The sequence below is a fragment of the Microcoleus sp. B13-B6 genome (genome assembly GCF_036705405.1).
Taxonomy (GTDB): domain Bacteria; phylum Cyanobacteriota; class Cyanobacteriia; order Cyanobacteriales; family Microcoleaceae; genus Microcoleus.
Genome location: NZ_JAUBUJ010000013.1, coordinates 1 through 57,671, shown reverse-complemented (window position 1 = coordinate 57,671; position 57,671 = coordinate 1). Strand labels below are relative to the sequence as shown.

The following is a 57,671-nucleotide window of genomic DNA, read 5'->3' as shown; positions in this document are numbered from 1 at the left end:
TCGTCGGTGTCTGCTGATGGTGCTAAAATAATCGCGCCGGGAATGCCGGAACCTTGGAAATCGTCGAGGAGTCCGTGGGCGGATAAATGGACGATGCGCGTGTTTAGCATCTTGTCTAAAATGGCGATTTTTGTGGCATTTTCTCCGCTAATTGCTTGGGTTCCTAAAGTTGCGGCGATGGCTTCGGCGGCTTCTTTTGCCCTGGACAGTTGTTTGAGTTCGTAGGGCTTTTCTTTGAATTTGGCGGCGATAGTTGGATCGCCGACAATTAGGGCGGCTTGTTTCAATCCTCGCACTCGGTTTTGATGTTCGCGGGTGATTTCTAATACTTGGATGGATGGGCTGGTGAGGATGGTATGATTTTCGATTAGGTAGCGGTTGTTGCTATCTTGCAAGGCGGCGAAAGGAACTAAAAATAAGTCGTAGTGGGGGACGAAGATGATGGGGGAATTAACATCGGTGGGTAGCAAGTCGATGATGGGTTCGATCAGGATTTGATGGAGGAGTTGCAATAGGGGAAAGCCGCCTGTTTCGTCTCGATTGTACTGGGATTCTAGCTGAATTTTTTTGCCTGCGTCGTCGGTTTCATCGGTGCCGATGGAGACGCGGGTTTGGAGGATGATTTGTTTGAGGGTTTGGTTTTGTTGGTTGAGGGGTTCGAGGCTGGCGGCGCGATGGGTGATGTTGCCGTTTGGTTGGATTACCCAGATGTAAATTTCTGGATTGACAATCGAATATTCAACTATTGTAGAGTTTCTGTCGCGGGCGATTTGTTGGATTTTGGGGATGGATAACCCCCCCAACCCCCCCTTGCTAAGGGGGGGCTTTGAGAGGTTTGCTTCTTCCTCAAATCTTGATAACCCCCCCAACCCCCCCTTGCTAAGGGGGGGCTTATGAGGGAGGAATTGAGATAACTCTTCTTCCCCCCCTTGATCAGGGGGGGACTGAGGGGGGGTTGTTAATAAGGTTTGCTGCAATAACTCGACGAAGGCACGGGTACGACCCATTTCAGATATTTCTAAGGCTTCATCAAATCTAGTTTGGGCAACTAGGACTTGTTGCAGCAGGCGATAGGCAGATATTTGGGTTTCAAAGATTGAGACTTTGTGATCATTACTTACTAATTCAGAACGCAGAGTTTCATGAATTGCGATTGAGGCGCGAAGTGCTGTTTCAGCTTCAGCAAGTTGGTGAGTTTTTAGGAAAGTATTTCCCAAATTGTTGAGAGAGATTGACTCTCCCACGCGAGCTCCGATTTTCTGTACAATCTTTAATTGCTGTTGGTAAAATTCGATCGCCATCTGGTATTCCCCTAGGGAATCGTAAGCTAAGCCCAAACTGCCGAGGGAAGTAGCTTCTCCTTGGCGATTTCCGATTTCCCGGTCAATCTCTAAAGACTGTTCGTGAAATGCGATCGCCCTGTGGTATTGCCCTAGGGAATAGTAAGCATTGCCCAAATTGCCGAGGGAAATAGCTTCTCCTTGGCGATATCCGATTTCCCGTGAAATCTCTAATAACTGTTCGTGAAATGCGATCGCCTTCTGGTATTGCCCTAGGGAATAGTAAGCTGAGCCCAAACTGCCGAGGGAATTAGCTTCTCCTTGGCGATCACCTATTTCCCGTGAAATCTCTAAATGCTGTTCGTGAAATGCGATCGCCCTGTCGAATTGTCCTAGGGAATAGTAAGCTGAGCCCAAATTGCCGAGGGAAATAGCTTCTCCTTGGCGATCACCTATTTCCCGTTTAATCTCTAAAGACTGTTCGTGAAATGCGATCGCCTTCTGGTATTGCCCTAGGAAATTGTAAGCTAAGCCCAAATTGCCGAGGCAATTAGCTTCTCCTTGGCGATCTCCGATTTCCCGTGAAATCTCTAAAGACTGTTCGTGAAATGCGATCGCCCTCTGGTATTGCCCTAGGGATTTGTAAGCTGGGCCCAAATTGCCGAGGGAAATAGCTTCTCCTTGGCGATCTCCGATTTCCCGTTTAATCTCTAAAGACTGTTCGTGAAATGCGATCGCCCTGTGGAATTGCCCTAGGGAATAGTAAGCATTGCCCAAATTGCCGAGGGAATTAGTTTCTCCTTGGCGATATCCGATTTCCCGTGAAATCTCTAAAGACTGTTCCTGAAATGCGATCGCCCTGTGGTATTGCCCTAGGGAATCGTAAGCATTGCCCAAATTGCCGAGGGAAATAGCTTCTCCTTGGCGAGCTCCGATTTCCCGTGAAATCTCTAAAGACTGTTCCTGAAATGCGATCGCCCTGTGGAATTGCCCTAGGGAATTGTAAGCATTGCCCAAATTGCCGAGGGAATTAGCTTCTCCTTGGCGATCACCTATTTCCCGTTCAATCTCTAAAGACTGTTGGTGAAATTCGATCGCCCTGTGGAATTGCCCTAGGGAATTGTAAGCATTGCCCAAACCGCCGAGGGAAATAGCTTCTCCTTGGCGATCACCTATTTCCCGTGAAATCTCTAAATACTGTTTGTAAAATGCGATCGCCTTCTGGTATTGCCCTAGGGAATAGTAAGCAGTGCCCAAATTGCCTAGGGAATTAGCTTCTCCTTGGCGATATTCGATTTCCCGATAGATAGTTAATGCCTGTTCCCAAGACTGCAAAGCTTCTCGAAATTGACTGATGTTAAACTGCTGAATTCCTTGTTCTAACAGTCTGTCTGCTTCCGCTTTTCGGGTGACTGCCACTGAGGTATTGTCATTCATCCCAAGCAGTATCCCGGCACAATCCATCAACCAATTAGCATTATTTAGTTCGCCCAATTCTCTAAGACGCTCGGCCTCTTCTAGCATTACCGCCACCAAGCCATTATCCAGCAATTCCGGGTGAGTTTTCAATATCTCTGCTTCTTCGCCGCTGGCACAGGTTAGCAGTTGATTTATCAGGTTGAGATAGGCTTGTTCGCGTTCTGAACTCATGGCGATTTAGGATTTTGGATTGTGCGATCCATTAATTTATGATCGGTTAAACACATCTGTTTGGGGCGGGCGATGCCCAGTTTTTTGTAAGGGTTCTCGCATTTGGGCGACAATATTGGCAACACCACGAGGATTTATTCTTTATTCGTCGGGCCGATGGTTTGTCCGGGAGGTCGTTTGTTTGTCCGGGGGGTCGTTTGTTTGTCCACGGGCTCGTTTGTTTGTCCGCGAGTCCGCCAGGGGTTGAAACCCCTGTCTCATAGCTAAAGTCGGTTGAAACCGACTGAAGAATGGTGAAAAATACTCGATTATGGTGACAAATACTTGATTGTTTATTTAATGTGCTTTTCAGTCCTCTTTTAGAGGACTTTCGCTCTCTCGACGGGGGTTTCAACCCCCGGCGGACTTGTGGGGTAGCGTCGGGGATTTTGGTGGCGGGGATTGTGGTGGCGCGAATGTGCGATCAACTTTTGGGAAAATTTGGGTTAGGGGCGATCTAATGTTTGTCCTTGGGTGGGGGCGGGTTTATTTATATTGTCAACGATCGCGATTATTCCTCTTTCGCCCGAAAAACCTTTTCTACCGACTTCACCAACAGTTCTCGCGGCATCAATCGAGGCAGATTGGCGATGATTTGATTGGGAATTCCCCCTGTCACAACATTAGACTCATTTTTCTCTAAAGCTTTCAAAGCATCTCGCACTACTTCCGCTGCGGGAACGAGTTTTTGCCCGCTGCTGGATGCCATAGCTTTCGGAAATTCAGCTACTGCAAAAAAGTCCGATTCTGTCGGCCCTGGACAAAGGCATAAAACGCCAATTCCTAAATCTTTGTTTTCCGCCCAAAGTGCCTCGCTGAAACTCAAAACAAAGGCTTTAGTAGCTGCATACATTGACAAGTACGGCATCGGTTGAAAAGCTGCGATGGAAGCAACATTGATAATACTTCCTGATTTTCGCTGCCGCATTGCCTGCAAAAATAAGTGCGAGAGTTCAACTAATGCTACAATATTTAGTTGCACCATTGTTAGTTGTTTGTCAAGCGGGCGATCGGCAAAAGCACCGTAATCCCCAAAACCCGCATTGTTCACCAACAAATCAACCGTCCAACCTTTTTTAACAACCGCGTCAAATACAGCAGTTGTGGCTCCGGGTGCGGTCAAATCTTGAACGATAATTTCGACCAAAATATTGAATTCCTGTTGCAGTTGAGCAGCTAGCTGTTGCAATTTGTCTTCGGAACGAGCTACCAAAATTAGATTGTGCTGGCGTTTGGCTAATTCGGCGGCAAAGGCTGCACCAATTCCGCCAGAAGCACCAGTGATTAAAGCAGTCGGCATGAAATTAATTCGGATTATTTGATATAAACTTTATATATTTTAACAATTATTTTGACGGGGAACCTGTAAAATAATTAAAAGGGAATAGGTGAGTTTTATGGCGCGTCTTACCGATCGAGCTTTTGAAATTTTGCGGGCAGAAGTTGACAAGTGCGCGGCGGCTGATAGTCTAGCCGGTGATGTGTTCCGACGGATGGTAATCAAGCGGTTGGAGAAACTTCGATCGCAAAACGGCACTTTCGCCTCAAGAGAAGAAATCCGCGATACCTTCAAAGACGAATTTCCCAACTTCAGCGAACAAGCTCTCAAAGCTGCCGTCAAAGCCAACCGCCCGCCCGGATTGTTCGGTAAAATCATCTTTGCTGGGAGTTTGCTGGGAAGTGCTGCGGGGATAATTTGGCTGATTAACCTACCTTCTCCCATGATTCGCTGGCCCGTGGCGAAAACAATGCCGATATTGTTGCTGCCGAGTTTTATGAGTATGGATCACAATTACCGGCAGGCGATCGCCCTTGTGGAACAATCCGATCAACTGGTGAATAAAGCCACGGCTGTCGCTGATTTTGACTTGGGCGAAATTAAAGCAAAAGAGGCTCAAAAACACCTCGACGCCTTGCCAGTTTGGTTTTTAGGTTATTATCCACAAACCTACTGCTCTTTTTTCGGCTGCCGTTGGCGGTTTACAGTCGATGAATTTCAAGCCGCCCGCAAAAATGTCGGGCGGATGGAGGCTCAGATTTTCCAGCAAAAAAATGCTTTTACTCAGTTAAATCAAGTCGAACAAACTCTCAACGCGGCGAAACAGCAGTATCAGCAAGCCAAAACCGCTGCGGATAGACAAAAAGCGACGGTAAATTGGCAAAGTGCGATCGACCAACTCAATCAAATTCCCGCCGACACCCTCGCGGGAGAAACGGCTCAGCAGAAACTCCAAGCAGCAGAGAGAGATTTTAAAGCAATGGGCGGTGTAGCCACCGGATCGGTGCGTGCCGACAACTTAATCGAAGCAGCAAAAGAATTTGCATTAACTGCCGCTGTAGCATCCCAGAAACCGCCTCATTCAGCAGAAACTTGGCAAAAAATCGCATATTTATGGCAACAAGCTATTGAGAGGTTGAGCCTAATTGCCTTTGATAATCCGGGCTATCTTCATGCTCAAACAAAACTAGCTGAATATCAAAATAATTTAGGTACTGCCAAGATTAGACTGAAAGATGAACAAGAATCAGTGGAAGCTTTTAATCAGGCTAAAAGCTTGTTTGCTAAATTCCAAACTAACCTAAATTCTATCCGTCAAAATCCCGGTTACGGTCTCGGTTACTTGCAGGAAATTATCAACAAATTAGAATCTGTAAAACCGGGAACAACTGTTTATTCAGAATCTCAAAAATGGCTGCAATCTGCTCGCAAGAAACAGCAAGAATGGCAAAAAAATTAGCTGTTGACTAATGACTGTTGACTGTTGACTAATGACTGTTGACTGTTGACTGTTGACTGTTGACTAATGACTACTGCCAACTGCCAACTGCCAACTGCCAACTGCCAACTGCCAACTGACAACTGACCAATTACCAAGTCGGGTCAACATACAGATTAATTGTCACTTGCTTTTTTCCGTAAGGGATGCCGGAAATACAAGCACAAATCGTATCTCCGCCATCAATTTCTACTTCGCAAGCGTGACAAGAACCCATGAGACAGCCGGTAGGAATAGAAACCCCTGCACGTTTGGCTACATCTAGCAAAAGCTCTCCTGGTTCAGCTTCAACTGTCACGTTATCAGGTAAAAAACAAACTTTTGTCATTGAATTTGAACCTCCACTCTAACAAACAATAGTTAATAGTCAACTGTCAACTGTCAACTGTCAACTGTCAACTGTCAACTGTCAACTGTCAACTGTCAACTGTCAACTGTCAACAGTTAACTAATTAACCTAAAATATGCTTTATATCTAAATGCTTTTCCACTGTATCTGCTAGAGAGTCTAACAGAGTTTCGCGGTGTTCTCGGTAATTAGGAATACCTGTAGGCAATGCGCGGAGTCCCCGCTGCTGCCGCAAGTGATTTAACCAAGCTCGCCGCCAAGCCCCGTTGTCAAAGATGCCGTGCAGGTATGTACCCCAAATTGATTGAGAAGTATTGACAATGCCTAAACTAGCATCGTCAAATAGCGGTTGAGTCAAATCTGACTCTAGGATTTGCGTTTTTCCTTGATGAATTTCGTAACCGGAAACTGGCAAACCCGGTTGAGGATAGTTAGATGTTACGATTCGTTGGCGCGCAATTTTGTTCGGTGCCATCGCAGTTTTCAAAGGCAGTAATCCCAATCCTGGAAATTCTCCCTTTTCTCCCTCAATGCCTTCTTTATCGGTGATACTTTCTCCCAGCATCTGAAAGCCGCCGCAAACTCCCATGACTGTACCGCCAGCTACTAAATAATTTTGAAGAGCTTTTGCCATACCTGTTTGGCGCAGCACCTGTAAATCGGAAATTGTAGTTTTAGAGCCTGGTAAAATCACGGCGTCTGGATGGCCTAAATGGTCTTTTGGGCTGACATATTTGACTGTGACGGTAGTTTCCGACTCCAGGGGGTCAAAGTCTGTAAAATTGGAAATTCGGGGCAGGCGGATGACCGAAATATTTATGTCGGTTTGAGAATTAGGAGAACGCCGATCGAGCAAATCGAGAGAATCTTCTGAGGGAAACACTTCGTCTATCCAAGGAATCACCCCAACTACCGGGATTCCCGTCCTTTCTTCTAGCCAAGTCAGGCCCGGATCTAATATCGATTTTTGCCCTCGGAACTTATTAATAATGAATCCTTTAATTAAAGCTCGTTCGTCTGGATCGAGCAATTCCAAAGTACCGATAATGTGAGCAAAAGCACCGCCGCGATCGATATCAACTACTAGCAAAGTTCGAGCTTTTAAATATTTAGCTACCCGCATATTTGTTAAATCGCGGTGTTTGAGATTAATCTCAGCAGGGCTACCGGCTCCCTCACACACAATCATGTCAAATTCTTGCTTGAGAAATTCTAAAGATTCCCGAATAGCTTGCCAGCCGATATCGAAATACTGCTCGTAATATTGAGATGCTCGCACATTGGCGATCGCCCGGCCCTTGACAATCAATTGAGAAGTCATGTCTCCTTGTGGCTTGAGCAAAATCGGATTCATTTCTACCCAAGGTGCGACGCCCGCAGCCCAAGCTTGCACTGCTTGAGCGTAACCAATCTCTCCGCCGGCGGCTGTGACATAGGAATTCAGTGCCATATTCTGACCTTTAAACGGAGTTACCCGCCAGCCTCGCCGCTTAAAGATTCTACACAAAGCTGCAACGAGTAATGATTTCCCTGCGTGAGATGTTGTTCCCACGACCATAATTGCTTTCATAATATTAAGGGAGAAGGAAGAGGGAAGAGGGAAGTTCGGCAACGGATTCTGTAACGGATGTAACGGATGTAACGGATGTAACGGATGTCAGTCCGATGTCCGTCGGAAGAAGGAAGAGGGAAGAAGGCAGAAGGCAGAAGGCAGAGGGCAGAAGGCAAAGGGAAGAGGGAAGAAGGCAGAAGAAAAAAGTAAGAAGTAAGAAGTAAGAAGTAAGAAGAAAAAAGTAAGAAGTAAGAAGTAAGAAGTAAGAAGTAAGAAGGCAGAAGGCAGAAGGCAGAATCAACAAAATTCTGGTTTCTACCTTTTGCTTTCTGCCTTAAGATGACGGCTTATCTTCGCCGGATACATTCTCAGACTTGGATTCATCGGCCGCACGAGCAGCTTCTACTAGCTCCGAAGGGGGGGGATTCGGGCGAATCAATTCCGGTTGTTCTCCCTCAGAAGATGGTGTTTTATCTGTGGAAGGGGGGGGATTCGGGCGAATCAATTCCGGTTGTTCTCCCTCAGAAGATGGTGTTTTATCTGTGGATTCGATCGAGATCACTGATACTGAAACCGTTTCCACCTGCACGCTCAACCCAGGTTCTCCCGGTACTTCTATCTCTACAGGCTCTGCCATTTCCACCACTGTCATTTCCAGAGATACAGCAGGGGCTTCTGCTTCCGGTACGCCTGCTGCTTCCGGTTCACCAACTGCAGCCAGCGGTGTCTGGGTTTCCACAGATAAAGCAGGGGCTTCTGCTTCTGGTACGCCTGCTGCTGCTTCCGGTTCACCAATAGCAGCCAGCGGTGTCTGGATTTGGGCGGACGATCGATCTTCGATCGTCCCGTCCACTATTTTGTCAGAACTCGCGGTTTCTGTGGCCATCAACGCGGCCATTGCTTCAACATTGGTGGGAAAAGGCACTCCAAGGCTGGTTTCCACAACAGTGTTGCTGGTTTCGGCTGCCACCTCCGCAGCCGCCTGGGCTAATTCGGATTCGAGAATTTGGTCGATACCTGGTGCAGGAGTTGCCGTTATTTGAGATTCAGGTACGATCGATTCTGGAGTCGCTGAAGGTTTTGGCGTCTGGGGAGTTGCATCAGACTTGTTTTTACCCGCACCGAGTCCCAACATACCGCCGAGACTATTTTTGATATTGTCAAACAGACTACCGAAACCGCCGGCTTTTTTAGCTGGTTTAGGAGGAGTAGGAGGAGTTGGGGCCGCCGTTGGGGCCGCCGCCGCTGCCGCTGCCGCCTGCGACTCTTTAACGGCTGTCCTCCATTCTGTTTCCTCGTCAAAATCATCGACTTCTGGCTGCTGTTGAGGCTCTGGCTGAGCCTCTACTGGCTCCACACTTGGTGCAACGGCTATTTCTGAAATTTCTAGAGGTAGAGGTAGAGGAGTGAAGTTGCTGGCTAATTCTGCTGGAGGTTGTGAAGTCTCAGCAGCAGGAGTTTCGACTGAAAACACTGGTATTTCTGCAATTGCAGGTGTTTTCGAGTCGGGAATTTTCAAGTCAGGGGCGATCGAACTTTCGGCCGTTAGCTGGTCGATCGCACTTTCAGCAATACTTTCAGCTATGGGGGTAATCGCCGGCTGTTCCTCTAGCTTTACCTCGCCCTTATCCAGAGTGGGTGCTGGAACCACATCAGTTTTCGGTTTGGGCGATCGAACAAACTTAGGTTTTTTCGCCGCTGCGGGTTCTTTTTTCTTGGCAAACAAGCCAGCAAACGGCACGCCTCCTGCAGCCAAATTCGCCGACTGAGGAATCGGCGTTTGCTCAGCAACGGGCGTCACCTGACGGCGCAAAGTCAGAGTTTCCCAGGCAAACCAGCCCAACATCGCCACGCCCGCCATTTGACCAAGCAGGAGAGCACCAGTAATTCGTCCCGCACAAGCCCATAAAATTAACGCATAAAAAAGCCCTACCCCGCTCCAGGTAAAATCACTTTTGCGGTGTACTTCTGGAAAAAAGAAGGCCGCCATGTAAATACTGAAGCTGCCTAGACCGACCGCTAACGCCAGAAAGTATGCAAGCATATTGTCGGTACCTCCGCTGTGTCAAATAACTTCTACGCGCTAATTCTACCTTTGAGAGAGACTCAACGGCTTCTTTCTCTAGGACAATTCTTGATTTGTAGGGAAGTTTGGCAAGGAAGCAGTGTAAGGAATTTAACACGTTCAACGGATGTTGACGCCAGAAGTGCGAGTCAAGATTTCCCACTCTCCCCCACATCCCTAATGCCCATTACCCCCTATGCCCACACCCCCTATCCCCATCACCCCCTTCTCAGTGGTGATAGATGTCACTTAACTATGCCCGTGCGATCGCACCAAGCGACTGAAGATGTTTATATGTTGTAGGTGTAAGAGGAATTATGCCCTAGGGCATAGGTATGGGAGACAAGGCCATGTTTGAAAAACTATTATTAGCCGCCGGCTTAACCTTATCGCTTCAAATATTTCCCGGACTAAGCACTTCCGCGAAATTACCGAAAAATTTGGTAGTGCGATCGAGCGATCGCCCGGCTCAAACCGTGAAACTTCCCCTCGTTTCAGTACCTGCAGGCGTCAAGCCGAACGTCCAATCGTAATGATACCTGCAAGATACGTGCAAGTGCGATCGAACTTAGGCAGAGCCTTTCTAATCTTTTTTTCGAGCTGTCCTCTTTTCTATGTGGCTGTTCACAACTCATCAGTTTGTAGTCAGGGCTTTAGTCCTCATTAATCTCACCTAATAAGGACTAAAGCCCTTACTACAAACCCTAGGTCAATAATGACTAGCAGATTGAACCTTAATTCCTATAACATACTACTAGACAAATCTCAACATCAGCTTGTCAAGTAAAGACTTTCCAACCTTAAAAAACTTGTGTAATCCTGAGTAAAGGATCAAAATAGATATATAATCCCCTGATGGCTCTCCAAGCTAATAAGCACATTGACTATTAAATCAAGGAAAGCGAAAATGGGACTTAGCGATATTCTCTTGAATGAAAACAACAGAGAAAGTTTTGTTGATGACTGTGTAAAGCTGATAGACAAACAAGTTGCAGCAGCGCCGGGATTGGGTGGTATGGCTCTTAAAGCTGCCTACTCTACTGTCAAGGGGATACGGGCTGACTATTGCGCCCAAGTCGTCGATCAACTTCTGCCAGAAATCTCGATCGCACTCGATCCGATGTGGGCTGAAGCAGTAAACAATGGCAACCCAGTCGAATATCTAGCCCAAAGAAAAGCTGAAGTAGCAGACGAATTGCTCCAGATCAGCGACAAAAAAGCCGAGAACAGCACAAGAGCGGTTGTTAGAGGCGCTTATGCCAAACTCCGCCCCTCAGCTAAGACTTACGTGGAAAAGGGAGTACCGGATTTAGCCGAAATTATTAATAAATATAATAGTGCGGCCTGATAACTGAGCAACGGCTAAAAAACAGAATACCCAGATACCCGCCTTCTTCCAGAAATCGGGTATCTAAAATCAGACTTATTCGTAAGTTTGTAGTTAGGAGGGAGAGTCCTAATTTTATGCTTATCCATTGCCAATTACCCATTGACTCGCCCCCAATATTTTCAACATCGCCTGTCCGGTAATCCCCAACCCCAAAAACATTACAAACATCGCGCTAATCGCAGGCAGAAATTTGACTGCTGTTATCTGTTTAGGCAGTTTATCAAAATTCCGTTTGGCATAAACTAAGATTAATCCGATCGCACTCAGCACTAAAGCCAATCCCAAACTAAACGCTACCACTAACGTCATTCCCAAACCAACATTGCCCAAAGCCGACGCGCTCAACAGCATCACCAAAGCGGAAGGACAAGGCAACAAACCGCCGGAAATCCCCAAGGCTAATAAGCTTTTCCAAGTAATCGCAGAACCGTCAGCACCGGGAGGCAAGTGCGAGTGAATCCGGCCGTCTCCGTGATGGTGGTAGTGGTGAGATATATCGGGTTTTACAGGCTTAAATTCTCGCTCCCAACTTCCTCTAATCAAAAGATTTACTGGTTCTTCACATTCCGCAGTAAAGACTTTACTCCTTAAAAACCAGTTTTTATTAAAAAATTTAGTTTTAATTTTTTTGAGAACTTCAGTCCCCACTACCAACCTCGTCTTAATTTTTGATAAGAGTAAGTTAAACCCGATAAAGGCTACTAATAAACCAGAGATTAAACTCAGCCAAGGATCTAATTTTTCTGGGTCAATTAAGTTAGAAGCAAACAAAGTAATTCCGCCCACCGCAAACACGCCGGCAGTGTGAGTAATTGTAGTCGTCGCTGCTAGAAATAAAGCGTGTAGCGGAGTAGCCCGCGAACCAACTAAATAAGCGCCGACTATGGTTTTTCCGTGTCCGGGCGACATCGCGTGCACGCATCCCCAAGCAAATGCTCCCGCTACTGCTAGCAGCAAACTCCAACCTGAATCCCAGATAGATTCCTTTCCTGCTAACAAAAAGTCCCGGTTTTGCGGCGTAAACACAAAGCTTTTTACAGCACCCCCTTGCACAATCGTAGCTTGACAGCTAGCTGTCGGAACTCCGGGCAAAAATAGATTGTAATTAATCCGAAAATTAGGTTTGGAGATGGAAATTGCATCAGGTAAACCGGGGGTTTTATCTTGAGAAGGTGCGGGCCAGGTGTAGTCTAAAATTAAGGTGCTGTGGGTATTGGGCTGCTGGATAACACTGGTGCTTTTAGCTGCTATTTCTAGCGGGTTTACTGCTACGGAGCCTTGAATATTGCTACTGTTGGCGATGCGGATTTGTTGGCTAAAAAAATTTTCTAGCTGTGTTTGGTGGCTGCGAACTTCAGCAGGTTGTAGCTGGCTGTCTCGATTGTCGTCGGCGAAGTTTGTTAAGCCTGTTGGGAAAGTTAATGTTATTTCGGCTTGCAAATCGTTGACTACTATTTCTGCTACGGATAAGTCTGACCAGTGTGAGTAAACTGGTCTGTTTGAGGTTGTTAGTAACAAGGAAAGTGTCAGAGAAAATAGGATAAATAATTGGAAAATTCGGTTCAGCTTGTACTGCATAAATCCCTGTTTTTTTAGTGATTTTCGGATGAATTATTTGTGTTTGTTGTGATTTTTCCAGCGCGCTTACCCGCAAGGCCGCCGGGGATTGAAATCCCCGTCTCATAGCGAAAGTCGGTTAAAACCGACTGAATAGCTAATCAAATTTAACAATTGTGCATTTCAGTCCTATGCAAGAGGACTTAAGCTTTTAGGCAGGGGTTGAAACCCCTGGCGGATTGAGGGAATGGCGAACTTGGCCGAATGGCTGCTATTAGCTAATCTCAAAATTCATAACTTCCCAAACCCAATGCTTGGCGAGCTCGATCGTCAAAAGTCGGGTCAATTTCCTTGGACTTTTGAAAATAAGCGCGAGATTCAGCATCCTTACCTAAAGTACGGGCGATCGCACCAGCCCGGTAAAACATCCCCGCATCGCGAATCCCCGATCGCACTATTTCGGCCATCACTCGATCGGCCTTTTGCCATTCCCCAGAGGCCGAAAGCGCCCAGGCTAAAGTATCCAGCGTGACAGCATCCCGGCGAATTTTCACCTCCTCCTGCATTAACGCCAGCGCTTCCGCGACATCCTGCGATCGACCTTTTTCCAGCAGCAAACTTGCTAAATCCCTGCGGTGGCCAAAACCGCCAGAAACCTGTTCCTGTCGCAGCCCTGCTTCTGCTTTGTCGCGAAGTCGCCGGGATTCGATCGCATCTCCCTGCAAATCCTTCACCCTCGCCATACCGCGATCGACAATGCGATCGAACAAAGTCGCAACCCCGCCAGAATACGCAGAAACCTTGCTGTAATAGCCTTCGGCTTCCCGATAATTGCCCTGCCGCGTCTCCAAGTCCGCCAAATAAATCAGCGCCAGCGGGTATCGCGGCACCAACCGCAGCGCCTCCAAAAACAGCGCTTTCGCCTGCACAAACTGCCCGCGACGCGCGTAAAATCGACCCAAGAGCGATCGGGCCCGCGCCGAACCAGCAACCTCTCCCGGTTCCTCCGCCGCCATTGCTTGCCGGTAATCCTGCAAAACCTCAGCATCTCGGCCCTGAGACTCTCTCACTAAAGCTCTCAAAGTGAGAGAACCCAAGTTAGGAATCCGGTTAACTAAGGCTTCTGCGGCTACATTTGCCTCGCTCACTTTTCCCATCGCTAAGTGAGATGTAACTGAAAGGGCGATCGCATCTTCATTGTCAGAACCCGCCTGTTTAGCAAAGCGCAAAGCAGTAGCAAAATCGTGTCTCGCCTCGGCAATTCGAGCTAAAACTAACAGCGCACCTTGGTTGTCAAAAGGCAAATCGGCGATCGACCTTTGAGCCGCTTGTTCTGCCAATAAAAACCAACCTCCCTCCCCAGTAGCGCGAGCCATTTTTAAATAAGATCCCGCCAGTGACGCCCGGTTCAAACCGCTGCGGGAATCAACGGCCAACCGCTGCTGGTAAAAAGCAATCTCTTGCTGAATTGCTTCCTTTTGATTGGGATTATTTCTCAAACTTTCCGAAAAATGATAGCGGTAATTACTATCGAGATTTTCGGGGCTTTTGTTAGAAAAAGTTGCTGAAATAAAACGCAAGTTAGGAGGTAAATTCACTACTACCATCCCAACTAAAGGAACCACTCCCAGCAGCCACCACGAGAAAATATCCGATTTTATTTCCGGTTTAATTTTAGTTTTCATACATCCGCGTTCATCTGCGTTAATCCGCCTTCATCTGCGGTCAAAAAAAGCCTTTTCTATTGTGGTAAGGTGCGTCGCCATCTATAATCTGCAAGTTTCATTAAAAATCTCATAGCGACGCACCCTACATTCATAGAGCTGACTACCATCAACTGTCAACTGTCAACTGTCAACTGTCAACTGTCAACTGACTAATTAGGCAAAGCCAAATAAGGAAAAGTCGGTTCTAAAGGTTTGTGTCCCTGAGCCGGATTTCCCGGACTTCCGTTATATGAAACGTTATCACCAACCGGAGAACCTACCAAAGCTCCCAGAGTGATATCAATAACGTCATCCATCAGCATACGACCTCCGATCAAGCTTCCTTGAGCATTGGTAGCGCTAGCGTAGCCGCTGGTTTTTGTGGTATCGATCCGCATGACATCGGGTAAGAAAGCTCCGGCGATCGCATTTGGATCGACATTATCCCGACCGTCCAAAAGATCGACAGCATTCAGAGTAGCAACAGCTTCCTGCCGCACCGGAGCAGCAGCAGCGCTCAAATCCGATCTCGGAGGAATATTATTGAATGCTTCCAGATAAGCGGGAGTAACTATCAAACCCTCATTAATTGCAGGTCTTGCCAAACGCTCGAATTGTTTAAAACCGCCAGCTCCATCCCGGATCGAAACTGTTGACCAAACATCAAAAGTATTTGCCCCTGTTCCTGCTTGCAAAAACGCTTTCGGAACGCGGACAGCAATTGTATTGACGTTGTAACCTTTAGTAAAGTCGATCGCTTGACTCGGTTCTTTAAAAGCAGTGCGCGGCCCCGTTCCCAAAGCTGCGGCGCGAACTCTAAAAAATTGTTCCACATCAAAGAAAAATGGGTCTTCGCGTAAACCCGCAAATACAGTCAAGTTAGAACCGCCCACAGGTACTGTATTCAAAACAGCATTAGAATTCAGCGGAGTTGTAGCAATTAGCCCGCCGTTAACAGTAGTCTTAGCAACAGTCTCCGAGCCACCGCGAACAACAGTTACAGCTACCGCTTGCATACCTCTATTGTTAGGCGGACTGAAGGCAAACCGCAAGATAATATCCGAACGTCCAGTAGGTGTAGAATTCACGTCACCTACCTGGGTGATGTGAAATTGGTAGAGGGCTGTAGTGCTGAAATAATATTGATAACGGGCGACAGACCTGGGATTTGAATTCATCGTAAATACTAAATCCCCGTCCGCAGCACCGGAGTTTTGGTCTTTTTCGCGATATACGTACAGGTCAGTTAAATTTACAGCGCGACCTTTGATATCTACTTCGCCGTCGTCGTGGTCAGAAGCGACAATTATCCCTGGAGTTAATAGAGCAATTAGAGCTACTTCAATAGCTAGTATGGTTCGGCGAATTTTTTTTGTGAGCTTCACAGTTAGCACCTTTATTTCAATGTAATTTTTGCACAAATCAATGGTAAATAACCGGCCTTATACCAATTTTTTATGAGGACCCGTAGAATCTGATCCCCCCTAGCCAAGAGGGCGGGCACGGGGAGTAGGGGTCGCACCGCCCCTACAAGGGGGGGACAAGATTATTCTCAAAGTCAACCCCTACTCCCCAACAATCAGGGGGATTTAGGGGGATCGAGATATGTGAAACTTCACATTAAATTGGTATTAGCGGGTTGGACTTTTGTAGCAACAGGTTGCAATCTGCCAACCTGTCGGGCTTTGGCGCTGTTGCTGAGCCTTCTCCTATTGGTGGTATACGAAGGTTTGGCAATTTTGGATCTGTGCTGCCAGACTAATTTCTGTAAAAAAGTGGGTAATTGAGGATTTACTCGTTCCCGGACTATGCTTGGGAAGACCTGCTCCCAGACACGGCTTCCCTCGATAGAGCGGAGCCAGAGCCTCGCTTAGAGGGGTTTCCAGGCTCTTATTGGGAGCGATCGAACAAAGCTTGGGAACGAGTGAATGGCGCTGTTTTGACCGAAAGCATCCAGGATACCCGCCACGTGATTCATTCCTTCGCAGACTCAGAACCCAGAAATAAAAAACCTGTATCCGATGAAACTTGCCCCCGAATTTATCCGGGGGGTCAATGCTTCAATTCTTTAATCGAAAATCGAAAATCGAAAATCGAAAATCGATAGACTCTTCACGCTCAGGGATTTTTTTGTTCTGCATAAAGCGGATTGCTAAGTCTCAACCAAATAATTAATTAGGTGGTAAAATCCAATATGACTTGGGATTTTTACAATTCAAAGCACGACAAAATTAGCCTGAAAAGGCATACTCCAGTTTGTACCCCAACTTCAAACTTACAATTATGTTCTGTAGTGATATACGCCGAATTTTTAATTTTGGATCTGTGCAGTCAAAACAAAAATTTTCGGTACACTGAGATGACAGGCCAGAAGTCAGGCGATGAATCGCTGCTTTTAGTGCAGATTGCCCAGAAAGACCAAACGGCATTAGCTAAACTTTACGATCGCTACGGTCGCCCAAGTTACGCTCTCGCTTACAAAATCCTGGGTTCGGTAGAAGAAGCTGAAGAAGTGGTACTCGATGTTTTTTCCCAAATTTGGCAAAAAGCAGCAACTTACGATCCTTCTCGCAGTCGAGCAGATACCTGGTTGTTCATGCTTACCCGCAGTCGTTCCCTCGATCGGCTGCGAGCTGTGCAGCGAACAGTCCGGGCTGCTGAAGCTTGTCTGGAAGAGGCTAAAGTACCCATCTCTAGCGTTGCAGAACCGATGGAAGATGCCATGTTTAAAGAACGCAGGGAACAAGTCAAAGCGGCCTTAGAAAAGCTGCCAAAGGAACAGCAACAGGCGATCGAACTCGCTTACTACCAAGGATTGACTTGCGCGGCGATCGCAGCTAAAACTGGTATCCCGACAGGTACAATCAAAACCAGAATTCGGTTGGGTATTTCCAAATTGCGTCAAGCTTTGAGCGACGAATTTTAGATTGCCAAAAAATTAAATTTAAGTTGTTTAACATCAATCTAAAATTCTGGCATCTCCCATCATCCATCTTGAGTGCGAGGGCAGCAGACCAATCTAAAATTTAAAATCCAGTTAGGGTGAATTACAATTAATGGCGAAAAACAGATGGAAATGATGCCAGACGAGGAATATAACATCCTTGCAGCCCTTCAAGCTCTCGATACCCTCGACGAGTCAGAACGTGGCGCATTTGCAGAGAAATTGAAAGAGTCCCCAGAACTTACAAGTGAATTAGCTGCTTTGGAATCCACAATTGCCGCGATCGCCTACACAGCCCCCCCAGTTCCTGTCGCCCCCGACCTCAAAAACCGCCTGTTCCAGCGTATAGCCCAACTGCCGCCCACCCTGGCCGAATCAGGCAATATAAAGCCAATTGTTACTTCCCCAACCGAGAACAATACTCCATCTTTAATAGTGCGATCGCACGATGTCAAATGGAAATCTTATGGAGTTCCGGGAGTCTCGTTCGGCAAGCTTTACATTGACAAAAAAAAGCGCGAAATTACCTGCTTGATGCGCCTAGAACCTGGAGTAACATTTCCCATGCACCGACACGCTGCCTCGGAGGAAGTGCTTGTATTAGAAGGAGACTTAATTGTAGAAGGGGAAATTTGCCATCAAGGCGACTACATTCGATCGGTTCCCGATTCCACACATTCGCCCCTCACACAAGGGGGATGTTTGCTGTTAATGAAAACTTCCCTAGACAACGAAATGTTCGTCTGATATTATTTTTGTTGAATTGCCGACAGCTTGGAGGGCGGATTTATGTAGATTTTTAGTTAGAAGTATAGATGGTTGGTGAAACCCGCCCCTACAATTATTTCGGTTAATTTACCGGACACGCTCTAACTCAAAAACACCACATTGCTCCGCATTCGGCGGTTAAGAATCCCAAATATATCACGTAATTCCCATGCTAAATTACTCACGTTTAACTGCTGTTGTGTCCGCCGTTATTATACAATTTGTCCCCAGCAACCAAAGCGCGAGCGCCCAAGAACGCGAAGGATGTTTTCTTGTCAATTCAGTAGGAGAAGTAATTAACTTAAATTTGTTGTGTTCGCCCCAAGAATCCGACATTAAGCTGACAGGAAACGATGGGAAATTTCTCGAAGACTATCAACGCTTAGCAAAAAGCTACTCTCCCGAAGCAACGGACAATTTACTGCAAGCAATCCGAAGGGCCCCTGGTCAAAAAATTGCGGCCGCTAAAAGAATGTGTGCGGAAGCAAAATCGGGACTTTCTCTGCCGGAAGTTAAATTAAGAGCGATCGGGCAAGCTGTCAGTATCGAAAATCCAACTGCCAAAGAAAGTTTTCTCGCCGATACGGATATTATTACCACCCTTGCCGCCAATCATTATTGCCCGGAATTAGCCAGTAAGTAATATCATGAAATCTGTAGGGACACGGTAAGGCATATTAGTGTCAACTTAAGCTTTTAGTCCGCCATTCCTCCCGTTCACCCGGCATTCCGCCAGGGAATGAATTCCCTGTCTCATAGCGAAAGTCCTCTTAAGAGGACTGAAGAACTCATTAGTCCTCATAGCGAGGAATTTAGCTTTGAGGCAGGGGTTTCAACAAGAGCCGGACTATGGGTTTAACGTTAAGTTCGCCTTGGGTAAGGCAGCATCTCTGTTTTGATTTTACAGGAGTGCAAGGGGGACGATCGCACTTCTAAAAAACCCTTTTTCCAAAACAGAGATTCTCCCACGGTAATACGGCGTCTTTACTGGCAGTTACAATATTAATTGTCATTTTGTCGCGCAACGATCCATGAAATTACCGGACATGAGATGAAACATTTAAAATCAAGTTCCGCCGACTTGCGGGATTTATTCAAAGACAGCATTACAGTTAAATACCTCGCGGAACCGCTGAAAGCTGTCCCCGCTTGCGAAGATGCCGCCAAATTGCGATCGTGGATGGAGGCCCGCGATTTTGACGTGCTCGGTATCGAAGAAAATGGCACGGTTTGCGGCTATGTAGAACGATCGCACTTAAAGACAGGCAAGTGCAGCGACTACCAGCAAATTTTTCACCCCTCCCAATTAATTGCCGCCGCCACTCCTTTGATGGAATTGCTGCCGCTGCTGCGAGAAAAACCGAGATTATTTGTATTAGAAAGCAACAGGATCAACGGGATCGTTACCTGCGGCGATTTACAAAAAGCACCGGTGCGGATGCTGCTGTTTGGATTGGTGACGCTTCTGGAAATGAATTTATTGCGGATCGTGCGGATTTACTTTCCCCAAGATTCTTGGCAAAAATTCCTTAAGGGCGATCGCATTTTAGCCGCAAAACACCTTTGGGAATTGGGGCGATCCAGAAATGAAGCAATTGACTTAATCGATTACCTGCAATTCTGCGACAAGCGAGATTTAATCCTGAGTTCGGGTGAAATAGTCGATCGGCTGGGGCTCAAATCCAAACGCTACGGGGAGCGTTTTTTAAAGTCAGCAGAAGCATTGAGAAACAAATTAGCTCACGCTCAAGATTTAATCAACGGTTCTTCTTGGCCGGAAGTTATTTTTTTAGCTCAGGAAATAGAAGCGCTTTTGCAGCGTTGCGAAGAAATTGAAATGGCCGCACCTAATGAAGTAGAAAGTATTTAATACTCGTCTTTTAGAGAGAGACTTTGTTTCTAGAGTCGCCATTTCAATCGCCTATTTTGATAGAGGAAGGTGCGCCGAAGCGCACCCTACATTTAGTTTTTAATTTTTAGTTTCCTGTTGGTATACTTAGGAACCCAGCCTTGAGCACTGGTGTAATACTGCAAGGCTTTCAAGTACAGCGACGGAGTGAGATAAAACCAATGTTCGGTATTAGCCGGCACTTTAATGTATTCTTCAGCTTGCAGCATTAATTGTACCTGAGATCCGTTAGAATACACAAACCCAAAAACGCATTCCCCAGCTAAAATGTGAAGAACTTCTGCATCTGTGTGGGTATGAGTGCGATCGCTTTGAGTCATCAGTGCGTAAATCTGCTGCGAACCTGGATGCAGCACTTTTAAGTCGCACCACCGATATCCGCTGGCGCGCTTAAACTGTTCAAACTCACTATTATATGCTGCCAGAATCTGCTGTTTTTCTGTTACATTGAGAATGTCTTGAACTAGCAGTTCTTGAAACGCCGGATTTTCGTTAGTGGGCAGGGAATCGATCTCAATATTTAAAACTGCCAGTTGACTGGCGATCGCCCGGATATCCGTATATGTTCTACCGTCTTCTAGTTGCAGAACAGCCATATTACCACCTAATGTGTTGAGCTTTGAGGGAAATTTAGTTTCCATTTTTAAGCTGCTGTTTTAAGCTTTCGTCAAAAACTAAACTCCTGCTTGTTTTCAATAATAGCCGATCGCTAAAATTCCATGTCCTGCCTCGCCAATGATCAAAGTAATACCACCCATCAAATAATTTGGTGGGTTTTTTAACTTTTATTTAATAAGATTTACTGGAGTTAATGTAAGGTGCGCCATAAGCACCGCACAGCTTAACTAAAAACTCAAAACTTTCAAATCAGCATCCCCGCGATACAAGCAGTCATAAAACAAGCCACAGAGCCAGCAATCATCGCCCTCACGCCCAACCTCGCCAAATCGCCTTGCCGCTGCGGGGCCATCGCGCCAATTCCCCCAATCTGAATCCCGATCGAACCAATGTTAGAAAACCCGCACAAAGCATAAGTCGAGATAATTTGCGATCGTTCAGAAATCGCCTGTTGTTTCACCAATTCCATCAAATCTAAATAAGCAATAAACTCATTCAAAATCGTTTTTTTTCCCAAAACAATCCCCACCTCTGCACAATCAGCCCAAGGCACCCCCATCAGCCAAGCAACCGGAGCCATCAAATAAGCAAAAATTAATTCTAGCGACAACTGAGGCAAACTAATTAGCCCTCCAAACCACCCCAAAAGCGCATTAAAAAAAGCCAACAAACCCAAAAAAGCAATCAGCATCGCGGCCACATTCGCCGCCAACTTCAACCCGTCGCTAGCACCCGAAGCCGCCGCATCCACCGCATTAGCATAAACCTGTTCCACCTTCACCTCCACCTCCCCAGCAGTCAGCGACTTTTCAGTTTCTGGGTACAGCAATTTAGAAATAGCCAAAGCTGCTGGTGCAGACATCACCGACGCCGCAATTAAATGTTGAGCCGGTACTCCAAAAGAAATATAAGCTGCCATGACTCCGCCGGCAATTGTGGCAAATCCTCCCGTCATGACAGCATGGAGTTCCGAGAGCGTCATCGCCGCCAAATAAGGTTTAATTAACAAAGGAGCTTCCGTTTGCCCGATAAAGATATTCGCAGCACAAGAAAGCGTTTCGGCGCCAGAAGTTTTCATGGTTTTAATCATCAACCATGCCACTGCTTGCACAACTCGCTGTAAAATGCCGTAGTGATAAAGTAGGGTGATAAACGAAGAGAAAAAAATGATAGTTGGCAGCACTTTAAAAGCGATAAAGTGTTCTGCAAAATTATCTCCAAAGATAAACTTTGCCCCCGCATCCGAAAAATTGAGAAACTGCGTCACCATATCTCCCAAAAATTTAAATACAGCCAAACCCGGAGCAGTTTTGAGAATCAAAATAGCAAAAATTAGCTGTAAAGCAATTCCCCACAATACGGGCGGCCACTTGACAGCGCGCCGATCGACTGAAAAGACGTAGGACAAACCGACAAAAACAGCTAACCCGAATACAGAAATAAGTCGTTCCATTTAGCAATTTTTAGAGAAGGTGCAGCAAGCTTTTATCGTTACCAGGCTCTGGTAATCCAGATTAACAGTCCGAGCCTTCTTTATCTCGTTTCCAGAGGTCGCCATGAATTCGCGGCGCGGGCCACACAGCCCCGGAGGGCCTATAATACACGATGCAGCCCGATCGCATACAATCTGGGCCAGTTTCGCTTACAATAAAAGGCTAAACCTCAAAATTACGGCGCAGCCTTATTGCTGCTACTTTTATGTCTCTACCTATAGTTGCTATTATTGGACGCCCCAATGTAGGCAAATCGACGCTCGTCAACCGTTTAGCCAACACCCAAGACGCGATCGTCCACGACGAACCGGGAATCACGCGCGATCGCACTTACAGACCAGCATACTGGGGCGATCGGGAATATCAAGTCGTAGACACCGGCGGGCTAGTATTCGACGACGAGACAGAATTTCTGCCTTTAATTCGCGAACAAGCAATGGCGGCCCTCGCAGAAGCCAGCGCAGCCATTTTCGTAGTTGACGGAAAAACAGGGCTCACCGGCGGCGACGAATCGATCGCATCTTGGCTGAGACTGCAAAAAGTCCCAGTCATTCTCGCAGTCAACAAATGCGAATCCGAAAATACAGGACTCACCCAAGCTGCAGACTTTTGGCAATTGGGGCTCGGAGAACCTTTCCCAGTTTCCGGCATTCACGGCAACGGCACCGGCGAATTGCTTGACAAATTAATAACTTATCTTCCCACGGAAGTATTACCAGAAGTTGAGGAAATTAAAGTAGCAATTATCGGTCGTCCCAACGTCGGCAAATCGAGTTTGTTAAACGCATTTCTAGGAGAAAATCGCGCTATAGTCAGCCCGATTTCCGGGACAACCCGCGACGCGATCGACACCTTAGTAGAACGCAACGGTAAAACCTACCGCCTGATCGACACAGCCGGAATTCGCAAAAAGAAAAACGTCGAATACGGCGCAGAATTTTTCGGGATCAACCGCGCTTTCAAAGCCATCCGCCGCGCCAACGTCATACTGTTAGTAATTGACGCAATTGACGGCGTTACAGATCAAGACCAAAAATTAGCCGATCGCATCAGCCAAGAAGGTCGAGCCTGCATCATAGTCGTCAACAAATGGGATGCCGTAGAAAAAGACTCCGACACAATCTACGAGTACGAAAGAGAAGTCAGAACCCGACTTTATTTCCTCGACTGGGCAGAAATGATTTTTGTTAGCGCCATGAGTGGACAGCGTGTTGAAAAAATCATTGAATTAGTAGACAAAGCCTCCGACGAACACAAGCGCCGCGTCACTACCGCCGTCATTAACGAAGTCATAGAAGAAGCCACAACCTGGCACTCAGCCCCAGTTACCCGCCAAGGAAAACAAGGCAAAATCTATTACGGTACTCAAGTGCGATCGCAGCCACCGACAATCGCCCTATTTGTCAACGATCCCAAACGCTTCACAGAAAATTACCGCCGCTACATGGAAAGCCAATTCCGCAAACACCTCGGCTTTACCGGTACACCAATGCGGCTACTTTGGAGAGGCAAAAAAGTTCGTGCCACCGAAATGAGCACAACAAATAGAGCACTGCGCGTCAAGTAATTTTCGATTTTCGATTCAATAAAAAAGGCTCTTCCGTACTTAGTGTGCCAAACTATTAGTTTAAGTAGTTAAAACCCAAGCTATGTATGAATCGAAGGAAAAAATGGCTCCAAATTAACTAAAGTAAGACCGGAAATCCTGGTTGTGTAAAAATTTAAGCCATTAATTTCAGATAAATTAGTACACTAAGTACGGAAGACCCATAAAAAACGCAATTTAACGATCAAAGCAAATTGCGTTTTTTTCTATTCTATTCTCTTTCTTCTCTTGTCTTGCTTCGCGTCCTTCGCGTCTTCGCGGTTCAATAAATTAGTATTATTAATAATCGACAATCTAAAATCTAAAATCTAAAATCTAAAATCCCAAATGGACTTACTTAGATCGCTCCCCATAGGACTTTACCTAGAACAACCCGTAACCTGGCTTCACCGGCTAGACTCCCGCGTAAAACTAGCCTGGTTGATGACATTTCTGATTGCGCCCATACTCGCCAATCCCATCTGGCGGCTGATGCTAGTAGGAATGTTAATCGTACTGACACTAACAGCAGCCATTCCCCTGCGCGTGTGGAAACAGCAAATGGGACTGCTGCTGCTATTCTGCCTATTAATATTTTGCCTCAGCGCGATCGCCCCCGACGGACTCCCCGCAGAACACCAGCCCCGCATCCCCGCCGACGAATTAACCTTTTCCCAACAGCCCGCAACTCTTCCACCCCCGCCCCAACCAAAACCCTGGTATAAACCTTTTAACTTAGGCTCAAACTCCCCAATCCCCAATCCCAAAGCCCAAAGCCCAAATCAACTCCCCCAACCCACAAACTACCGCTACGTTTTATTAAAACAAGGCCCGATTAAAATCACCCGCAAATCCCTAGATTTAGCTATCAACGTCAGCACCCTATTTTTCACAGTAATTTACAGCACCAACCTCTACCTTCTCACCACAGCCAGCGAAGAAATTACCGCCGCCCTTGAAAACTTAATGCAGCCCTTGCGTCGCTTGAACTGGCCTATTACCGAAATAGCCTTAACATTAACTTTATCTTTGCGATTTATTCCCCTAGTATTGGAAGAAATACAAAATTTAGTGCGATCGGTCAGAACCAGAGCGATAAACTGGAAAAAACTCGGATTTCGCAGCGCCGCTCAAGTGTGGTTGATGATAGCGGAGCGGCTGTTAGAAAACTTGCTCCTGCGAGCTGAACAAATAGCCAGCGCCATGAAAGTTCGCGGCTTCACCAGTCCCGATCGACACCGTGTAGAATGGCACCAGTTGCAATTGAAAATCCGAGACTGGATCGCCCTCGGCTGCTTGCTCATCCTCTGGAGCGCCCGCTTTGTTTGGGGTTGGGACAGTTAAGATTTTAGATTTTAGATTTTAGATTTTAGATTGATTGATTGATTGATTAGATTTGAGATTGAAGAATTGGGAAGGACTGATTCGAGTTTCAGATATCGGGGCTCTTCACGAGGGATTGACCCTACAAGAGAATGAAACAGCCCTGGATTCGAGCGGGGTTTGGAGCACGGGCCTAGATTTGAGTAAGTTTTGTCTGGTACGCGACAGTCCTGCTAAAGTAATGGAGGCAAATATTTAGAGAACCCAGACCTTGAACATCTATCTTGGGACAGATATCGTATATGTTCCGCGCATTCAAGCCGCATTAGACCGGTTTGGCGATCGCTTTCTCGAAAAAGTTTACACACCCGCCGAACAAAGGGATTGCGGGCAACTAAATTCTCAACACAGCAGCATTAAAGGTAAAATGAATCGAGTTTCCTGCAACCAGCTAGCGGGTCGCTGGGCAGCAAAAGAAGCCGTTGTCAAAGCTCTAGGCACGGGATGGCGGGGAATACGGTATGCAGATGTGGAAATTCGGCGCTCCGAAAACGGTGCTCCCAATGTGCAACTGCACGGAACCGCAGCAGCACAAGCCTCTGTTTGGGGAAATTGCCAGTGGCAATTAAGCCTCAGCCACGACGGAGACTATTGCACGGCTACGGCGATCGCCCTTTGTACCCCGCTCTCAAACAACGCCGTCGGGCGATCGAACGAAACTAAAATCTAAAATCGAAATCTTTAATCTAAAATTGATAGATTGTGAGTGTGAATGACTACCGAAACTTACCTGAATCATCCAAACTTTGGCCTCCTCTTCAGGGTATCCCAGGTTGAAGACAGCCAAGAATTATTTACCACCCTATACGCCCAACGCCTGTTTTTTTTGGTGACAAACGGCCCTGGGGGGCTGAGATTTGAACCAATCAGTCGCTCCGACGCTCGCCTCATGGTCGAAATTCGCCTGCGAACCCTGCGTCGCAGCGGTCAATATCAGGAGTACGACCAATTGCAGACCATTCACCAGCGCACATTTCAATAACGAAAATCAGTAATTTTGTAATTGGTAACTGTCTAAATTTTCCTTCCCTCCCGTCAAGAGCGTTGAGCACCCATGACCATAGCCTCTCGAATTAACAGCATTCGCCAACACTTGCCGGAATCAGTGCGGTTAATTGCCGTTACCAAACAGGTACCGACTGATGCTATCCGCGAAGCATACGACGCCGGTATCCGGGATTTTGGCGAGAGTAAGGTTCAAGAGACTGCCGAAAAACAAAGCCAACTGCAAGATTTACCGGATATCAACTGGCACTTGATCGGGCACTTGCAAGCCAACAAAGCCGCCAAGGCCCTAGAGCATTTCCAGTGGATTCACTCTCTCGACAATTTAAAGCTTGCTCAGCGACTTTCGCGCTTGGCGGGCGAACAGTCCTGCTCTCCCCAAGTCTGCCTGCAAGTCAAAATGTTGCCCGACCCGGACAAATACGGCTGGAGCGTTCCAGAACTGCTGGCCGACCTTCCAGAACTCAACAAATGTCAGCATATCAAAATTCAAGGTTTGATGACAATTCCTCCGCTGGGATTAGATGACTCGCAAATCCTAGAATTATTTAACAGCACTCGCGAACTTGCACAGAAAATCCAGCAGCAAAATTTGCCCTGCATTCAAATGCAGCAGCTCTCGATGGGGATGTCGGGAGATTATCATTTGGCAATTCAAGCAGGTGCTACTATGGTACGGCTAGGACAAACCTTATTTGGCTCTAGGAGGGGATAAATAATTGAAATCTTCTGATAAAGACAATTTGGGTTAAATATAGAATAGTCAGCCACCCGCGACTAACGCGCAACGCGAGTATAGTCGGGGCAGCAAAGTCGTGAAGGAGCGTGAATCATGAATATTTTTTCTAAACTGCGAGATTTTGTAGGCATCAACAATGAGCCTGAGTACGATGACGTGTACGACGAAACGGAAGGGGAGCGGTATCAGAACTTTTACCAAGCGCCTGAACCCAACCCCGCTGCCGTCGCAGCAGCCGAAGAAGAACGTCGTCAAAATCGTAGAATGCGAGAGCGGTCAGTAGTAGGATCGACAGGTATGGATGTCGTTGCACCAACCGGGGGAGTAGGGTCAGTAATGAATAACGTGATTGGAATGCCTGGAGCTATGAACGGGATTTCGGAAGTAGTAGTAATGGAGCCGCGCACTTTTGAAGAGATGCCGGCAGCAATTCGAGCCCTTAAGGAACGCAAGTCTGTGGTTTTGAACCTGACGGTGATGGACCCAGACCAAGCGCAAAGAGCTGTGGACTTTGTGGCGGGCGGTACTTATGCCCTTGACGGTCATCAAGAGCGAATTGGCGAAAGTATTTTCTTGTTTACGCCTAGCTGCGTGCAGGTGAGAACTCAGTCTGGTGTGGTTCACGAAGTGCCTCCTGCTCAAGGACGCCCTCGTGCTGCTGCTCCTGCACCGACAGTCTGGCCGGCAGAACAAGCTCCAGTAGCTCAGTAGTCAGTAGTTAGTAGTCAGTTGACAGTGGTGAGTAGTCAGTAGTCAGTAGTCAGTAGTCAATAGTTAACAACTAATAACTGTGGAATAAACACTGCGGATTAATAACATTAGCTAACAACTAAGTAACCAATGACAACTGACAACTGACAACTGACAACTGATAACTCAAAAGTGACAACTGACAACTGACAACTGACTAATGACTAACATAAAATTTGGTACGATCGGCGGCGGGGTAATGGGAGAAGCTCTCTTATCCCGCTTAATAGCACAAAAAGTTTATTTGCCTTCAGAAATATTGGTGAGCGAGCCTGGGGTAAAGCGCCGCGAGTTTTTGGCTAACAAATACGGGATTGGAACAACAGCCAGCAATCTAGAAGTTGCTGCGGCTACAGAAGTGCTGTTTTTGGCGATTAAACCGCAAGTTTTTGATACGGTAGCTTTGGAGTTGGCGGTGGCGGCCGATCGCAAACAAGGAAATAATGGAGAAACGGCTAATTCCCAGCCAGAAGCGCTGGTAGTGTCGATTTTGGCAGGAGTGCCACTCAGCAAGCTCGAACCAGCTTTTCCGGGGCGGGGAGTGCTGCGGGTGATGCCGAATACTCCGGCAACGGTAGGGGCGGGAATGAGCGCGATCGCTCCGGGAAAACTCGTGCAACCGGCTGATTTAGAATTGGTAAAGCGCATCTTTCAGGCCGTGGGAGAAGTGGTAGAAGTACCTGAGAGTATGCTCGATGCGGTGACTGGGCTTTCGGGTTCCGGGCCTGGTTATGTAGCAATTTTGATAGAGGCCTTGACAGATGGCGGAGTTTGTGCAGGACTGCCACGGGCGATCGCCTCTCAATTAGCTTTACAAACAGTATTTGGTACAGCGAAGCTAATGCAAGAAACGGGAATGCACCCGGCACAATTGAAAGATCAAGTTACGAGTCCCGGCGGTACAACTATTGCGGGAATTGCTAAATTAGAGAGTAACGGCTTTCGTTCTGCCCTAATCGAAGCAGTGAAAGCAGCTTGTTTGCGTTCTCAAGAATTAGGTAAATAAAAACAGAGAATTTAAGATGGCTTATAGCGACTTCAAGCTGAAGGAACTTGTCAAGCAATTTGACTTAACTCTTAACGAAAATCAAGATTTGTTTGCCGATATATCAGAAGTAGAATCTAGCGAAATCCTGAAAGTAGCGTTGAAAGAAAACGCAGCATTAGCAGTAGATATAAATACGGAAAAAGCTCGATCCGAACTGATTATTGCACCAATTTTACTTGAAGTTAGGCGGCAGTTAAATTATCAGATTGGTTTATTTTCAGGTTCCGAGTTTAATGTAGCTCCTGAAAAAGGATTAAATGGAACCTGTGATTTTTTAATGAGTTTGTCAGCGGAACGGCTGTTTATCAGCGCCCCTGTGATTACCCTTGTTGAAGCTAAAAAAGAAGATATTAAGGCTGGTTTCGGGCAGTGTGCAGCGGAGATGTTAGCGGCTCAGTTATTTAATGAGGAAGAAGGAAATCAGATTCCCATCATTTATGGAGCCGTGACATCGGGTACTGTGTGGAGATTTTTGAAGTTAGAGGGCAATATTGTTTCTATTGATGCGATCGAGTATTATCTGAGCGATGTCGGAAAAATTTTAGGGATTTTATTAAGCGCTATACCCAAATCCCCGACTTCGCCGAATTTGTCTGGGTTCTAAAAAGGCGATCGCATTTTACATTCACAGGAGTTATATCATGTCCGGTCGATTACCCTGATTCCTGTAGGGGCGGGTTCACCAATAATATTTGCCAAAAACGGACAATCTCACAAACCCGCCCCGGCAATTGTATTATGGGCGATCGATCGGACATAATATTACGCATCAATACCAAAAAAACCGGGTTTTTCCTCAGTGTTAAAGGCTAAAATGCACTATTTCCGTAAAAAACCAGGTTTCTGTATCTAGGACTAATTCAGCAACGGAGGACACGGCAATGCCGTTTCCCTACCGCAAAATAATCAATCTTCCTGGCTTGGATGTAACCATCACCCGATTAATTGTAGTGCCGTGTCCTGACTGTGGGTAATATCAATCGCTAGCTGCTGTTTCCAATTTCTGCCCAATTCTCGGTTCCGTACCATTCAACAGACGCTGAATATTGCTCCGGTGCCGTACAATTACAAACACACCGCCCGCAATTCCAAACAATACATAAGCCAGCGGCTGATGTAAAGCAAACATCAATCCAGCAACGCTAATTGCCCCTATAATCGAACTTAAAGAAACAATTCGCGACACCGCAAATACTATCCCGAAAATTCCGAAAGTTCCCAAACCAACTGGCCAGTACAAACCCAGCAAAACTCCCAAACTCGTAGCCACAGATTTACCGCCGGTAAACCCCAGCCAGATTGATTTGCTGTGGCCCAAAACAGCAGAGAAACCGGCCAAAGTTGCCATCCAAGGGAGGAGAGTTGCAGTATTTTCTAAACCTGCCGCGGTTGCTAGCTGGCTGGTAAAAGTGAGAGAGTAAATGTAGCGGATTAGGACGATCGCACTTACCCCCTTCAACACATCAACCAACAAAACCCCCAACCCCGGCCACTTCCCCAAAGTCCTCAGTACGTTAGTCGCACCAGTCGAACCCGAACCAACCTCTCGAATATCAATTCCTAGCATCCATTTCCCCAAGGCGTACCCCGTAGGAATCGAACCCAGCAGATAAGCTGCTATTAGCAATGCGCCATTTAAAATTATCCAGCTAGCCATTTTTTAATTTGATATTTCGTGTACAGCAGAAGGAAGAAGGCAGAAGGAAGAAGGAAGAAGGAAGAAGAAGGAACAACCAATTCCGGTCAATTTCCCTCTGAGTTTCTTCAGTCCGCGCAGGCGGACGAAAGTTTGTATAGCAGCGAATTATATTCGCCCGGACTTGCTCAAAAATCCTTAGCAGTCGTCAAAGTTTGCGGATCGGCAGCAAAGGCCAGCCATAACGGAAATTGCAGGATTGACAAACTAATTAAATCCTCAGTTTCATCAATGACAATTAGTGGCAATTTACCATCTTTCACCAGTCGATCGGCTTTTTGAGCCAAAGCCTCCGCAGACTCAAACATAATAATCCCCCTTTCCGGGCCAAAATCGCTGCGAGTAATGCCCAAACAGTCCTGCAAACCCCGGCGCCACTCTCCCAAACGTTCGGGACTGTTGGCGAGCACCAAAGTCCGCACCCGTCCGCCGTAGACGCTTCTGAGTACAGAAATAATTGTCGAAGTAATCAAGATATTTTGCAAGCGCGAACCCATAGTCCGCAAAGCACCCCTTCCTCCTTGAGTGAAAAACCAGTTAGAAACTCGTTCTGCGTGGATGGGTTCAAAAGTGCGGCGGAGTTGCCAAGGCGGGCCGTAGTAGTCGGGGACAGTACGGTATTGATCGAGGGTGCGGCGAATTTGTTTGGCTTGTTCTTGAAATCCCTGTTCGGCAAATTTGGGATTTACCGGTGCTGAGGATTGAGACTCCTCAGCAGCAGTTCGCTGTGGTGTCTCTTGCACTGGCGGTGTCAAATCTAAGAGTTCTGCGGTGGCGGCCAAATCCTGCAAACTGCCTACTAGATAGTCTTTGAAACCTTGGACTCGAATTGCTAAATCTTGGGAAACGCCGGCAAAAGTGGTTCGCATTTCCTTTTGAATTCGATCGCGCCGGCGTTCTAGTTTTTCTACTTCGATTTGTAGCGCTTGTTTGCGCTGATCTAGTTGAATCAAGCCGTCTTGTACCAAACGCCCGATCGATGCTTGAGCCTGGCCCAACGCTTCTATAGCATTGGCTTTGTCGGCTTCCAATGTGGCAATTTTTTCAGTCAAAGCTTGTTCTTGCTGCTGCAATTCTTGGACTCTCTCTGCCAACTGTTCGGTAATATTTTCTGGGATGTGCGTTACCGTTTCTGGGATTGCTGTTGGCTGGGAGTCTGTGGGAGGCTCGATTTGAGCGATCGGACTTTCTGATTCGGCCTCGTCGGTGTTGGGTCCAATTTGGGCGATTGCGCCTGCTTCGTCCACGAATTGGGCGATTTCGGCATCTTCCTCGTCCAGCGGCGGGTCTGTTTCTGCCGGGAGTTGGGCGGGCAGTTCATTTTCGTCGATCCACAAATCTCGTGTTTGAGATAGAAGTTGGTACTCTGTCTCATTCACGGGTAAATCGACTTCGCCGTCACCGCTTGGGGCGACTGGTTGTGGTTGCGGTTCTTGGGTTGGAGATTCGTCTGAATTCATGGGAAATTTTGTTCGGCGTGGGCACGGAAAAGTTAAAAATTTAAAATTAACAACTTTTTTAGTCTTGACGGGGACAGCGCTGTTCTAAGCAAGCCTGTAGCATTTTACGATCGAACAGAACCGGCAGAAAGTGAATGCTGTTAATTTCTTTGAAATAGAACAAAATCGGCACAGCGGGCCAAAATATCCGCCAATTTTGCCATTCTCGGTAAGGAAAGCGGCGGATTAAGTTGGACGATCGATAAATGTCCAAATCAGTTGGGGTAAATTGCAGCCGGATGGTGGCAGCTTGGTACATCAGAAACAAGCCGAACAGCGAAAGTGGCAAACTCACCCACTTCTGCACGAACAGCAGCGCTAGGCCCGCCAGTACCAGGACTAGGGGAATGGCATAACTCGGGGCGAGTTCGATCGTACTTGCCGGCGCAGTCGAAGAGGCAGTGCTATTCACGGGTTTAAGTTAAACGAATTTTGTCAATACTTTATATTTTACCGTTTCCTAGCTTACAAGCCTTTGAGTACGCTAGAGCCCGTCCCCTGAAACATCAGCCAAGTCAGGAAAAAGTTCACAATAAAAATAGCCAGTAAAGCCGTCACCACCGCCGTAGTAGTCGATTGGCCGACGCCTTTTGCCCCGCCGGTGGTGGTCAAACCCCAGCTAGTGCCGATTACAGCAATCAAACCACCGAATACAAAAGCCTTAATTGCCGCGCTGCAAATATCCCACAGACTCAGGAAATTGCGGACTGATTCTAAAAACACGCTTTGAGAGATGCCGTACATCGTCGTAGCAATCAGCAGTCCGCCCGCGACGCCGGTGACGAGACACATGATAGTTAAAATTGGCAGCATCAAGCAGCAAGCAAGGACGCGGGGAATTACTAAATAGTCGATCGGGTCTGTTCTGAGCATCAGCAGGGCATCTATCTGTTCTGTTACCTGCATCGTGCCGATTTCCGCTGCAAAAGCCGAACCTACCCGTCCCGTCACGATTACGGCTGTTAAGACGGGGCCGAGTTCGCGCGTCAAAGACAAAGCCAAAACGCCACCGACGACATTGCCTGCACCGAGGTTAATAAACTCCCTCGCTACCTGAATAGTAAATACCATGCCGACAAAACCCGCAGTCAGCAAAGCAATCAGCAGAGATTCCGGGCCGACTGCTGCCATTTGGTCGAGGGTGTTGCGGCGGTGAATTTTGCCCCTCAGCAAGTGCAGCATGACTTGGCCGCCCAATAAAGCTGCTGCCAGCAACCGCTGACTCCACAAACTGAGGCTGGAAGATGTAGTGGTGCTCAAGGGGATTTCGAGTATAGAACAACTGCCAAAAATGAAATTTATCTACAAATCTTAAACAAGTTTTTTCTCTAACATTTAAGATTTCTGACAGAACCGGCCACTGAGGGCGATCGCTGCCTATCGTAGAAAAGGACAAGTTTTGTTTGCTTGTACCTTTCGGCAGTTTAGCTGAATTTACTGACTCTTATGAGCATTTTTCCCAATTTTCTTCGCTCTGTACTGCTGACGGGCCTGTTGAGCTTTGTCGCCCCCGTATTGTTAATCGGCGCAGGATTGACTAGCTTTTCGCTGATTGGCTTCGTGCCTGCTCTCCAAGGAGTTGGTCGTTCTGGAGAAGAGCTGATTTTGCAGTTCTTAGCTACTTTCGGCAGCGGCTGTCCCCTCCAGGGTTTTTTCGTTATCGGTCTAACTTTTGGTTTGGTGGGTGCTTTGTTTGATACCTACGCTTCTTATCAGCATTCGCGGTGGAGTTAATCGAACCTTCGATTTTAGATTTTAGATGGGAATTCCTCGCTCGAATCTAAAATCTAAAATTGCTGGGTTCCGGTTGGATCGGATACCCGCCCCTTTTGATGATTTTACAATATCGATCGCGAATGTTCGGAAATGCGATCGGCCTTTTTGCGGAAAACCGACTCCCCCAGTTTCGGGAGCTGGAATATATTAAATACAAGTTGAGTCAAGTGTTTCTCAACCCCTAAAAACTTCAGATAGTCGAGGTATTAGTTATGGCACTTATTCGTTGGGAACCTTTGCGGGAAATGGACTCCTTGCAGCGAGAAATGAATCGGTTGTTTGATAGCTTGACTCCGGCAACCGATCGCGCATCTAACGGTGTTGCTTTTGTACCCCCCGCCGAACTCGATGAAACTCCCGAAGCAATCCACCTTAAATTAGAAGTTCCAGGCATGGAAGCTAAGGATTTGGACGTACAAGTAACCGCCGAAGCTGTTGCTATCAGTGGCGAACGCCGTCTGGAAACTAAGAGTGAAGATAAAGGCATGACTCGCTCTGAGTTCCGCTACGGTTCGTTTCGCCGGGTGATTCCCCTACCCGCACGGGTTCAAAATGACAGCGTACAAGCTGAGTACAAAAATGGAGTTTTGCACCTGAATTTGCCCAAAGCGGAAGCGGAAAAGAACCGCGTGGTTAAAGTTCAAATCGGTGGCTAATAATTGTTTCCTACTTTAGTTAGTTAATTAGTAGGGGGGCGCAAGGCACCCCCTATTTGTTTTGGGAATTGATTATTGGTCATTGGGAATTGATAATTGGGCCGAAAAGCATTGGGCATTGCGAGTTTGAGGAATGATCTTTCCTTCTTCCTTCTTCCGACTTCCCTCGGACTGACATCCGTTACATCCGTTACATCCGTTACATAATCCGTTGCCGAACTTCTTCCTTCTTCCTTCTTCCTTCTTCCGTTACATCCTCAGAAAGCGAATCCGTTGCCGAACTTCCTTGTTCCCATTCTTCAACCGTGCTAAACTCAAAAAGGCAATGGTTGGTGAGGAGACTTGCGTGCCGAGTCAGGGAGTTGGAGGAAATGGAATTGCATCTGAGTTTGGAGACTTAACCGGGATGACTCGCGAAGAAGTCGATGATTTTTTGCGCGGATTGGGTGCTAAGGTAAAAATTTCTTCAGGAAATTATGTTGAATACAAATTTTCTGACAGGTCAAAAGTCATAATTCGCACTAATAGTGAAGTTGTTCGGCTGCCAGCACCGCGATATGGCTCCGATGGTAGAAGAATAAACTGGGGTTTGCGTCTTGACAAAGATGGTAGCGTACTCCAAACACGCGATGAATTTGGCAATCAGATTCCTGATACGCACATTACTGGAGAAAAAGTGAGTAATTAATATGCCTGATGACTACAACTTGCTTAATTTAGGTGGACTTACATCCCTCGTGAAAAATGTCAATGTGTCTTTGTGGGGGAATGAAGTATTACTGGAATGTATCTACGATCCTACAGGCGATCAATTGCCTTACTCTTTAGTTTTTCAAGACTGCCGAGAAATTATGTGGGAGGTGCATGATGAAGAGGAAGTAAAAGAACCATTAGCTGATTTGATTGGTTTTCATTTGGGTGAAGACGCGCACCGGAAAGCAGCTTTAATTCATACTGATATTTTTGAAATTTCAATTTTGTACGGCAGTTTTAGCATTCACAAGGGAGAAAAACTAAATTCTGAAGATTTAGAGACAGAGGTTTTGGTATCACCAGCGCAAGCAGTCGTTTAGTAATTTCGATTGTAGCTGTGAGATTTTAGATAAAAGACTTGGGAATGAGTTGAGAAACAGAGGTTTTGGTATCACAAGCGTATTGCGTAGCTACTTGCAAAAGGTAATGTGCTAAACTAGAAAAGGCAATGGTTGGTGAGGAGACTTGTGTGCCGGGTCAGGGAGTTGGAGGAAATGGAATTGCATCTGAGTTTGGAGACTTAACCGGGATGACTCGCCAAGAAGTCGATGACTTTTTGCGCGGGCTGGGTGCAGAAATCAGAACTACTGAAGGGGGTTATCTTGAATACGAATTTGCCGATCGTTCGCGAGTCAATATCCGTCCTGATGGTGAAGTTGTACGCACCCCAGCTCCCAGATACGGTTCCGATGGCCGAAAAATAAACAAAGGTTTGCGTCTTGACAAAGATGGCAGCTTGGTCAAAACACGCGATGAATTTGGCAATAAGATTCCTGGGACGCACAATACTGGAGAAAAAGTGAGTAATTAATATGCCCGATGACTACAACTTGCTTAATTTAGGTGGACTTACATCCCTCATCACAAATGTCAATGTGTCTTTGTGGGGAAATGAAATTTTATTTGAATGTATTTACGATCCGACAGGCGATCGATTGCCTTATAGCATAGTATTTCATGACTGCCGAGACATCAGTTGGGAGGTGTTCCATCCTGAAGATGTCAAAGATCCTGAAGCTGATTTGATTGGTTTTCATTTAGGTGAAGACGCGCACCGGAAAGCAGCTTTAATTCATACTGATATTTTTGAAATTTCTATTTTGTACGGCAGTTTTAGCATTCACAAGGGAGAAAACCTAAATGCTGAAGATTTAGAGACAGAGGTTTTGGTATCACCAGCGCAAGCAGTCGTTTAGTAATTTCGATTGTAGCTGTGAGATTTTAGATAAAAGACTGGGAAATGAGTTGATAAACAGAGGTTTTGGTATCACAAGCGTATTGCGTAGCTACTTGCAAAAGGTAATGTGCTAAACTAGAAAAGGCAATGGTTGGTGAGGAGACTTGTGTGCCGGGTCAGGGAGTTGGAGGAAATGGAATTGCATCTGAGTTTGGAGACTTAACCGGAATGAATCGCCAAGAAGTCGATGACTTTTTGCGCGGACTGGGTGCAGAAATCAGAACTACTAGAGAGGGTTATGTTGCATATAAATTTTTTGATAAGTCAACAGTAATGATCCGTCCTAACGGTGAAGTGATTAGAACGGCTGCACCGAAATATGGATCAGATGGAAGAAATATCAACAAAGGTTTGCGTCTGGATAGAGATGGTAAATTATTGCGGACGAGAGACGAATTTGGTAATTTAATTCCAGGTACTCACAATACGGGAGAAAAATTAAATGAGTGATTGGAAGGATGACTATAACTTGCTTGGATTGGGTGGTTTTACATCTTTAATCACAAAAGTCAACGTATCTTTATGGGGAAACGAAGTATTAATTGAATGCGTCTACAATCCAGAAGAAAGATTGCCTTATATCCTGGCCTTCAAAGACTGTCGCGATATCAGTTGGACTGTACACGATGAAGAGGCAGTTAGCGAACTGGAAGCTGAATTCTTCGGAATTTCTTTGGGCGAGCCGGAACACCGCAAGCCTGCGGTGATTACTACAGACATTTTTGAAGTTTCAATTTTGTACGGCAGTTTTAGCATTCACAAGGGAGAAAACCTCAATGCTCAAGTAGCAGATTTAGAAACCGAGGTTTTGGTATCACAATCGCCAGCAGTCTTGTAGCACTTGAAAAGCACCGCGCCGTTAAATTGCCAAGCGGTTAGTAATATTATATCTGGGAAAATAACTATTACAGGACTTACGCACTCCGACTCCTAGAAACTGGGTTTTTTACCTAATCGGCGGGTTTTAACGAAGTATTTTCGTAAAAAACTGGGTTTCTGGGCCCCCATGCGTAAGTCCTATATTATTAGGTTTGTAGTGAGGACTTCAGTCCTCATCAAAAATCTGAGGATTGAAGTCCTCACTACAAAAGAATTACCAATTTTTCAAAAAAGACACTAGGTATTGTTGCCCGCCTCAGTTTACGATACTTAATAGAACTTTTTTCCCAGATGAGGTAAAACACAATGCCTGATATTGTTGATATTGCCGTAGGTGCGGGTTCGTTCCAAACCCTCGTAACAGCCGTGCAAGTAGCTAATTTAGTAGATGCCCTCAAAAGTCCGGGCCCTTTTACTGTCTTTGCACCCACTGACGATGCTTTTGCGAAATTGCCGCCGGGAACTATCACAACCCTAGTGCAGAACGTTCCCCAACTGACTAGGATTTTGATGTTTCATGTCGTCTCCGGCAAGTTTATGAAGGCGGATTTGGCAAAACTCGGTTTTGTTACTTCCTTGGAAGGTTCGCCGATTAAAATTGATTGTTCTGACGGTTTTGAGGTGAAAAATGCTACAGTTGTCGCTGCGGATATCGAAGCTGATAACGGCGTCATCCATGTGATCGATAATGTGATTTTAATGGGGTAGTTTCACCGTCCATTGATTTTCGATTTTCGATTTTTGATTGACTCAACACATGAATTTGAGGGTTTGAACTTTGATCTAAAATTTTTTGAGTTCGATCAAGGAAGTCGGAGCTTGCATCTGTTTTTGGGTGTGAGCTTAAGTGTCGCAGCGGGAGCGAGAGCTTGCATTGAGCAATGTCTCTTTGCTCCCGATCGCACGCTTTTTTATCGGTTGAAGGTAATTTAAATATAAAACCGTTGTCTTTTCGGCGGATATATTTTAAGATGATTGTTTACAAAAATTTGAAAATCAATAATTATTATAATATAAGCAAACCAGCGTGGTGAGCACTATGCAAATCCTAGCCGCCAGCCTCAAAGCAAAAGTCCGCCAGCGTACCTTGGAACTGCAAGTTCTCAACGAACTTACTGCAAAAGTTCAAGCCGCTCTCAGTGCTGATGAAATTTGGTCTGCGTGTCTGGCACATCTCGATCGCCTCATTCCCACACAGACGATCGCAATTTTGACGCTACCGGACGATCGACTATACCTGCAACACTTACAGCCCTTAACTGCTGGCGCCAAAGCCGAAATTGAAGGGCGCTTGCAAGCTGCTGGCGCTGAATGGCTCGCCGGCAATCGGGAGTGGGCGCACAACATCGCTCCGCCACCAATTGCTGAGTTTCAGTCGGTCTTGATGGCACCAGCCAACCCAGATGAAAGTGAAGAATTGTTGGGAGTATTTTTCATTGGTGCAGAGCAGCCAACTGCTTTTAATTTGGAACACCTTTGTTTGCTCCACACGGTCGCTCAAATTTGTGCAAAACAGTTAAATATTCTAGCAACTAAAACGACCAGTGTCAAGGCTCAAATTCAAAATAATTTTGCTCTGGATTCGGCAAGTCAAGAACTATTGTTGCGGGCTGTAATGGACGAGGCTCCGGACAGAGTTTTTGCGAAAGATAGAAACTTTAGATACATTTTTGTCAATCAAAGTTTTGCTGAATATGTGGGCAAAAATGTTGCGGAAATTATCGGCAAAGATGATATTGAATTAGGGTTTTGTGCCGAATTAGTATTTGGCGATCGCAACGGCAAAATTAGGGGCATCCGCGAGGAAGATCGAGCTGTGCTGGCTGGGGAGAGGGTTCGCAATCCCTACCAGGCGATCGTCTTTGAAGGTGGCAAACAGCACATCTTTGACACGCAAAAAGTGCCACTGTGCGATGCAGAGGGTAATATATTTGGGGTTTTGGGTTTTTCTAGAGAGATTGGTCAATTGCAGGCCACAGATGAAGCCAGGAATCAAAGCCAAGCCCAACTGCAAAAAATTACTGCTAGCGTACCCGGTACGGTATATCAAATTGACTTGCATCCAGACGGCTCAATGGTCTTCTCGTTTGTGAGCGCGGGCTGCCGAGAATTGTATGAAATAGAACCAGAGGCTGCTCAGCAGAATTTTAATGTAATTGTTGACATGATTCATCCCGAAGATCGAGATGATTTTCTCAACTCGGTGACGCTTTCTGCTGAAAATTTGCAGCCTTGGCGCTGGGAAGGAAGAATTGTCACTCCGTCAGGAAAACTTAAATGGGTGCAAGGAGCTTCCCAGCCCGAATTTCAAGCATCGGGGGAGATAGTTTACTACGGCTTGTTCACAGATATTAGCGCCCGGAAACAAGCTGAACGGAAGCTGCAACTTTATCAACAAATCTTTTTGAAATCCAACGATGCGATCGCGATCTTAGACGCCCAAGGCTATTACTTAGAAACAAATCAAGCTCACACGGCTTTGCTGGGCCACAGTTCGTCTAAATTGTGGGGAAAAACCCCGGCAACTCACATGGGAGAACAGGGATTTGCCTCGGTAATGCAAAGCTTGGCAGAAACTAGGAGTTACCGAGGCGAAATGACCTTTATTAAGGCTGTGCAAGAAGGAACAGTTGAGGTCGAGGTTTCGGCTTTTGCGGTTTTAAATGATGCTGGGGATGTAGTTTGTTATGTAAGTGTCAAAAGAGACATCAGCGAACGCAAGCGAGCTGAGGAAAAACTAAAACTTTACCGAGAAATATTTTTAAACTCCAACGATGCGATCGTCATTATCGATGCTGACGGGTTTTTCGTCGAACAAAATCTTGCTCACCAAACACTTCTAGGATACACAGACGCGGAATTAGAAGCAGAAGCTTCGCCGCTGGTTGCGGGGGAGCGCTTTTTGGCAATTGCCCAAAGTTTAGCAAAAACAGGAAGTTTTCGGGGCGAAATTACTAACTCCACTAAAGGCGGCCAGACGCTGGCGATCGACGTTGCGGCATACTCTGTGATTAACAACGCCGACGATGTAATTTGTCATGTCTGCGTCAAGCGCGACATTACCGAACGCAAAAAAGGAGAAGAAGAACGGCAAAAATTTGTGTCGCTGATTGAAAACAGCAGCGATTTTATCGGTATGGCTACCCTGAAAGGCCAAACGCTGTTTGTCAACGAAGCCGGACGAAAACTGGTGGGTGTAGAGAATCTTTTGGGAGTGCTTTATACGGAGATATGGGATTATATTGGGCCCTATTTTCAACAGAAATTCAGTCAAGAGATTTTACCAACAATTATCAGTCATGGCCAGTGGCAAGGCGAAGGTCAAATGCAGCACTTGGCCACCGGACAACCCATTGATGTTGTGATGAATGCTTTTCTGGTCAAGCACCCTCAAACCACCGAACCGCTGTGCTTTGCTGCGGTAATTCGCGATGTCACCGAACGCAAGCAAGCTGAGAGAAGGCTGCGCGAACAAGCAGAACAAGAACGGCTGGTTTCGGCGATCGCCCAGCGAGTCCGGCAGTCTCTCAACCTCACTCAAACTCTCAGCACTGCTGTACAAGAAGTGCGGCAGTTGCTGGCCACTGACCGCACGGTAATTTATCGTTTTGAGCCCGAGGAAACAGCGCTTGTGGTTGTGGAATCTGTAGGGGATGATTGGATGCCCCTGCTGGGCAGAAAAGTTCAAAGAACATCCTTTGAGGAAAGTTTTGTATGGCTGTACAGTGCAGGAACAATTCAATCAATGGCAGATATTTATACGGCAAATTTGAGCGAGGAACACCGAGATTTACTTGCTAGTTTGCAGGTAAGGGCTAATTTAGTTGTACCAATTTTTATAGGGGATGAAAGTCAGGGGTTGGCAGCCGAATATTCGCCGGAAACTCGAAGTGAACTGCCGGGAACGAGTTTGGAAACGAGTCAAAATCGGTTGTGGGGATTGCTGATTGCCCATCAGTGCAGCGCTCCGCGTGTTTGGACTGATTCTGAGATGGATTTGCTGGGAAGGTTGAGCGTGCAGTTGGCGATCGCCATTCAGCAATCTACTCTTTTTGAACAAGCGCAGCAGGCCCGAGAAGCGGCCCTAGAAGCATCTCGAATGAAGTCGCTATTTTTAGCAAATATGAGTCACGAAATCCGCACTCCGATGAATGGAGTGATGGGGATGACTGATTTGCTGCTGAAAACAAATCTTACTCCCGAACAACTTGACTTTGTACAGACGCTGAAACTCAGCGGCCAAAATTTACTCTCCATCATTAACGATATTCTGGATCTCTCCAAACTGGAAGCAGGAGAAATGCGCTTAGAAACAATCGAATTTAACCTCAGTATCTGTCTGGATGAAGTGCTGGATTTGTTGGCTAATCCCGCACAAGCAAAAGGTATAGAAGTGGTGGCGCTGATTGACAGCGATGTGCCGCTGCAAATTAAAGGCGATGCAGCGCGGTTGCGGCAAATACTCACTAATTTAATCAACAATGCTATTAAGTTTACAGAAGCAGGAGAAGTGGTAATTGAGGTTGCTAATGCTAGTAATCCTGGGTTGTTGGCAGCTAGCGATAATCAGAAAATTTTAGAGAATATCGAACCGTTAAAAATAGAAAACAATGACTCGATGCTCCTGCTGTTTAAAGTGACAGATACAGGAATTGGGATTGCTCCCGAAGACCAAAAAAAGCTGTTTCAATCTTTTACTCAAGTTGATGCCTCTACGACACGAAAATACGGTGGCACAGGTTTGGGGCTGGCTATTTCTAAGGAGTTGGTGGAGTTAATGGATGGGCAAATCGGTGTGGAAAGTACCCCTGGCCAAGGCTCGACTTTTTGGTTTACTGTGCCCACAGTTACGGAAAATTTAACTGCTGTCGGGACAGCGTGCGAAGTTAATTTTGAAACGGTGCTGGCGGGGCGAAAAATGTTAGTTGCCAGCGACAAGCCGACAGTGCGAAAAGTGCTAGTGAGAATGGCTGTTTTGTGGGGAATGGAGGTTGAGGAGGTTGAGAACGGTTGGATGACGATCGCATCTCTGTACAAAGCTGTTAGCGTTAATTCCCCTTACGATATCGTTTTGGTTGATATTCAGTTGCCGGAAATGGTGGCGGGAAGTCTCGAACGCTTGAGGATTTCTGAGCCTGCAATGCAGCAGACGCATTGGGTGGTGCTGACTTCAATGACTCAGCTTGCAGAGGCGAAACGCTTGGTAGATAGCGGTTTTAGCGGGTATTTAACTAAACCTGTTAAAGCTCACCGACTATTTGATTGCTTGGCGAATGCGATCGCCCCAATGACGCTGATTGATGAGCCTCTGGCAAATTCAACGTCCAATGGAGCCTCAGCTATTGACAACCGGGAGTTAGCAAGTTTAAAGATTTTGTTAGTGGAAGATACTCCAATCAATCAAAAAGTTGGTCTGAATCAACTCAGAGTTTTGGGATGCGCGGCGGATGTCGCGAATAACGGCGCAGAGGCGCTATCTATGGTTGCTCTGAAAAAGTATGACATTGTGTTGATGGACTGTCAGATGCCGGTTTTGGACGGTTACGAAGCAACGCGGGAATTGCGCCGCCGGGAAGCGGCAAATGCTGCGGCTGGTTCGATGGAGCCACATCAAAAGACGGTGGTGATTGCGATGACGGCGAATGCTTTGAAGGGCGATCGGGAAAAGTGTCTGGCGGCGGGCATGGACGATTACATTAGCAAACCTATTGCGATCGAAAAGTTAAAATCGGTACTAGCAAATTGGTCGGCCAAGCTAAAAATTGGAACTCCCAAGTTTAATGGGGAGGAACTTCAAAACTCTGATCCCGATATCGAATCGGTAGTCGATATGGCACGTTTGCACGAAATTTCGGGCGCAGATTTAGAGTTTGAGCGGGAAATACTGCAAGCTTTTGTGGTGGATACTGCTAGTTATTTAGAAGCTGCTAAGGGGGCGATCGCCTCGGGAGATATGGAGACACTCGCCCGCCACGCTCATCAAATTAAAGGTGTCAGCGCTACGGCGGCGGTGCGGTTAATGCCCGATATGGCAGATCAGCTTCAAAGTCGGGCCGAATCTAATGATGTGGAGGGGGCTACAAAAATCATCGCTGAATTAGAAATAATTCTGGCGAGGGTTCAAAAGTTTGTGGCTACTGAGTAGTCAATCAATTTTCTTAAGGGCTAAAGAAATCCTCGGCGGTTGGAAACCGCGTCTACACAAACGATGTCCGCCTCTGCGGACTAAGAAATATGGAATTTTAGAGAAATGTGCGATGGCTTACGCCCCGCTACGCTACGACTCTTCAACCCGCGGAGGCGGGTTTTGTTTGTGTAGACGCGGTTTCAACCGCCGGGTTTCAAACGCCAGGGTTGGTGATATCTGATCCGGTGACATCGGAATCCTTCATCTCTTCCTCTGCATCAAGAGCGGTTTAATCCTTCCGATACAACCCGAATTGATATCAGTCCTCAAATCGCGTGTAAAGATTTTTAATGTTTTATCAAGATTTTGGTCTCAATGTGACAATATTCGGAACTCTTATAACATCTTGTGTGTTGTAACTTGTGACACTACTGTCTTAAGTTATTGTGGTCAAATATAAAATAATCATTAAGCCGATGGATATGAGGGTGCTTTTCGTCTATCGGCTTGAGACACCAAGACCAGCTTTTCGCTATGCCCGCCCATTAAGTGCGTATTTACGCTCAACGAGGTTTTATGACTCCAGTCATGTTACGCCAACTCTGGTCATTAATTGAGACCACCCAAGCTACTCTGTTAGTCAATTTAGACGATGCCACCCTGGTACAGTGGCTGCTGAAACAGTTAAAGACGAACTCTGCGCTTAATGGCAAAGAAGCAGATTTGTTGGACGAATACATCCAGTCTCGGCTGTCCCTAATCCGCGATTTAGCTGAGCAGCGGCTGGCACCAGAGCTACGGTGAGCGGATTCAATCAAAATCGGATAAATATTCCAGGGAAAGGCGATGATCGCTCGCGCTGGGCAGAAATAGCAGAAAAGAAACCGGGTTTCAGGGATAAATTTTAGGTTTGACGACCAGCCCTCCAGCCAGAAACCGGGTTTCTAACTTTGGGCTCCCAGCTTGCTCAAAAAAAACAGGCGGGTAGTCGGTGCACTTGCCGCTGTGCAGCACCGGATGCAGAACGGCTAATTTGAAACCGGAGGCTGTGTAGATCGCCGATCGCCACAGTTCTGACAGCTACAAGGTAGGATTGTCAGGAAAGCGTTCTATTAAAATCTATGCGTAAATGGGGATTTTTGCTACTAGCAAGTGTGTTGTTTGTGGCACCGTTGGCGTCTTGTAGGGATCGATCGGCACAAACCGGACAAACAACAGCAACAACTGCAGCGGGCGGCAACTCGCAACAAGGTTCCAGCCGGATAGATACAATTGTCAGCCGCGGCAAACTGATTTGTGGCGTCAGCGGCGAACTGCCGGGTTTTAGCTTTGTAGACGAAAAAGGCAAATATTCGGGATTGGATGTGGATGTGTGCAGGGCTGTGGCGGCGGCAATATTTGACGATCCCGAAAAAGTCGAGTACCGAAAACTCAACGCTAAAGATAGATTTACAGTTTTGCAGGCGGGAGAAATCGACATTCTCAGCCGAAATACCACCTACACCGCGAGTCGCGACAGCACTACCGGACTGGAATTTGCCCCGGTGATCTTTTATGACTCTCAAAGCATCATGGTCAAAAAAGACAGCGGCATCAAAAGTTTAAAAGATTTTGCGGGCAAATCTATCTGCGTGCAGACAGGTACGAGCACCGAACAAAATTTGTCTGACCAAATGCGAAAAATAGGAGTTAAATACACTCCTGTCGTGTTTGAAGATGTGAATTCTACCTTTGCTACCTATCAAGAAGGTCGCTGTCAAGGTGTTACTGCCGATCGATCGCAGCTAGTCTCGAAGCGGACAACTCTGCCGAATCCCGATAATAATGTTGTTTTGCCGATCGTGATGTCAAAAGAACCCTTAGCCCCAGCGGTAAAAAGCGGCGATCCTAAATGGGCTGATGCGGTGAGATGGATCGTTTTTGCGGCGATTGAAGCTGAAGATTTGGGAATTAATTCAGGAAATGTAGACCAAATTGTGGCAAGCACTACAGACCCCAGCGTCAAACGTTTGCTAGGAACAGAAGGAGATTTAGGTAAAGGTTTCGGACTCCCGAACGACTACGCCGTCCGCGTTGTGAAGAAAGTGGGGAATTACGGGGAAATGTACGATCGCAACCTTGGCCCCAAAAGTACACTCAAGTTAGAACGGGGTCAAAACAGACTCTGGAAAGATGGCGGTTTGCTTTACTCGCCGCCATTCCGCTAATTTTAGTTAACTGTTGACTGTTAACTGTTGACTGTTGACTGTTAACTGTTGACTGTTGACTGTTAACAGTCACGCACCAAAGCTATGTAGGGTGCGTGACGGTGAAAATCCCGATCGCCAATCGAGTAACTATCAAGTCATATCAAATCCGGTAGCATCGGAATAATTCATCTCTGCATTCTCTCCCTCTGCGTTCTCTGCGCCCTCTGCGGTTAAATCATTCCGATGCAACCGGAAACGATATCACGCACCAAAGCTCAATCTCGCCTGGATTTGCCAGCAGATTTATCAAATATAATTTAAATTATGAACCCAGAACCTCAACCGGGCAAAGCCCAGAAATTTCCCTATTTTAAAGATATATCAAAACTCCTGCGGGACGATCGCTTCTGGAAAATTGCCGTACAGGCGATCGCCCTAATTTTAGTAATAGTTGTGATCGCGATTCTCGCGGACAATCTGGGCGCCAATTACTCGCAACTGGGGATTGCATTTGGATTTGACTTTCTCAATTCCCAAGCATCTTTTGACATCGGCGAAAGCGTGATTCCCTACAGTCCCGAAAATACTTACAGACAAGCTTATTTTGTCGGTTTAATCAACTCGCTGCGGGTGATGGGTCTCGGCATTATTTTCGCAACAGTTGCGGGTTTGACGGTAGGAATTGCGCGCATTTCCGACAATTGGCTGCTGCGGAGTTTGGCTGGTTTGTATGTGGAAATTTTGCGAAATACGCCGTTATTGCTGCAATTATTTTTCTGGTATTTTGCAGTTTTCATTTCCCTGCCCAAACTCGAAGACAATCAGCAGATGAGGGGGCCGATTTACTTGACAAATCGCGGCATTGCTGTACCAACAGCGGTGGCTTTGCCGGGTTTTGAGATTTGGTTGATTCTGCTAACTGTCGGAGTTTTGGCGGCGGTGGCGCTGTGGATGTGGCGGGCGCGGGTGATGGTGGAAGAAGCTAAGCCGGGAAGACAGTTGTTTTGGGCTCTAGGTGCGATCGGGCTAAGTGCAATCTTAGCTTGGATTATCACCAAAAATCTGCCTTTTCGCCTAGATTTCCCCCGCCTGACACCAACATTGCAACTCGAAGGAGGATTAAAATTAACTCCAGAATTTGCAGCCTTGGTGACAGGGCTCAGCTTGTATACTGGCAGTTACATTGCAGAAATTGTCCGGGCCGGAATTCAGTCAGTATCCAGAGGCCAGTGGGAAGCGGGAAAGTCTTTGGGGCTCAAGTCTGGAACAATGATGCGGATGGTAATTTTGCCACAAGCTTTGCGGGTGATTGTGCCGCCTTTAACCAGTCAGTATCTGAATTTAGCTAAGAATTCGAGTTTAGCTGTTGCGGTTGCTTATCCCGACGTTTATTTTGTTGTGGGATCTCCCACGTTGAATCAGACCGGTAGGGCGATCGAAGCAATGTTAATTATCATGGTAACATATCTAACAATTAGTTTGATAGTTTCTCTGTTCATGAATTGGTACAATAAAACCGTACAAATTAAGGAAAGATAAATAGGGCAAATTTAATCTATTTTAATGGAAATAAAAGGATAGCGCGTCAAATGGCATACAGTGACTTTAGCTTATACAGACAAACAAAAAAATTTGATTTAACGACTACACAATAATAAGTCACCAACAACAACTATCTTTGGTTTGCTAGTATCAAACTTGAGGGAAATCAAATGACACAAGAATTAATAGCTCTGAGAAATAGCATATTGGAAGGAAGGTATACGGATGCTTTGGCAATAGTCGATGAGTTAGATGGAATGAGCAAACAGGCAATTTTGCGACAAATTCAATCTTTTTTAAATGTTTTGCTGATTCACTTGATTAAAAATCAAGTTGAACAGCGATTAACTGGTTCTTGGGCAAGTTCGATTCGCAATTCAATCAGAGAAATTAAAAAGGCAAATATTAAAGATAATAAAACATCTTATTACATCAATTCTGATGAATGGGAGAGTTTTATAGAGGAGGAGGTGATTGAGGATGCTATTGCAGAGGCTGCGGAGGAAGTATTGAATGGTGTTTATACTCAATTTCAACTTGCAGAGATGATGGATAGAAACCTGATTATTGAGACTGCTGTGAGGTTGTTGAACTTGACTTATATCCATTCCGCCAAAGATTTACCCGCAGTGTTAGCCCAGCATTTAAGTCAGTTACCAGGTGGAGAAGATTGGATAAATCGGCGAAAATAAGTAGGATTTTTTTTTAGCCTGGGCGATTGGAAATCGCGTCTACACAAACAAAACCCGCCTACGCGGGTTAATAAAATAACTGGTTGTTACTCTACGTCATAGGATTGAAAACCGCTATATGGAAACTGCCCCCATATTACCGCCCCCAGCCACCGAATCGCCTACCCCTTGGAATTGGGCGCGCAAAAATTTATTTAGTACCTGGTACAACAGCATTCTGACAGTAGTTTGCCTAATTATCGCCTTCCAAACTATTAAAGGAATTATTGTTTGGGCAACAACAAAAGCTCAGTGGCGCGTATTAGAAGCCAACTTGCCGCTATTTTTCGCCGGCAGATTTCCCAGCGAATCCTACTGGCGGCTGTGGATAGTAACGGCCATAATTGCTTTGTTGGGAGGATTAACTTGGGGAAACATTCAGCGGCAAGAACGTCTTTGGAATCCGCCTTTACTAATTATACTCGGTGCTGCGGTTGTGGGTGCGGTCATTTCGCCGATCGACCTAACCTCTCGCCTTTACCTGCTAGCAAATATTATCGCAGCCGCCGCCAGCTATGCCATCGGAAGGCAAATTCACCCAAAAATCATGGACTGGATGCCTGCAATTTGGGTTCTTTCCTTCCCAATAGTTTTGTGGTTAATTAAAGGCGGGTTGGGTTTGACAGAAGTGTCAACAAATGATTGGGGCGGTTTAGTATTGACGCTGTTTTTAGCAGTTATTAGTATTGTGCTTTCCTTTCCTTTGGGAGTATTGCTAGCACTAGGGAGACAAAGTTCTTTGCCAGTTGTGAGATTGTTATCAACATTATACATTGAAATTATTCGCGGTTTACCATTAATTGGCATTCTGTTTTTGGGTCAAGTGATGCTTCAACTCTTCTTGCCGCCCGAATATCCGAAATTGGATAGAGTAATTAGAGCCATTGCTGGATTAACGTTATTTAGTGCAGCTTACTTGGCAGAAAACGTGCGCGGTGGCTTGCAGGCTGTGCCTAGGGGACAAATAGAAGCAGCTAGGTCGATCGGACTCAATACACCCCTGCTTACAATTCTCATTGTACTGCCTCAAGCACTGCGAATAGTCATTCCTGCGATCGGCGGTCAATTCATCGGATTATTTATGGATACTTCCCTGCTCTCTCTATTCGGAATGTTAGAATTAATAGGAATATCCCGCGCAGTTTTAGCAAATCCATCCTATATCGGCAGATACGCCGAAGTTTACGTATTTGTCGGCATCATTTATTGGATATTTTGCTACTCAATGTCCCTAGCCAGCCGCAAAATTGAGCGAACTTTAGGCGTAGGTCAAAGGTAAAAAAATATCTGCGTTCATCCGCGTTCATCAGCGGTTTAAAAACAAAAAAGTATGGAAACTCAACTAACAGGCCCCGAACAAGTAATCGTAGCAGAAAACGTCCACAAATGGTACGGACAATTTCACGTACTGCGCGGTGTCAGCATGACGGTAAACCGAGGTGAAGTGGTTGTGGTGATGGGGCCATCTGGTTCGGGAAAATCGACGTTTATTCGCACATTCAACGCATTAGAAGAATACCAACAAGGTAAAATTACGATCGACGGCATCGAACTTTCCCACGACTTACGCAACATTGAGACAATTCGCAGCGAAGTAGGAATGGTGTTTCAGCAATTTAACCTGTTTCCCCACTTATCAGTCTTGCAAAACGTCATGCTAGCGCCAGTATGGGTGCGCCGCTGGCCGAAGAAAAAAGCCGAAGAAGTGGCGATGCAACTCTTAGAAAGAGTGGGCATTTTGGAACAAGCAAAAAAATATCCCGGACAGTTGTCTGGAGGACAGCAGCAGCGGGTCGCTATTGCACGTTCTCTAGCCATGCAGCCTAAAATCATGTTATTTGATGAACCGACATCAGCATTAGACCCGGAGATGGTGCGGGAAGTTTTAGATGTAATGCGAAATTTGGCTCAAACGGGAATTACAATGGTGGTTGTGACTCACGAAGTCGGGTTTGCGCGCGAAGTTGCCGATCGCATTGTGTTGATGGATGGCGGCGTTTTAGTGGAAGAAGCGAAGCCGGAAGAGTTTTTTCAGAACCCGAAGGAAGAACGCACTCGCAAGTTTTTATCTCAGATATTGTAACTGATTTTAAAGTGTAGTCGGTGGGTTTGGCGACGGTAGCAGCAGTAAAAATCGGCACAATTAAGGTAAAATAAAAGAGTGTACAATCAGTCTCTATTTTGCTGAGATAGCTTGCAATGCCATCCACAAAAACTCTGCCGTTAGTTAAAGACTCGGAACGCCTAGAAAGTCGCCTCAAAGAAATCCCGGCGGTTCCTGGTGTATATTTAATGCGAGACGAGAGCGATCGCATCCTTTACATCGGCAAATCCAAAAAACTCCGAAACCGCGTCCGTTCATACTTCCGCGAAAGTCAAAATCTCAGCCCCCGCATCGCGATGATGGTGCAGCAAGTGCGCGAAATTGAATTCATCGCCACAGACACAGAAGCGGAAGCTTTGGCGTTAGAAGCAAACCTCGTAAAACAGCACCAACCTTACTTTAATGTCCTTCTGAAAGATGATAAAAAATATCCTTATTTGTGCATAACTTGGTCGGAGGAATACCCGCGCATTTTTATCACCCGCAAACGCCGGGCCGGTAGTGCCAAAGACCGCTACTATGGCCCCTACGTCGATACAGGGGCGCTGCGGAGTACGCTGCATTTAATTAAGCGAATTTTCCCCCTGCGGCAGCGCCCTCAACCGCTGTTTAAAGACCGTCCCTGTCTGAACTACGACATCGGGCGCTGCGTTGGCGTTTGTCAAGGGTTAACTTCGCCGGAGGAATATCATAAAATCATCCAAAAAGTAGCGATGATTTTCCAGGGAAGAACTCAGGAATTACTCGATATTTTAGAACCCCAAATGGAAGAGGCAGCCGAAGATTTAAACTTTGAAACGGCGGCGCGCATTCGCGATCAAATTAAAGGTTTGCAGTCTTTGAGTGCGGGTCAAAAAGTGTCTTTGCCCGACGATACGGTTTCCAGAGATGCGATCGCACTTGCGGCAGACACCCAGCACGCTTGCGTCCAATTGTTCCAAATTCGTGCAGGTCAATTGGTCGGAAGATTGGGATTTATGGCGGAAATACCCTCCCAACCCAGGGCGGGCACGGGGGCACCGCCCCTACAAGCGGGGGGGCAAGAGTTATCTCAATCTCTTGTAAAAGATGGGCAAGAGTTATCTGAACTTTCTCTTTCCTCCCCCCCTTGGCAAGGGGGGGAACGAGGGGGGGTAGAGGCCGGAGCGATTTTGCAGCGGGTGTTGGAAGAACACTATCAAAATGTTGAATCCGTAGAAATTCCCAGCGAAATTTCTGTGCAGTACGAATTGCCAGAAGGAGAAATATTAGCAGATTGGTTGAGCAATCGTAAGGGGCGAAAAGTTACGATTTTGACGCCGCAGCGGCAAACTAAGGCTGAGTTGATTGAGATGGTGGAACGCAATGCTGAGTATGAATTGGCGAGAATGCAAAGATTGAGCGATCGCAATTCTCAAGCAATGGAAGATTTAGCAGAAATTCTCGATTTGCCAGAAGTTCCTCGCCGCATTGAAGGTTACGATATTTCTCACATTCAAGGTTCTGACGCCGTAGCTTCCCGCGTCGTATTTATTGACGGTTTGCCGGCCAATCAACACTACCGCCATTACAAAATTAAAAATCCTGAAATTAAATCGGGTCATTCTGATGATTTTGCTAGTTTAGCAGAAGTTATCGGTCGCCGATTCCGAGGATTGAAGGAAGAAGAAAGAGGAAAGATGGAAGAGGGATTTAGCGAGTTAGAAGAACCGGAAGAACTCAGCAATTTATCATCGGTTTCTCATACTATTTCCGACAAACCCGACTTAATTATGATAGATGGCGGCAAAGGTCAACTGTCAGCAGTTGTGGCTGTTTTGCGGGAGATGAATTTGCTAGAAGAGTTGCGCGTTGTCAGTTTGGCAAAGCAGCGAGAGGAGATATTTTTGCCGGGGGAATCTTTGCCACTTCCAACTAATTCTGAGCAGCCTGGGGTACAATTATTGCGCCGGGTGCGAGATGAAGCGCACAGGTTTGCTGTGAGTTTTCACCGGGATCGCAGAAGCGAGAGAATGAAGCGATCGCGCCTTGATGAAATTCCCGGATTGGGACACCACCGACAAAAACAATTGTTGGCACATTTTCGGTCGATCGACTATCTCCGTTTAGCGACTCCCGAACAGTTGGCAGAAGTTTCTGGGATTGGCCCGCGTCTGGCGCAGCAAATTTACGATTATTTCCATCCGTAAAGCCTTACGCAGCATTGGAGAGAGGGATTTTCGGGGTGAGGGGGCGATCGGGCCGCAAGTCCCGATTCAGCCTGTGTGGGGGAGGTATTCAAAAATTTTGCACAGGCCTATTGCAATCCCCAGAGACTTGTGGTATGTTTAGTTTCTGTGCGCGGGCATAGTTTAGTGGTAAAACTTTAGCCTTCCAAGCTAATTATGCGGGTTCGATTCCCGCTGCCCGCTTGCGCCTATAAAAACCTAGAACCCTTGAGAAATCAAGGGTTTTGGCGTTTCTAGGGCTTAGCCTCTATGGTTGCACAAGGCGTTTTGGAGACAATTTGGAAACAATTTGGAGACAAAGACGGGCTGTTTGGAGGCAAATTGGAGACAAATTGGAGACAATTTTGGAGACAATCAAGTCCCTAGGTGTGCCAATACGTCCAACACTGCTTCCATATCAGCCAAGTCGGCCCTCGACTTTTTACGCCGCGCTTTCAACCGGTTGAGCAGGTCGGCTGGCTCTGGAAATTCTGCGACGGTCGGAGCCGATTTTTTATTTGCTTCTCGATCGCGCCGCACTTCCTTGAGCTCTTGCTCCAACATCTGAACCTTCAGCCCTAAATCGCCGTTGCGCTCGTGTAACTGATTGAGTTCCGCGTCCCATTCTGCAAGCTGCTTGTTGGCCGCTTTCAATTCCTGCCTGAGTGATTCATCGTTGCCGTCACTCAGGCACTCAATTTTCCCAGCCGTTCCTCAATGGCGGCCATCCGTTCCATCACCGGGTCAAGGCGATCGGCTACAGCCTTGTCTACAGTGTCTACAATTTCTGTAGACACGACGCTATCATTGCTTCGTGTAGACAAATCTGTAGACGATGTAGACACTATCGGTGTAGACAAAGTAGACAGCGCTGTAGACGTGCCTGAGACTTCCTTGAGAATGCGTTGTGCAGCTTGACTAAGTGACTCACCGTCTAGCTTCTGAGCTTCTATCCAGTTCAGGAAGTGACCGGATGCCCTGAATGATACGACTTGACTCTGACTCATTGTAGACACCTGTATACAGTATTTGTCTACAATAACTGATGTCTGTCTACACTGTCAACAATTTGTAGACAAAACTTGTAGACACGAAAATCCCCCAATTAAGGGGGATGGGATTCAGTCGTTAGTTGTCAGGCAGTGGCTAAATTTTTCCTTGGAGACGGATGAGTTCAGCAATTCGATCACGGACTAACTCGTCTTCTCCCTCCAACCAGTCAGTGATAGTAGCAATGCTGTATTTCCGTCCCGGCGCATTCCATCCGAACAGTTGAGTAAGCAGGGCTTGTAAATGTTCAGAACGGTACTCAGACCACCAGATTAGTGCAATGTCTCGCATTTTTTCTGCGTCCTCTGGGCTGATAACTTCAGGTACTGATGTCACTGCCGGCTCTGACTCCGGTTTTAATGGGGATTGAGATTGCTGAGGTTGAGTGAGTATTTTTACCAGTTTCTCGCGCTCGCTGTCGGTAAGTTGAGAGAGTAAATTACAAACCTGACTAAAAGGTGAGGAAATTGCGTCACCATCGTCTCCATCGCACTGGATAAGGGTTTGTGCGTCACCAACTGCGTCACCAACTGCGTCACCAACTGCGTCACCAGTATTTTTTGGTGACGCAGTTTTCCTTACTGTGTCTACTGGAGACGATGGTGACGCAGTTTTTGCAGTTTGCGGTGAGGTGTGTACAAATCCGACGCCAAGCAAATATCTTTGCCCTTTCCGTTCCATCTCGTCTCGTTCGTTATAGCGACACACTTGGAGTTTAGGGAAAATCTCGCTAAACCTTGACCCCAACTGGTTTATAGCTTTTACAGGAGCGTCATACTTACTAGGAAGTTCATTCCAAATCAGCTTCTCCTTGGTGCCGCTAGTCTCTCGCTCTAGAATCCCTGCATCCTCATACCAATCTTGCAATTGCTCCCACAAATCTTTAACCCAGACGCGACCGCCAGACTGAACCTCCAAGCCAACCTCGCGCGCAAACTGCCATAAGTGCCGGCTTTCCTCCTGAGCTTCTCGCATCGCCTCACGGGTAGCCTTGTAGTCAATCCCCTCTTTCAACAACAGCGGCAACCGCTCCAACATCTTGTTAAGCATCGCCGGTGCAATCCGCTCAAGGATAAAGTTCTCATCATCCTTAAAGCGCGGGTCAGCCTCTAATTCACCCTGAGACGGGTCAGCGTTACGCTTGTAGGTTTTCTCGAAACTCAGGATGCTGTAACGGTCATCAATTGCAGCCGTCCCCCCGGTGATAGAGGGTAGTTTATTGCAGTTGGCAAAAAAGGTAGCAACAGGCTTGTATTCATAGCTGTCCTTACCTTTAGGCTCAATGTCCATCAGGTCTCCAGTGATGAACTGCTTAAGACTCTGAATATTGTCTAGGTCTACTTTTGCAGTGTTCTCAGAAGCCCAATTACAGAGCCCCCCTAGCAGACCGGACAGATTGAACTTGCGGCCATTGTCATAGGATTTGAAGTCAGACAAAGACTTCCCGGTCATTCCCCTCCCCAAAACAGCGGCCAACACAGCTCGCAATGTATCTTTGCCATTAGACCCCTCGCCGTGGCACAGCAAACCTTTAACGCCCCGTCCCGTCAGCTTGGAGCGGACAAGCTTCAAATTCAACGCAGCAGCAGCAGTCCGCAAAAATACCTCACGCTGCGACGGTTCCAAGCATTCTAAAAGGCGATCGCAGTCCGTCGCGTCAATGTCAGAGTCATACGTACAGCCAACATAGGTATAGACCTGGTTAGGGTCATGTGGAACAAGCGAGTGAGAACCGTCAGGGTTAATTTTCACTACCCCTTTAGTAGTGTTCAACCCATCAGGATTGATGGTATTAGGGTCTACGGCCACAGCTAAGACCATACAGTTGTAGACCTCGTTAGCACTGGTAGAGTTGAAACGGTTGCAGCGGTACTTCTTGTTAACCAATTCAGAGTAAGTGCTTAGCCAGTCAAGAATACGCCGCTTTTCGGTGGCTTCCGACCGCAGTTCGTAATAAGTCCCGGTGAATTCAAAAAGCTGCCCTGCTATCGATACCCAGAGCGTGTCAGAGTACAGCGCATCCATAGCTTTCTGCACGTAGTTTTGCTCTGGAACGGGTGCTGTGTCTGGGATGTAGTCGCTCTCACTACTGTCATACTTCTGGCATACTACTTCTTCTTGCGTGCGCGGGTGAGGAGTAAGAGAAATATTAGGAGTTAATTCCGTTGCAGTGCTATTGACTGCTTCCTCTACCAGCCGGATGAATTCCTCGCTGTCTATGGCTTCCAAGATTTCTCGGATGTCTCCCGCATCTGGAATATCTGGGTAGATGACACACGGGTCAACAACCACACAAGGGAACCGGATGTGACGGGCAAGCAGCCAGACTCCTTGACTTTTCTTGATACCCGCGTCATCGTTATCGCGCAACACTGCAAGACTGACGTTTTTGCCTGTCGCTTGCAGAGTTTCGAGCATTATCTGAATTTCGGGGTCATTCCAATTGGAACCTTGCAGTGTTAGTCCTGCGATGCTGATGCCCCGTGCAAGTTCTACGTTGTCCTCCCCTTCAAGCGTCAGAACGAGAACGGGTTCACCGTCTGGTAGTGCTTTTAGTAGTTCGACAACTTCATCAATCCGATATGCTGGCCAGCGAGTATCACCCTTGCTCCAGACTTCCTTGCCACTGGGGTCGATGTGAATTTGGCGACAGGTTTTGTCGCGTCCCTTTGGTTTACTTGCATCGGGCCAATCAAACCGCAAAACCTTTTGAGTGTCGCTGTAGGCGTAGGTAATCTGTGTGGCGCTGTCGGGAACGCCTTTAGGAAAGTATTTAGGTTGTTCGATGCGAGGTGGTTTTCCGGGTGCAGGTAATCTCAGAAGTTTCGCGCCGATCGGAACTGGTACGGGTAGGTATTCCTTCTTTTTGGCTTTAGGCTTTGATGCCTGTGGTTTACTTACCTGTTGCTTGAGCTTTTCTTCCTCACACTCTGCTAAAAATTCAGCCAGTGGCCGGATAGCTTCCCGAATATCAGCGGTTGAGCAAGCGTTCGTCCAGCACTGGTACTTGCCGTTCTTGGAGTCAATCCCTAAGCTGTGGCCCTCGCAAACAGGGCAAATATAGTAATTTTTGGCTTTGCCGGGTTCCAGTTTGTCGAGATGGTCGCGGATATCAAATTTTTTGGGGGTGCTTGAAGTTTGGTCGTTGTTTGGAGTAGAATTGTCATACATAAATTTGGCTCGCCCCAAGACGAGTTGAATGTGGATGAATCCTCAAAACCGTTGCAGTCGGGCTTCAATCGAGAGCAGCGGTTTTTTGGTGTCTAGAATTTGTTGAAAATTTAGAGCATAGGAGAAGCCGCCCCGCTAGTTGACTAGGGGTGCGATTAAGCTGTCGTTGCGAGCACAGCCACCTATTTCGGCGTCAGGCAGTGGGATAAAGATTGAGAAGGATGGCGGCGCCCGATCGGTTGCTCGAATAGGTAACTGAATGTCGGTGTCTACGGTTACAGATTCTTTGGCAAGCTCAAGACGAGTTTCGGGAGTTTTCTCAGGCTTGTTGATGAGATACCTTATCTCTGCCAACATCTGTCCCCGGACTGTGCAACAAATGTATTTCCAGAACCTCATCTTTCTCGGATTCCATTCCCGGCTGCGTTCTCCAAACTCCACAAGAGATTCTCCGGCCCCTCCATTCCAGAAAGGCTTTAGACTGCACTTGACTCGTTTGATAAACCCGTAAATACATTTCGCATCCATATCGAACATTTTAAGCGACAAGTTGCACTTGATAATCTCGGACAGATTTTGTCCCGGCAACGAACCGAAAACGTAAAAAAAACGTACCGAAAACGTACCAAAACTCACTCGTCGGGTTTAAAGGTAAAAGCACTAGACGAGTGAGTCAGAACAAGGCTTCCAGCGCCGCCAAGTCAGAGGGACTTTTGTCCGAAATCTCGGACGGATTTTGCTGTGCCCTGACCACCCAGAACTGCGTCCCACGGTCGAGGTTGTGGTTCCCCTGGTGTTGGCGGGACTGCTACCCCTAGCTGAGGTAATTGCAGGTCGTTGAGGTAGTAGGCGTACTGATTATCATCTCCCCGTTGCGGGTAGAACTTGCCGTTAGTTTTCCAAAAGAAGTCTTTACCTCGCAGAACTGCCAGAACTAACTCTATTTCTGACTTAGTACCAGTCAATCTTAGGGCTGCTGTGGTTGGGATGTTTGGCTGTTTAGTCATTACTTTTCCCCCTCAAACTGATTGAGCAAATTTTGCAATTTGACCTTGCCTTCTGAGAATTTGCGTCCTCCCATTTTGAGTACATTCTCAACAATCCAAGTCACGGACTTACCCGCTTCCATTGACTTACAAACTTCCAAGTATATAGGGTAATCAGGAGAGTCGGAAGGGGAAGCGGTTTCCTGTAAGTCGCTACTGTATATAGCTTCCAGCGCTTGCCGGCTAGCTTCCACGTCAACGCCAGGGTTTGTCAGGATAAGTTCGGCTTCTTGCTGTCTTTGTTGCTGCGAAACGTAGACGCTTGTGCTAATTTCGTCCTCTACATCTGCCTTAATCGCTCTCAGTTTCAGTTTCTCGATTTCTCCCTCGGCTGCTAATTGGCGGGCGATATTGCCAGCGGTAACAGCACAAGCAATCGCAGCACACAAGCTGACACCTTGCAGTGCTTTATGAGTGTCTAG

Annotated in this window: 56 protein-coding genes, 1 tRNA gene and 1 pseudogene (1 of these 58 running past the window's edge); 37 read left to right on the top strand and 21 right to left on the bottom strand. The window is 46.6% G+C overall.

Annotated elements, in window-relative coordinates; translation table 11 throughout:
* Nucleotides 1-2,930 carry the 5' portion of a tetratricopeptide repeat protein gene (locus QUB35_RS08265; protein WP_333141075.1) on the bottom strand. 736 nt of this gene lie to the left of the window's left edge, so the window shows 2,930 of its 3,666 coding nt (coding positions 1-2,930); the start codon lies at nt 2,928-2,930; the stop codon falls past the left edge of the window.
* Between the two features lie 341 nt (nt 2,931-3,271).
* On the opposite strand from QUB35_RS08265, the gene QUB35_RS08260 reads away from it, so the two are divergent.
* Nucleotides 3,272-3,430 carry a hypothetical protein gene (locus QUB35_RS08260; RefSeq protein WP_333141073.1) on the top strand — a complete coding sequence of 53 codons (159 nt, stop codon included), beginning with the start codon at nt 3,272-3,274 and terminating at the stop codon, nt 3,428-3,430.
* 50 nt (nt 3,431-3,480) lie between these two features.
* Here the strand turns inward: QUB35_RS08260 and QUB35_RS08255 are convergent, their stop codons facing one another.
* The gene (locus QUB35_RS08255; protein ID WP_333141071.1) at nt 3,481-4,269 is read right to left on the bottom strand and encodes an SDR family oxidoreductase; all 789 of its coding nucleotides are present in this window, start codon (nt 4,267-4,269) and stop codon (nt 3,481-3,483) included.
* Between the two features lie 97 nt (nt 4,270-4,366).
* Between QUB35_RS08255 and QUB35_RS08250 the strand changes: the two genes are divergently transcribed.
* Nucleotides 4,367-5,707, top strand: a complete 1,341-nt coding sequence (locus QUB35_RS08250) for a hypothetical protein (protein ID WP_333141070.1) — start codon at nt 4,367-4,369, stop codon at nt 5,705-5,707.
* Here QUB35_RS08250 and QUB35_RS08245 read toward each other — a convergent pair.
* The 4 genes from QUB35_RS08245 to QUB35_RS08230 form a co-directional block, all read right to left on the bottom strand.
* A complete protein-coding gene (locus tag QUB35_RS08245; RefSeq protein ID WP_333141068.1) occupies nt 5,704-5,829 on the bottom strand; it encodes a hypothetical protein in 126 nt (41 codons plus the stop codon). The genes QUB35_RS08250 and QUB35_RS08245 overlap by 4 nt on opposite strands.
* A gap of 8 nt (nt 5,830-5,837) precedes the next feature.
* Nucleotides 5,838-6,074 (bottom strand): 2Fe-2S iron-sulfur cluster binding domain-containing protein, encoded by a 237-nt coding sequence (locus QUB35_RS08240; protein ID WP_333098507.1) that lies wholly within the window; start codon nt 6,072-6,074, stop codon nt 5,838-5,840.
* Nucleotides 6,075-6,198: 124 nt separating this feature from the next.
* The gene (cobQ, locus tag QUB35_RS08235) at nt 6,199-7,665 is read right to left on the bottom strand and encodes a cobyric acid synthase CobQ (RefSeq protein ID WP_333141065.1); all 1,467 of its coding nucleotides are present in this window, start codon (nt 7,663-7,665) and stop codon (nt 6,199-6,201) included.
* A 316-nt stretch (nt 7,666-7,981) separates the two neighbouring features.
* The gene (locus QUB35_RS08230; protein WP_333141063.1) at nt 7,982-9,691 is read right to left on the bottom strand and encodes a Ycf66 family protein; all 1,710 of its coding nucleotides are present in this window, start codon (nt 9,689-9,691) and stop codon (nt 7,982-7,984) included.
* 18 nt (nt 9,692-9,709) lie between these two features.
* On the opposite strand from QUB35_RS08230, the gene QUB35_RS08225 reads away from it, so the two are divergent.
* The 3 genes from QUB35_RS08225 (at nt 9,710) to QUB35_RS08215 (ending at nt 11,060) form a co-directional block, all read left to right on the top strand.
* Entirely contained in the window at nt 9,710-10,015 is a 306-nt protein-coding gene (locus tag QUB35_RS08225; RefSeq protein WP_333141061.1) for a hypothetical protein, read from the top strand.
* Nucleotides 10,016-10,062: 47 nt separating this feature from the next.
* Nucleotides 10,063-10,245, top strand: coding sequence for a hypothetical protein (locus QUB35_RS08220; RefSeq protein ID WP_333103867.1), 183 nt, complete (start codon nt 10,063-10,065; stop codon nt 10,243-10,245).
* A gap of 374 nt (nt 10,246-10,619) precedes the next feature.
* A complete protein-coding gene (locus QUB35_RS08215; protein WP_333141058.1) occupies nt 10,620-11,060 on the top strand; it encodes a DUF6918 family protein in 441 nt (146 codons plus the stop codon).
* 120 nt (nt 11,061-11,180) lie between these two features.
* Here the strand turns inward: QUB35_RS08215 and QUB35_RS08210 are convergent, their stop codons facing one another.
* The 3 genes from QUB35_RS08210 to QUB35_RS08200 all read right to left on the bottom strand — a co-directional run bounded on the left by QUB35_RS08210 (nt 11,181) and on the right by QUB35_RS08200 (nt 15,750).
* Nucleotides 11,181-12,680, bottom strand: a complete 1,500-nt coding sequence (locus QUB35_RS08210) for a HoxN/HupN/NixA family nickel/cobalt transporter (RefSeq protein ID WP_333141056.1) — start codon at nt 12,678-12,680, stop codon at nt 11,181-11,183.
* Between the two features lie 263 nt (nt 12,681-12,943).
* Nucleotides 12,944-14,344: a hypothetical protein gene (locus tag QUB35_RS08205; protein ID WP_333141054.1), complete on the bottom strand. Its 1,401-nt coding sequence runs from the start codon at nt 14,342-14,344 to the stop codon at nt 12,944-12,946.
* 191 nt (nt 14,345-14,535) lie between these two features.
* Nucleotides 14,536-15,750, bottom strand: a complete 1,215-nt coding sequence (locus QUB35_RS08200; RefSeq protein WP_333141052.1) for a DUF4331 domain-containing protein — start codon at nt 15,748-15,750, stop codon at nt 14,536-14,538.
* Between the two features lie 222 nt (nt 15,751-15,972).
* Here QUB35_RS08200 and QUB35_RS08195 point away from each other — a divergent pair, with 222 nt between their 5' ends.
* The 6 genes from QUB35_RS08195 to QUB35_RS08170 all read left to right on the top strand — a co-directional run bounded on the left by QUB35_RS08195 (nt 15,973) and on the right by QUB35_RS08170 (nt 19,947).
* Nucleotides 15,973-16,152 (top strand): hypothetical protein, encoded by a 180-nt coding sequence (locus QUB35_RS08195; RefSeq protein WP_333141050.1) that lies wholly within the window; start codon nt 15,973-15,975, stop codon nt 16,150-16,152.
* A complete protein-coding gene (locus QUB35_RS08190; protein ID WP_333141048.1) occupies nt 16,149-16,472 on the top strand; it encodes a hypothetical protein in 324 nt (107 codons plus the stop codon). Before QUB35_RS08195 ends, QUB35_RS08190 begins: the two co-directional genes overlap by 4 nt.
* Nucleotides 16,473-16,724: 252 nt before the next feature.
* Entirely contained in the window at nt 16,725-17,291 is a 567-nt protein-coding gene (locus tag QUB35_RS08185) for a sigma-70 family RNA polymerase sigma factor (RefSeq protein ID WP_333141046.1), read from the top strand.
* Nucleotides 17,292-17,435: 144 nt separating this feature from the next.
* Nucleotides 17,436-18,056, top strand: a complete 621-nt coding sequence (locus QUB35_RS08180; RefSeq protein WP_333141044.1) for a cupin domain-containing protein — start codon at nt 17,436-17,438, stop codon at nt 18,054-18,056.
* Between the two features lie 190 nt (nt 18,057-18,246).
* Nucleotides 18,247-18,720: a DUF732 domain-containing protein gene (locus QUB35_RS08175; RefSeq protein WP_333141042.1), complete on the top strand. Its 474-nt coding sequence runs from the start codon at nt 18,247-18,249 to the stop codon at nt 18,718-18,720.
* Between the two features lie 408 nt (nt 18,721-19,128).
* Nucleotides 19,129-19,947, top strand: a complete 819-nt coding sequence (locus QUB35_RS08170) for a hypothetical protein (protein WP_333141040.1) — start codon at nt 19,129-19,131, stop codon at nt 19,945-19,947.
* 92 nt (nt 19,948-20,039) lie between these two features.
* Here the strand turns inward: QUB35_RS08170 and QUB35_RS08165 are convergent, their stop codons facing one another.
* Together QUB35_RS08165 and QUB35_RS08160 are read right to left on the bottom strand one after the other, a co-directional pair.
* Nucleotides 20,040-20,627, bottom strand: coding sequence for an acireductone dioxygenase (locus QUB35_RS08165; protein ID WP_333141039.1), 588 nt, complete (start codon nt 20,625-20,627; stop codon nt 20,040-20,042).
* A 221-nt stretch (nt 20,628-20,848) separates the two neighbouring features.
* Nucleotides 20,849-22,057 (bottom strand): NupC/NupG family nucleoside CNT transporter, encoded by a 1,209-nt coding sequence (locus QUB35_RS08160; protein WP_333141037.1) that lies wholly within the window; start codon nt 22,055-22,057, stop codon nt 20,849-20,851.
* Nucleotides 22,058-22,302: 245 nt separating this feature from the next.
* On the opposite strand from QUB35_RS08160, the gene der reads away from it, so the two are divergent.
* The 8 genes from der to QUB35_RS08120 all read left to right on the top strand — a co-directional run bounded on the left by der (nt 22,303) and on the right by QUB35_RS08120 (nt 29,211).
* On the top strand, nt 22,303-23,664 hold the full coding sequence (gene der, locus QUB35_RS08155) for a ribosome biogenesis GTPase Der (protein WP_333103879.1): 1,362 nt from the start codon (nt 22,303-22,305) through the stop codon (nt 23,662-23,664).
* A 366-nt stretch (nt 23,665-24,030) separates the two neighbouring features.
* Nucleotides 24,031-25,026: an energy-coupling factor transporter transmembrane protein EcfT gene (locus QUB35_RS08150; protein WP_333141034.1), complete on the top strand. Its 996-nt coding sequence runs from the start codon at nt 24,031-24,033 to the stop codon at nt 25,024-25,026.
* 250 nt (nt 25,027-25,276) lie between these two features.
* Nucleotides 25,277-25,735 (top strand): holo-ACP synthase, encoded by a 459-nt coding sequence (acpS, locus tag QUB35_RS08145; protein ID WP_333141032.1) that lies wholly within the window; start codon nt 25,277-25,279, stop codon nt 25,733-25,735.
* A 42-nt stretch (nt 25,736-25,777) separates the two neighbouring features.
* Entirely contained in the window at nt 25,778-26,047 is a 270-nt protein-coding gene (pipX, locus tag QUB35_RS08140) for a transcriptional coactivator PipX (RefSeq protein WP_006634205.1), read from the top strand.
* A gap of 72 nt (nt 26,048-26,119) precedes the next feature.
* Nucleotides 26,120-26,785, top strand: a complete 666-nt coding sequence (locus tag QUB35_RS08135) for a YggS family pyridoxal phosphate-dependent enzyme (protein WP_333141030.1) — start codon at nt 26,120-26,122, stop codon at nt 26,783-26,785.
* Between the two features lie 117 nt (nt 26,786-26,902).
* On the top strand, nt 26,903-27,520 hold the full coding sequence (locus tag QUB35_RS08130; protein ID WP_333080778.1) for a cell division protein SepF: 618 nt from the start codon (nt 26,903-26,905) through the stop codon (nt 27,518-27,520).
* A gap of 199 nt (nt 27,521-27,719) precedes the next feature.
* Nucleotides 27,720-28,565, top strand: coding sequence for a pyrroline-5-carboxylate reductase (gene proC, locus QUB35_RS08125; RefSeq protein WP_333141028.1), 846 nt, complete (start codon nt 27,720-27,722; stop codon nt 28,563-28,565).
* Nucleotides 28,566-28,581: 16 nt separating this feature from the next.
* On the top strand, nt 28,582-29,211 hold the full coding sequence (locus QUB35_RS08120) for a hypothetical protein (protein WP_333141026.1): 630 nt from the start codon (nt 28,582-28,584) through the stop codon (nt 29,209-29,211).
* A gap of 372 nt (nt 29,212-29,583) precedes the next feature.
* On the opposite strand, the gene plsY is transcribed toward QUB35_RS08120, so the two are convergent.
* The 4 genes from plsY to QUB35_RS08100 all read right to left on the bottom strand — a co-directional run bounded on the left by plsY (nt 29,584) and on the right by QUB35_RS08100 (nt 33,062).
* On the bottom strand, nt 29,584-30,264 hold the full coding sequence (gene plsY, locus QUB35_RS08115; protein ID WP_333141024.1) for a glycerol-3-phosphate 1-O-acyltransferase PlsY: 681 nt from the start codon (nt 30,262-30,264) through the stop codon (nt 29,584-29,586).
* A gap of 167 nt (nt 30,265-30,431) precedes the next feature.
* Nucleotides 30,432-31,763, bottom strand: a complete 1,332-nt coding sequence (locus QUB35_RS08110; protein WP_333141022.1) for a DUF3086 domain-containing protein — start codon at nt 31,761-31,763, stop codon at nt 30,432-30,434.
* A 58-nt stretch (nt 31,764-31,821) separates the two neighbouring features.
* Nucleotides 31,822-32,214 carry a DUF3119 family protein gene (locus tag QUB35_RS08105; RefSeq protein WP_333141020.1) on the bottom strand — a complete coding sequence of 131 codons (393 nt, stop codon included), beginning with the start codon at nt 32,212-32,214 and terminating at the stop codon, nt 31,822-31,824.
* 53 nt (nt 32,215-32,267) lie between these two features.
* A complete protein-coding gene (locus tag QUB35_RS08100; protein ID WP_333141018.1) occupies nt 32,268-33,062 on the bottom strand; it encodes an MlaE family lipid ABC transporter permease subunit in 795 nt (264 codons plus the stop codon).
* Between the two features lie 186 nt (nt 33,063-33,248).
* Between QUB35_RS08100 and QUB35_RS08095 the strand changes: the two genes are divergently transcribed.
* From QUB35_RS08095 to QUB35_RS08010, 18 genes are all read left to right on the top strand, one after another.
* Complete coding sequence (locus QUB35_RS08095; RefSeq protein ID WP_333141016.1) at nt 33,249-33,536, top strand: hypothetical protein; 288 nt, start codon at nt 33,249-33,251, stop codon at nt 33,534-33,536.
* 254 nt (nt 33,537-33,790) lie between these two features.
* Nucleotides 33,791-34,234, top strand: a complete 444-nt coding sequence (locus QUB35_RS08090) for an Hsp20/alpha crystallin family protein (protein WP_333141014.1) — start codon at nt 33,791-33,793, stop codon at nt 34,232-34,234.
* Nucleotides 34,235-34,559: 325 nt separating this feature from the next.
* Nucleotides 34,560-34,922, top strand: coding sequence for a hypothetical protein (locus QUB35_RS08085; protein WP_333141012.1), 363 nt, complete (start codon nt 34,560-34,562; stop codon nt 34,920-34,922).
* 1 nt (nt 34,923) lies between these two features.
* A complete protein-coding gene (locus QUB35_RS08080) occupies nt 34,924-35,307 on the top strand; it encodes a hypothetical protein (RefSeq protein WP_333141010.1) in 384 nt (127 codons plus the stop codon).
* A 128-nt stretch (nt 35,308-35,435) separates the two neighbouring features.
* Nucleotides 35,436-35,798: a hypothetical protein gene (locus tag QUB35_RS08075; RefSeq protein ID WP_333141008.1), complete on the top strand. Its 363-nt coding sequence runs from the start codon at nt 35,436-35,438 to the stop codon at nt 35,796-35,798.
* Nucleotide 35,799: 1 nt separating this feature from the next.
* The gene (locus QUB35_RS08070; RefSeq protein ID WP_333141006.1) at nt 35,800-36,183 is read left to right on the top strand and encodes a hypothetical protein; all 384 of its coding nucleotides are present in this window, start codon (nt 35,800-35,802) and stop codon (nt 36,181-36,183) included.
* A gap of 128 nt (nt 36,184-36,311) precedes the next feature.
* Nucleotides 36,312-36,674: a hypothetical protein gene (locus QUB35_RS08065; RefSeq protein ID WP_333141004.1), complete on the top strand. Its 363-nt coding sequence runs from the start codon at nt 36,312-36,314 to the stop codon at nt 36,672-36,674.
* Complete coding sequence (locus QUB35_RS08060; protein WP_333141002.1) at nt 36,667-37,062, top strand: hypothetical protein; 396 nt, start codon at nt 36,667-36,669, stop codon at nt 37,060-37,062. The genes QUB35_RS08065 and QUB35_RS08060 overlap by 8 nt, the downstream gene beginning before the upstream one ends.
* A gap of 347 nt (nt 37,063-37,409) precedes the next feature.
* Nucleotides 37,410-37,811, top strand: coding sequence for a fasciclin domain-containing protein (locus tag QUB35_RS08055; RefSeq protein WP_006634220.1), 402 nt, complete (start codon nt 37,410-37,412; stop codon nt 37,809-37,811).
* Between the two features lie 331 nt (nt 37,812-38,142).
* Nucleotides 38,143-43,248, top strand: a complete 5,106-nt coding sequence (locus tag QUB35_RS08050) for a PAS domain S-box protein (protein WP_333141148.1) — start codon at nt 38,143-38,145, stop codon at nt 43,246-43,248.
* A gap of 558 nt (nt 43,249-43,806) precedes the next feature.
* Nucleotides 43,807-44,034 carry a hypothetical protein gene (locus QUB35_RS08045; protein ID WP_333141000.1) on the top strand — a complete coding sequence of 76 codons (228 nt, stop codon included), beginning with the start codon at nt 43,807-43,809 and terminating at the stop codon, nt 44,032-44,034.
* 317 nt (nt 44,035-44,351) lie between these two features.
* Nucleotides 44,352-45,437 carry an amino acid ABC transporter substrate-binding protein gene (locus tag QUB35_RS08040; RefSeq protein WP_333140998.1) on the top strand — a complete coding sequence of 362 codons (1,086 nt, stop codon included), beginning with the start codon at nt 44,352-44,354 and terminating at the stop codon, nt 45,435-45,437.
* Nucleotides 45,438-45,743: 306 nt separating this feature from the next.
* Nucleotides 45,744-46,958, top strand: coding sequence for an ABC transporter permease subunit (locus QUB35_RS08035; protein ID WP_333140996.1), 1,215 nt, complete (start codon nt 45,744-45,746; stop codon nt 46,956-46,958).
* Nucleotides 46,959-47,131: 173 nt separating this feature from the next.
* Nucleotides 47,132-47,653, top strand: coding sequence for a DUF29 family protein (locus tag QUB35_RS08030; protein WP_333140994.1), 522 nt, complete (start codon nt 47,132-47,134; stop codon nt 47,651-47,653).
* 118 nt (nt 47,654-47,771) lie between these two features.
* Entirely contained in the window at nt 47,772-48,971 is a 1,200-nt protein-coding gene (locus QUB35_RS08025; RefSeq protein WP_333140992.1) for an amino acid ABC transporter permease, read from the top strand.
* Between the two features lie 51 nt (nt 48,972-49,022).
* A complete protein-coding gene (locus tag QUB35_RS08020) occupies nt 49,023-49,775 on the top strand; it encodes an amino acid ABC transporter ATP-binding protein (RefSeq protein WP_333140990.1) in 753 nt (250 codons plus the stop codon).
* A gap of 116 nt (nt 49,776-49,891) precedes the next feature.
* The gene (gene uvrC, locus QUB35_RS08015) at nt 49,892-51,964 is read left to right on the top strand and encodes an excinuclease ABC subunit UvrC (RefSeq protein WP_333140988.1); all 2,073 of its coding nucleotides are present in this window, start codon (nt 49,892-49,894) and stop codon (nt 51,962-51,964) included.
* A gap of 151 nt (nt 51,965-52,115) precedes the next feature.
* Nucleotides 52,116-52,186 (top strand) — tRNA-Gly (locus QUB35_RS08010).
* Between the two features lie 171 nt (nt 52,187-52,357).
* Here the strand turns inward: QUB35_RS08010 and QUB35_RS08005 are convergent.
* The 6 genes and pseudogenes from QUB35_RS08005 to QUB35_RS07980 form a co-directional block, all read right to left on the bottom strand.
* On the bottom strand, nt 52,358-52,636 hold the full coding sequence (locus tag QUB35_RS08005; protein WP_333140986.1) for a flagellar alpha dynein: 279 nt from the start codon (nt 52,634-52,636) through the stop codon (nt 52,358-52,360).
* 32 nt (nt 52,637-52,668) lie between these two features.
* The gene (locus QUB35_RS08000) at nt 52,669-52,989 is read right to left on the bottom strand and encodes a hypothetical protein (protein ID WP_333140985.1); all 321 of its coding nucleotides are present in this window, start codon (nt 52,987-52,989) and stop codon (nt 52,669-52,671) included.
* Between the two features lie 139 nt (nt 52,990-53,128).
* A complete protein-coding gene (locus tag QUB35_RS07995; RefSeq protein ID WP_333140984.1) occupies nt 53,129-56,203 on the bottom strand; it encodes a DUF5906 domain-containing protein in 3,075 nt (1,024 codons plus the stop codon).
* A gap of 135 nt (nt 56,204-56,338) precedes the next feature.
* Nucleotides 56,339-56,740 carry a hypothetical protein gene (locus QUB35_RS07990; protein WP_333140983.1) on the bottom strand — a complete coding sequence of 134 codons (402 nt, stop codon included), beginning with the start codon at nt 56,738-56,740 and terminating at the stop codon, nt 56,339-56,341.
* Nucleotides 56,741-56,904: 164 nt separating this feature from the next.
* On the bottom strand, nt 56,905-57,210 hold the full coding sequence (locus tag QUB35_RS07985) for a hypothetical protein (RefSeq protein WP_333140981.1): 306 nt from the start codon (nt 57,208-57,210) through the stop codon (nt 56,905-56,907).
* Nucleotides 57,210-57,671, bottom strand: a pseudogene (locus QUB35_RS07980) (hypothetical protein); the annotation flags it as partial. The gene QUB35_RS07985 and the pseudogene QUB35_RS07980, both read right to left, overlap by 1 nt.

Bases quoted from the DNA above. Each gene is read 5' to 3' on its own strand.
- QUB35_RS08255 (WP_333141071.1), bottom strand. From the start codon at position 4,269: ATGCCGACTGCTTTAATCACTGGTGCTTCTGGCGGAATTGGTGCAGCC.
- QUB35_RS08250 (WP_333141070.1), top strand. From the start codon at position 4,367: ATGGCGCGTCTTACCGATCGAGCTTTTGAAATTTTGCGGGCAGAAGTT.
- QUB35_RS08240 (WP_333098507.1), bottom strand. From the start codon at position 6,074: ATGACAAAAGTTTGTTTTTTACCTGATAACGTGACAGTTGAAGCTGAA.
- cobQ (WP_333141065.1), bottom strand. From the start codon at position 7,665: ATGAAAGCAATTATGGTCGTGGGAACAACATCTCACGCAGGGAAATCA.
- QUB35_RS08230 (WP_333141063.1), bottom strand. From the start codon at position 9,691: ATGCTTGCATACTTTCTGGCGTTAGCGGTCGGTCTAGGCAGCTTCAGT.
- QUB35_RS08220 (WP_333103867.1), top strand. From the start codon at position 10,063: ATGTTTGAAAAACTATTATTAGCCGCCGGCTTAACCTTATCGCTTCAA.
- QUB35_RS08215 (WP_333141058.1), top strand. From the start codon at position 10,620: ATGGGACTTAGCGATATTCTCTTGAATGAAAACAACAGAGAAAGTTTT.
- QUB35_RS08210 (WP_333141056.1), bottom strand. From the start codon at position 12,680: ATGCAGTACAAGCTGAACCGAATTTTCCAATTATTTATCCTATTTTCT.
- QUB35_RS08205 (WP_333141054.1), bottom strand. From the start codon at position 14,344: ATGAAAACTAAAATTAAACCGGAAATAAAATCGGATATTTTCTCGTGG.
- QUB35_RS08185 (WP_333141046.1), top strand. From the start codon at position 16,725: ATGACAGGCCAGAAGTCAGGCGATGAATCGCTGCTTTTAGTGCAGATT.
- QUB35_RS08180 (WP_333141044.1), top strand. From the start codon at position 17,436: ATGGAAATGATGCCAGACGAGGAATATAACATCCTTGCAGCCCTTCAA.
- QUB35_RS08175 (WP_333141042.1), top strand. From the start codon at position 18,247: ATGCTAAATTACTCACGTTTAACTGCTGTTGTGTCCGCCGTTATTATA.
- QUB35_RS08170 (WP_333141040.1), top strand. From the start codon at position 19,129: ATGAAACATTTAAAATCAAGTTCCGCCGACTTGCGGGATTTATTCAAA.
- QUB35_RS08165 (WP_333141039.1), bottom strand. From the start codon at position 20,627: ATGGAAACTAAATTTCCCTCAAAGCTCAACACATTAGGTGGTAATATG.
- QUB35_RS08160 (WP_333141037.1), bottom strand. From the start codon at position 22,057: ATGGAACGACTTATTTCTGTATTCGGGTTAGCTGTTTTTGTCGGTTTG.
- der (WP_333103879.1), top strand. From the start codon at position 22,303: ATGTCTCTACCTATAGTTGCTATTATTGGACGCCCCAATGTAGGCAAA.
- QUB35_RS08150 (WP_333141034.1), top strand. From the start codon at position 24,031: ATGGACTTACTTAGATCGCTCCCCATAGGACTTTACCTAGAACAACCC.
- pipX (WP_006634205.1), top strand. From the start codon at position 25,778: ATGACTACCGAAACTTACCTGAATCATCCAAACTTTGGCCTCCTCTTC.
- QUB35_RS08135 (WP_333141030.1), top strand. From the start codon at position 26,120: ATGACCATAGCCTCTCGAATTAACAGCATTCGCCAACACTTGCCGGAA.
- QUB35_RS08130 (WP_333080778.1), top strand. From the start codon at position 26,903: ATGAATATTTTTTCTAAACTGCGAGATTTTGTAGGCATCAACAATGAG.
- proC (WP_333141028.1), top strand. From the start codon at position 27,720: ATGACTAACATAAAATTTGGTACGATCGGCGGCGGGGTAATGGGAGAA.
- QUB35_RS08120 (WP_333141026.1), top strand. From the start codon at position 28,582: ATGGCTTATAGCGACTTCAAGCTGAAGGAACTTGTCAAGCAATTTGAC.
- plsY (WP_333141024.1), bottom strand. From the start codon at position 30,264: ATGGCTAGCTGGATAATTTTAAATGGCGCATTGCTAATAGCAGCTTAT.
- QUB35_RS08110 (WP_333141022.1), bottom strand. From the start codon at position 31,763: ATGAATTCAGACGAATCTCCAACCCAAGAACCGCAACCACAACCAGTC.
- QUB35_RS08095 (WP_333141016.1), top strand. From the start codon at position 33,249: ATGAGCATTTTTCCCAATTTTCTTCGCTCTGTACTGCTGACGGGCCTG.
- QUB35_RS08090 (WP_333141014.1), top strand. From the start codon at position 33,791: ATGGCACTTATTCGTTGGGAACCTTTGCGGGAAATGGACTCCTTGCAG.
- QUB35_RS08085 (WP_333141012.1), top strand. From the start codon at position 34,560: ATGGTTGGTGAGGAGACTTGCGTGCCGAGTCAGGGAGTTGGAGGAAAT.
- QUB35_RS08080 (WP_333141010.1), top strand. From the start codon at position 34,924: ATGCCTGATGACTACAACTTGCTTAATTTAGGTGGACTTACATCCCTC.
- QUB35_RS08075 (WP_333141008.1), top strand. From the start codon at position 35,436: ATGGTTGGTGAGGAGACTTGTGTGCCGGGTCAGGGAGTTGGAGGAAAT.
- QUB35_RS08070 (WP_333141006.1), top strand. From the start codon at position 35,800: ATGCCCGATGACTACAACTTGCTTAATTTAGGTGGACTTACATCCCTC.
- QUB35_RS08065 (WP_333141004.1), top strand. From the start codon at position 36,312: ATGGTTGGTGAGGAGACTTGTGTGCCGGGTCAGGGAGTTGGAGGAAAT.
- QUB35_RS08060 (WP_333141002.1), top strand. From the start codon at position 36,667: ATGAGTGATTGGAAGGATGACTATAACTTGCTTGGATTGGGTGGTTTT.
- QUB35_RS08055 (WP_006634220.1), top strand. From the start codon at position 37,410: ATGCCTGATATTGTTGATATTGCCGTAGGTGCGGGTTCGTTCCAAACC.
- QUB35_RS08050 (WP_333141148.1), top strand. From the start codon at position 38,143: ATGCAAATCCTAGCCGCCAGCCTCAAAGCAAAAGTCCGCCAGCGTACC.
- QUB35_RS08045 (WP_333141000.1), top strand. From the start codon at position 43,807: ATGACTCCAGTCATGTTACGCCAACTCTGGTCATTAATTGAGACCACC.
- QUB35_RS08040 (WP_333140998.1), top strand. From the start codon at position 44,352: ATGCGTAAATGGGGATTTTTGCTACTAGCAAGTGTGTTGTTTGTGGCA.
- QUB35_RS08035 (WP_333140996.1), top strand. From the start codon at position 45,744: ATGAACCCAGAACCTCAACCGGGCAAAGCCCAGAAATTTCCCTATTTT.
- QUB35_RS08030 (WP_333140994.1), top strand. From the start codon at position 47,132: ATGACACAAGAATTAATAGCTCTGAGAAATAGCATATTGGAAGGAAGG.
- QUB35_RS08025 (WP_333140992.1), top strand. From the start codon at position 47,772: ATGGAAACTGCCCCCATATTACCGCCCCCAGCCACCGAATCGCCTACC.
- QUB35_RS08020 (WP_333140990.1), top strand. From the start codon at position 49,023: ATGGAAACTCAACTAACAGGCCCCGAACAAGTAATCGTAGCAGAAAAC.
- uvrC (WP_333140988.1), top strand. From the start codon at position 49,892: ATGCCATCCACAAAAACTCTGCCGTTAGTTAAAGACTCGGAACGCCTA.
- QUB35_RS08000 (WP_333140985.1), bottom strand. From the start codon at position 52,989: ATGAGTCAGAGTCAAGTCGTATCATTCAGGGCATCCGGTCACTTCCTG.
- QUB35_RS07995 (WP_333140984.1), bottom strand. From the start codon at position 56,203: ATGTATGACAATTCTACTCCAAACAACGACCAAACTTCAAGCACCCCC.
- QUB35_RS07990 (WP_333140983.1), bottom strand. From the start codon at position 56,740: ATGTTCGATATGGATGCGAAATGTATTTACGGGTTTATCAAACGAGTC.
- QUB35_RS07985 (WP_333140981.1), bottom strand. From the start codon at position 57,210: ATGACTAAACAGCCAAACATCCCAACCACAGCAGCCCTAAGATTGACT.